The following is a 56,275-nucleotide window of genomic DNA, read 5'->3' as shown; positions in this document are numbered from 1 at the left end:
CGAGACCTTCAACCAGGAGCTCATCCACGCCTGGACCCGCAGCCAGGTGCAGATGCGCCATGTCGGCGTGACCTCGCAGGAAGCGGCAAGCTTCCAGATGCTCGGCCGCTATCTCGTCTATCCGGACATGCATCTGCGTGCCGATTCGGCGACGGTTCAGGCCGGCCTCGATTCCCAGTCGAAGCTCTGGCCGCTGGCGATTTCGGGCGACTACCCGATCTTCTGCCTGCGCATCAACGACGACGGCGATCTCGGCATCGCCCGAGAGGCGCTGCGCGCCCAGGAATACCTGCGCGCACGCGGCATCACCGCCGATCTCGTCATCATCAACGAGCGCGCCTCGTCCTATGCCCAGGACATGCAGCACGCGCTCGATTCCATGTGCGAGAACCTGAGGCTTCGCGGCCTCTCGGACGGTCCGCGCCAGCACATCTTCTCGGTGCGCCGCGACCTGATGGAAGCCGAGACGTGGTCGACGCTGCTGTCGGCCTCGCGCGCCGTCTTCCATGCCCGCAACGGCACGATCTCCGACCAGATCGCCCGCGCCAACTCGCTCTATTCGCCGGCGCCGGTAAAGGGTGCCGAAAAGAGCAGCGAGTTCGTCGGTCCGCTCCTGGCGGCGCCGCAGGAAGCGGCAGATGTCGCACCGGCGGAGATCAAGGGCGACGATCTCTCCTTCTGGAACGGTTTCGGCGGCTTTGCCGAAGGCGGACGTGAATACGTCGTGCGCCTGCGCGGCGGCGAAGCGACGCCGCAGCCTTGGATCAATGTCATCTCCAACGAGCAGTTCGGCTTCCATGTTTCGGCCGAAGGCGCTGCCTTCTCCTGGAGCCGCAATTCGCGCGACTACCAGCTGACGCCTTGGACCAACGACACCGTCATCAACCGTCCGGGCGAAGCGATCTTCATCCGCGATATGGCGAGCGGCTCGGTGTCGACGCCCTATGCGGCGCTGTCGCGTCGTCGTTCGGTCGTCTTCGAGACGGTTCACGGGCTCGGCTACTCGCGCTTCCGCAGCAGCCAGAACGACCTCGACATCGAGGCGACCCACACGGTGCACCGCAGCCTGCCGGTCAAGCTCGTTCGTCTTACCATCCGCAACCGTGCGGCGACGGCGCGGCAGCTGCGGCTTTACGGCTATGCCGAATGGGTACTTGGCAACAACCGCGCGCGCTCGGCGCCGTTCATTCTCTCGAAGTGGGACGAAGAGACGTCGGCACTGGTGGCGACCAACCCCTACAGCATCGACTTCGGCGGGCGTTCCGCCTTCTTCACCGTCGATGGTGGCGAGGCGGCCGGCTACACCTCCAGCCGACGGGAGTTCCTCGGTTCGCTCGGGGGCATCCTCGTGCCGCAGGCCGTGCTTTCGGGGGCGGATCTCTCGGGCTCCGTCGATGTCGACGGCGATCCTTGCGCGGTCGTCGCCACCGATCTGACGATCGAGCCCGGTGCCGAGCGGCAGGTCACCTTCATTCTCGGCGATGCCGACAATGAAGAGCAGCTTCGCGCCGTTGTCGGCGAGCTGCGCCAAACCGCTTTCGATACCGTGCTCGATGCAGCAAAGTCGTTCTGGCGCGACTTCACCGACATCGTGAAGGTGGAAACGCCGGATCCGGCTTTCGATGCCATGATCAACAACTGGCTGCCCTATCAGAGCCTCGGGTGCCGCATCATGGCGCGCTCGGCATTCTACCAGGCGAGCGGAGCTTTCGGCTTCCGCGACCAGTTGCAGGACACGCTCGCGTTCCTGATCCATCGGCCGGAGCTTGCCCGGGCGCAGATCCTCAACGCCGCGGCGCGCCAGTTCGTCGAAGGCGACGTACAGCACTGGTGGCTGCCGGGAACCGGCGCGGGCGTGCGCACGATGATCTCCGATGACGTCGTCTGGCTCGCCCATGCCGTCACCCACTATTGCACGGTGACCGGCACCTCCGACATCCTGGCGGAACGGCTCGCCTTCATCACCGGCCCGGCCCTGGAAGAGGGGCAGCACGACGCCTTCTACAAGCCGGAGATCTCCGAAGAGATTGGCGACGTTTACGAGCATTGCGCCCGTGCCCTCGATCTTGCGATCAAGCGGACCGGCGAAAACGGCCTGCCGCTGTTCCTTGGCGGCGATTGGAACGACGGCATGAACCGGGTCGGCCAGGCCGGCAAGGGCACAAGCACCTGGCTCGGCTGGTTCCTCGCAGGCACGCTGCGCGGCTTCCTGCCCTATGCGCGCGAGCGCAAGGACGAGGCCCGCATCACCCGTTGGGAAGCCCATCTCGAAGCGCTCAAGACGGCGCTCAACGCGGCTGGCTGGGACGGCGACTACTATCGCCGTGGCTACTACGACGACGGCACGCCGCTCGGCACCAGCGAAGCGCTCGAATGCCGGATCGATTCCATTGGCCAGTCCTGGAGCGTGCTCTCGGGCGAAGGCGACGAGCAGCGCTCGCTGAAGGCGATGGATGCGGTCATGGCCGAACTCGTCGATCCGGACCAGCACATCGTGCGGCTGTTCACGCCGCCGCTCGAGCGCACGGCGCAGGATCCGGGCTACATCAAGGCCTATCCGCCCGGCGTGCGCGAGAACGGTGGGCAGTATACCCATGCGGCCACCTGGGTGGCGCTCGCCTTTGCCGAACAGGGCAGGGCGGAAGAAGCCTGGCGCGTGTTCAACATGCTGAATCCGGTTTCCCATGCGGAAAGCCGCGAAGCGGCGGAACACTACCGCGTCGAGCCCTATGTGGTTGCCGCCGATATCTACGGCGAAGGCGACCTTGCGGGACGCGGCGGCTGGACCTGGTACACCGGTTCGGCCGGCTGGCTCTACCGCGTCGGTGTCGAAGGCATCCTCGGGATCCGCAGGCAGGGTGACAGACTGGTTATCCGGCCGGTGCTGCCGGCGGCCTGGAATGGCTACTCGGCCGAAGTGACGCTCAATGGTGCGCGGCACAAGATTTCGGTTGAGCGCGACAAGAAAAGTGGCGAGCCGATCGTCAGCGTCAACAATAGTGTCACAAAAAACGCGCATGAAGGCATTTTGCTGTAACGGCCGGCATTGAAGACAGGATGAAACCGGCTTTGTTCCCGCAAGGGCAAGGCCGGTTCTTTCTTTGCGGAGATGCGGGGCGGCACGACCTCGACGGCCGGGCGTCGTGCTCTAAATCTCGTGAGCGGGGTGTGGGCGGGAAACCGCAAGCACATTGACATCCCGCTCTCCTTCATGGTGCCGGGCATCGCGCGAAAGGCGGGACGTCGGTGCCCGTTTCAACAGGGATGGGGCAGGGGCGCCAAATCCTGGATAACGGACCGCATGCTGCAAAAGACTTTTCAGGGTGGCGTCGAGCCGATGTCCGCCCGATTGGTTCCGAAGGAGCGCGACACACGCCTTGATGTGTTCAGGGCGCTGTGTCTTCTGACGATCTTCGTCAATCACGTTCCCGGACAATATCTCGAATACCTGACGCACAAGAACTTCGGCTTTTCCGATTCAGCCGAAGCCTTCGTCCTGATCTCCGGCCTCTCGGTCGGGATCGCCTATGGCGGCAAGTTCGTCTCCGGCGCACGGCTGGCCGTGACGCTGAAAATCTGGCGCCGGGCCCTGGCGCTCTACGTCGCCCACATCATGACCAGCATCGTGACGCTGGCGATCTTTGCCGGCGGCGCACTCTATTTCGGGCGGCAGGACCTGATCGGCGAGATCAATATCCGCCCGATGGTGGAGCAGACGGAGCAGGGCATCGTCGCGATGGTGCTCCTGGGCCATCAGCTCGGCTACAACAACATCCTGTCGATGTATGCGGCGCTCTTCCTGATGCTGCCGGGCATACTCTGGCTGAATGGAGTCAGCAAGAAACTTCTGTTGGTGCTCTCGGCCGCGCTGTGGCTCGCCGCGGGCATCTTCAAGTTCGTGCCGTCGAACTTCCTCGACGAGGGCTACTGGTTTCTCAATCCCTGGTCCTGGCAGTTCCTGTTCGTCATAGGCGTCGTCATGATGACCTATGTGCGCAACGGCGGATCGCTGCCGCGCTGGCCCTGGCTGATCGCGCTTTCCGGGCTCTATCTCGCGGTTTCCGCCGTCTGGGTGCTCTTCTCGTTCTGGAGCATCGATTTTTCCTTCGGTCTTCCGGCCGTTCTGACGGGCTTCGACAAGACCTTTCTGTCCACGCCGCGACTGCTGCATGTGCTGGCGCTCGGCTACCTCATCGCGGTGACGCCGCGGATCAGCAACCTTGCCAAACTCGACAGCGATCATCCGCTGGCGGTGGTCGGCCGGCATTCCCTGCCGATCTTCATTTTTGGCACGATCCTGGCGATGTCCGGCCAGGTGCTGCTGTTCGTGACGGGGAAAAACCCTGTTATCGGCAGCCTCTTCGTCGTCGCCGGCATCGGGCTGCACTTCGTCTATGCCTATTATCTCGAATGGCTGCGCGGCATCGCCATGGCTAAGCCGCTAAGGGCGATATGAGAAACACCACCCGTCACAGGGCTTCAGTGTCAGGTTCGAGAACCTAGGGCCAGGCGGCAGGCGAGGGCGGTGAACACGCCGGCGAGAAGGTATTTCGGCAGTTTCGGGAAACGCCGGAACCCGGAGAGCCTTGCCCGCAGATGGCTGCCGACGAGGATGACCGAACCGTTCACGAGCAGGCCGATCCCGTTCAAAACCGTCGCAAGCAGCAGCATCTGCAGGACCATCGACCCGCCGTCTGGGTCGACGAATTGTGGAAACAGGGCCAGCACGAAGAGCGCCATCTTCGGATTGAGCAGGTTCGTCATCAGCCCCTCGCCGAAAACCCGGCGGGCCGAAAGCCGATTGAGGGTTGCAATCGGGGAGGCGCCGAATGGATCCGAGCGGATGGTTTTCCAGGCGAGATAAAGCAGATAGGCGCAGCCGGCCCAGCGGACGATCTCATAGGCGATCGGAACGGTGACGAAGAGCTGCGACAGACCGAGTGCGGCGGCGAGCGCGTGGCAATAGGTGCCGAGCGCGATGCCAGCATAGGTAAGAAACCCGACGGCACGTCCCTGGCTGAGGCTGCGAGAGGCAATCAGCATCATGTCAGGACCGGGTGTGGCGGTGAGCACGAGGCTTGCTGCGGCGAAAACTGCGATCGTGGAAATGTCCGGCATTGGTGGTTCCCTTGGAATTGAAGCCGGAATTCCGGAATACCAGCATTCCTCAGAATGGCAAGTCCGCTCTATGCAAGTGACGCCGAAACGAAAAAACCACCCGCAGTTGGCTGCGGGTGGCTTGAAGCTTGTTCGCTTGGCTTGAAGCGCGTGTCCTAGGCTGCCGTGTGGCTCATGCGGACATCGTCGTCCGTCAGGATGCCGCTGGCACGGAGCAGGGCGGCAAAGCGGCCGTTGCTCTGGCTGAGCTCGTTGAAGCCGCCCATCTCGACGATCCGGCCCTGATCCATGAAGATGACCAGGTCCGCCTCGCGCACCGTCGACAGGCGGTGGGCGATGATGAAGGTGGTGCGGTTCTTGCGCAGCGCGTCGATCGCATCCTTCACGCGGTTTTCGGTTTCGACGTCGAGCGCGCTGGTCGCCTCGTCGAGCACCAGGATCGGCGCGTTCTTCAGGATGGCGCGGGCGATGGCCACGCGCTGGCGTTCCCCGCCCGACAGGCGGTTGCCGCGCTCGCCGACCACCGTGTCGTAACCGGTCGTGCGGCCCTCGATGAAGTCGCAGGCGGCAGCCGCTTCGGCGGCAGCCATGATTTCCTCGATCGTCGCATCGTCACGGCCGAGGCGGATGTTGTCCGAGATCGAGCGGTTCATCAGCCCCGCATCCTGGAAGACAGTGGCGATCGAACGGCGCAGCGACTTGCGCGTCACCTTCGAGATGTCGTTGCCGTCGATCAGGATCTGACCGTCACGCGGATCGTGGACGCGCTGCAACAGGTTGACGAGCGTCGTCTTGCCGGCGCCGGTCGGGCCGACGATGGCGATCGTCTGGCCGGCCTTGGCCGTGAACGAGACGTTGTGCACGCCCTGGTTCGTGTTCGCAAAGTCGAAGGAGACGTTGCGGAACTCGACCTCGCCGACAACCGCCGGCAGTTCGGTCGCACCGGCCGGCTCGTCGCGTTCGCGCACGGCATCTTCGAGGGTGAAGAAGTCCTCAAGCTTGGCACGGGCCTCGAAGATCTGCGTGACGAAGGCCTTCATCTGGTCGAGACGGCCGATCAGCAGGTTGGCAAAGCCGATGAAGGCGATGACTTCGCCGACGCCGAGTTCGCCGCGCTGCACCAGCACGGTACCGATGACGAGGATCGCCATCATCGAGATGGTCGAGGCGACGCGGTTCAGCCCGCTTGCCAGCGCCCACCAGTCGAGAACCGGGAACTGGGCCGAGATCAGCCGTTCGGTGAACTTCTTCAGCTCGCGGGTTTCTGCCTCGATGCGGTTGTAGCTGTGCACGACCGAAACGTTGCTGATCGCATCGGAAACGTGGGAAAAAACCGTGTGGTAGTGGTTCTCGACCGAAGCCTGGCCTTCCTTGGTGCGGCTCATCACCACCTTGCTGATCACCACATAGAGCGCGCCGAGAACGACGAGCACGAGCGACAGGCGCACGTCCATGGCAAAGGCGGTCGGAACGAGCAGAATGAGGGCGACGGCGGTCGCCAGGTGCTGGCGCATGAATTCGAGCCAGAGACCGAAGAGGGTTTCGCAGGCGCGAAGCAGCGTGTGCAGCGCGTTGGATGTGCCGCGCTGGCTATGCCAGGCGAGCGGCATGGAAACGATGCGGCCGAAGGCTTCCGTCAAAAGCGTGGCGCGGCGGCCATGGGCCAGCCGGTCGGCCTCGCGGGCGACGAGCACGAAGGCGACGGTGTTGAAGACGCCGAGACCTGCCCACATGAGCAGCATCGGCGTGACTTCGCCCTTCGACGAGATGGCGTCGATGATGCGTCCGAACAGGATCGGTTCGGCAATGGTGATGGCTGCCAGAACGACGTTGGCGAGAACGATCGCTGAGACGCGAAACTTGTGAACCGCAAGATACTGGAGCGCTCTTGCATACACCTGGAACAATGACACTGTCTCACCCCTTCCGGGTACCGGATTTGACGCGCCGCAGACCTTCTGCGGCGGATGCACCCGCGTCCTCGAGGTTCCCTTTGGCGAAGCTTCGCGCTGCTGGTAGAACACTCGGGGCCGCGCTGAGACGGTCTTTGGCGGCAATGGGAAGCCGCAGCCGGACGCAGCACAGCTATTCCTTTTCCCGTTTCGCTCGTCTGCGAGCTTGGCGAGAATATTCATAGTCTGCTATCTGTCGTGCCAACTCCGATTTCTTGCATATTTCGCATAAGACCGGGCGTGGTATGACGGATTATCGCGGGTGCAACATGAATGGTCGCTGAACGGTGCCTTTATGTCCGGATTCGGAAATGCGACCATATGCATCGACCTGGAAGGTGATCCATGAACATTACGCTGCTCGTACAGTTTCTCGCGCTTCTGGAGGAGATGAAGACTCGCGAGGAAATCATCCCTGAATTCGAGCGTCTGCTCGATCGCTGTGGCTTCGACTTCTACGGCGTCGTGCGCCAGCCCAAGCCGCATGACAACCCGCTGAGGCTGCTGCTTGCCGGTCGCTGGCCCGAGGGCTGGCCGCAGATCTATATCCGCAAGAAGTTCGTGGTGATCGACCCGACCATCCGCTATCTCGGCCATGCCCAGCGCGGTTTCCGCTGGCGCGATACGCTCTTTGCCTTCCGCTCCGATCCGCATCGCAAGCGCATGGAAAGCATGATGATCGAGGCCCGCAACCACGGTCTCTATGACGGCTATATTTTCCCGGTGCACGGCCGGCGCGGCCTGCTCGGCAACCTGACGGTTGGCGGGCGTGTCGTCGACCTGAGCCCGGTCGAGATCAGCCTGTTCGACTCGATCGCCAAGCGGCTGTTCTGGAAGCTCCTGGACCTGACCGATCCGGAGGTTTCGGCCGAGCTCGGCTCGCGCGTCGAAGTGCAAATGACGCGGCGCGAAATGGAAGCACTCAACTACCTGGCCGACGGCCTGACCTCCAACGACATCGGCAAGGTACTCGATATTTCGAGCCACACGGTCGATTGGTACATGAACGGAATCCAGGAAAAGCTGAAGGCCAAGAACCGCCACCACGTCGTGGCGATCGCCTTCCGTCTCGGCCTGATTTCCTAAAGTCGAAAGGCATTCGGTTTCCTGTCGCATCTGAAATTGCGCTCTGCCCGGTGACCCGCTAATACTTTATTTCGCGGGTGCAGCATTTCCCGCAATATCAAGTCATTGAGGAGACCGACTTGCCTATCTCGAAGATCCTTGTTGCTAACCGTTCTGAAATTGCCATCCGCGTTTTTCGCGCTGCAAACGAACTCGGTCTGAAAACGGTCGCGATATGGGCGGAAGAGGACAAACTCGCGCTGCACCGCTTTAAAGCGGATGAAAGCTACCAGATCGGCCGCGGTCCGCATCTGGCCCGCGACCTCGGTCCGATCGAGAGCTACCTGTCGATCGAGGAAGTGATCCGCGTCGCCAAGCTCTCGGGTGCCGATGCCATTCACCCGGGCTACGGCCTGCTGTCGGAAAGCCCCGAGTTCGTCGATGCCTGTGACGCCGCCGGCATCATCTTCATCGGTCCGCGGCCGGCGACCATGCGCCAGCTCGGCAACAAGGTGGCAGCCCGCAACCTCGCCATTTCCGTCGGCGTGCCGGTCGTGCCGGCCACCGATCCGCTGCCGGAAGACGAAAAGGAAATCCATCGCCTGGCCGCCGAGATCGGCTACCCCGTCATGCTCAAGGCCTCCTGGGGCGGCGGCGGACGCGGCATGCGCGCCATTCGCGACCCGAAGGACCTGATCCGCGAGGTGACGGAAGCCAAGCGCGAGGCCAAGGCCGCCTTCGGCAAGGACGAGGTCTACCTCGAAAAGCTGGTCGAGCGCGCCCGCCACGTCGAAAGCCAGATCCTCGGCGACACCCACGGCAATGTCGTGCACCTGTTCGAGCGCGACTGCTCCATCCAGCGCCGCAACCAGAAGGTTGTCGAGCGGGCGCCTGCGCCCTACCTCTCGGACGCGCAGCGCCAGGAACTGGCCAATTATTCGCTGAAGATTGCCGAGGCGACCAGCTATGTCGGCGCCGGCACGGTCGAGTATCTGATGGATGCCGACACCGGCAAATTCTACTTCATCGAAGTGAACCCGCGCATTCAGGTCGAGCACACCGTCACCGAAGTGGTGACCGGCATCGACATCGTCAAGGCGCAGATCCATATCCTCGACGGCGAAGCGATCGGCACGCCGGCATCGGGCGTACCGAAGCAGCAAGACATCCGCCTCAACGGCCACGCGCTGCAGTGCCGCATCACCACGGAAGATCCGGAACAGAACTTCATTCCCGACTATGGCCGCATCACCGGCTATCGTTCGGCGGCCGGTTTCGGCATCCGTCTCGACGGCGGCACGGCCTATACCGGCGCCTACATCACGCGCTACTACGATCCGCTGCTGGTGAAAGTGACGGCCTCGGGCAGCACGCCCGAGGAAGCGATCAGCCGTATGGACCGGGCGCTGCGCGAATTCCGTATCCGCGGCGTGGCGACCAACCTCACCTTCCTCGAGGCGATCATCGGCCACGAGCAGTTCCGCAACAACACCTACACCACCCGCTTCATCGACACGACGCCGGAGCTGTTCCAGCAGGTGCGGCGCCAGGACCGTGCGACGAAGCTCTTGACCTATCTCGCCGACGTCACCGTCAACGGCCATCCGGAGGCCAAGGGCCGCCCGCGGCCGCCGGCGGACGCGGCCAAGCCCGTCGTGCCCTTCATCCAGGGCGAGATCCCCGCGGGTACCAAGCAGAAGCTCGACGAACTCGGCCCGAAGAAGTTTGCCGAGTGGGTGCGCGGCGAAAAGCAGGTATTCCTCACCGATACGACGATGCGCGACGGCCACCAGTCGCTGCTTGCGACCCGCATGCGCACGCACGACATCGCCCGTGTCGCCGGCACCTATGCCCGTGCCCTGCCGCAGCTCTTCTCGCTCGAATGCTGGGGTGGCGCGACCTTCGACGTCTCCATGCGCTTCCTCACCGAGGATCCGTGGGATCGCCTTGCCCGCATTCGCGAGGATGCGCCGAACCTGCTGCTGCAGATGCTTTTGCGCGGCGCCAACGGCGTCGGCTACAAGAACTACCCCGACAACGTCGTGAAGTACTTCGTCCGCCAGGCGGCGAAGGGCGGCATCGACGTCTTCCGCGTCTTCGACTGCCTCAACTGGGTCGACAACATGCGCGTCTCGATGGAGGCCGTTGCCGAGGAGAACCGCATCTGCGAAGCGGCGATCTGCTACACCGGCGACATCCTGAATTCGGCCCGCCCGAAGTACGATCTCAAGTACTACACGGCTTTGGCGGCCGAGCTCGAAAAGGCCGGCGCGCACATGATCGCCGTCAAGGACATGGCGGGCCTCTTGAAGCCGGCGGCTGCGCGGGTGCTCTTCAAGGCGCTGCGCGAGGCGACGGACCTGCCGATCCATTTCCACACGCACGACACCTCAGGCATCGCGGCTGCGACCGTGCTTGCCGCCGTCGATAGCGGCGTCGACGTTGTCGATGCGGCCATGGACGCGCTCTCCGGCAACACCTCGCAGCCGTGCCTCGGCTCGATTGTCGAGGCGCTGCGCGGTTCGGATCGCGATCCGGGCCTCGATCCCGAATGGATCCGCCGGATCTCGTTCTACTGGGAAGCTGTGCGCTTCCAGTACGCCGCCTTCGAAAGCGACCTCAAGGGTCCGGCCTCGGAAGTCTACCTGCACGAAATGCCGGGCGGCCAGTTCACCAACCTCAAGGAACAGGCCCGTTCGCTCGGGCTGGAAACCAAGTGGCACCGCGTCGCCCAGGCCTATGCCGACGCCAACCAGATGTTCGGCGATATCGTCAAGGTGACGCCGTCGTCAAAGGTCGTTGGCGACATGGCGTTGATGATGGTCTCCCAGGACCTGACGGTTGCCGACGTCGAGAACCCGGCAAAGGACATCGCTTTCCCGGATTCGGTCGTCTCGATGCTGAAGGGCGATCTCGGTCAGCCCCCGGGCGGCTGGCCGGAAGCGCTGCAGAAGAAGGCGCTGAAGGGCGAGAAGGCCTACACCGCCGTTCCCGGCTCGCTGCTGCCGCCGGCCGATCTCGATGCGGAGCGTAAAGCCATCGAGGACAAGCTCGAGCGCAAGGTCGACGACTTCGAGTTCGCCTCCTACCTGATGTACCCGAAGGTCTTCACCGACTATGCGATCGCGGCCGACACCTATGGTCCGGTCAGCGTTCTGCCGACGCCGGCCTATTTCTATGGGCTGGCGCCGGGCGAGGAGCTGCAGCCGGAGATCGAGCGGGGCAAGTCGCTCGTCATCCTGCACCAGGCCAAGAGCGAGCCGGACGAGAAGGGCATGGTCAAGGTGTTCTTCGAACTCAACGGCCAGCCGCGCCTGATCAAGGTTCCGGACCGCAACCGCAGTGCAACGAGCGCGGTACGCCGCAAGGCCGAGGGCGGCAATGCAGCGCAACTCGGCGCGCCGATGCCGGGCGTCATCTCGACCGTTGCCGTTGCCGCCGGCCAGACGGTGAAGGCCGGCGACGTGCTGCTTTCGATCGAAGCGATGAAGATGGAAACGGCGCTGCACGCCGAGAAGGACGGCACGGTCGCCGAAGTGCTGGTGCGCGCCGGCGACCAGATCGACGCCAAGGACCTACTGATCGTGTTCGAGGCGTAAGCGTTTGCCACACGGATAGACAAAAACGGCCGGATGCGAATCCGGCCGTTGTTGTTTTGCGAGAGGCGCAAAGGGCCACTGTAGCGGACGTACTTCTCCGCCGTCATCCTCGGGTCAAGCCCGAGGATTACAACTGTTGGGGGGAGGCGAAGATAATGGAGACGCCTGTCGCCTCCCGCTCCTGATCCATCGTAACCGGTCCCAATGCTTCCCTTCAGATCTCGTAGTCGTGCGGGGCGCTGAGCGAGGCGATGAACTTCTTGGTGCGCTCGCGCTCGGGCGCCGAGAAGATCGTCTTCGGCGCGCCGCTCTCGACGACGAGGCCGCCGTCGAGGAAGATCACCTTGTCGGCGACGCGCGAGGCGAGCCGGAGGTCATGGGTCGCCATGACCATGGTGGTTCCTTCGCGGGCAAGCCGGCTCAGGACTTCGACCACTTCTTCCGCCAGTTCAGGGTCGAGCGCCGAGGTCGGCTCGTCGCAGAGAAGCACGCGCGGCGAAGGGGCCAGCGCCCGGGCGATCGCCACGCGCTGCTGCTGGCCGCCGGAAAGGGTGGCCGGCCAGGCATCCGCCTTGTGCGCCATGCCGACCTTTTCCAGAAGCTCCATTGCCCGGGTCTTTGCCCTGTCCGCCGGCCATTTCAGCACGGTGACGAGGCCTTCCATGACATTGCCGAGTGCGGTCTGGTGCGGGAAGAGCTGGAAGTTCTGGAACACCATGCCGGTCTGCCGGCGCAGGCGCTGGATCGCCGTCCAGCCGATCTTGCGGCCAGGGGCGAATTCAAGCTTCTCGTCGCCAAGCTTGATCGATCCGGAGGTCGGGATCTCCAGAAGGTTGATGCAGCGCAGCAGCGTGCTCTTGCCGCCGCCGGACGGGCCGACCAGCGCCGTCACGGTGCCCTCCGCCAGGCTGACGGAAATATCCTTCAGCACGAGATTGTCGCCGAAGCGCTTTTCGATGTGGGAGAGCTCGATCATGTGCGTGCCTCCAGGAAGCCGCCATATCGGGCGAAGCGTCGCTCAAGCCTGACCTGCAGGGCGGAAAGCACGGAGCTCATGGCAAGATAGATCAGCGCCGCCTCGATGTAGAGGATCAGCGGTTCGTAGGTGGTGGCGACGATGCGCTGCGCTGTCTGGAACATCTCGGGCACGGTAATGGCGGCGGCAAGCGACGTGTCCTTCACCAGCGAGATGAAGGTGTTCGACAATGGCGGCACCGCGACGCGGGCTGCCTGCGGCAGGATGGTGCGGCGCATCGCCTGGCTCCAGCTCATGCCGATCGAATAGGCCGCTTCCCACTGGCCACGCGGCACCGAGGAAATTACCGCCCGAATGATCTCGGAGGTGTAGGCCCCGACATTCAGCGAGAAGCCGATGAGGGCTGCGGTAAAGGCGTCGAGCAGGATGCCGGCGCTCGGCAGGCCGTAGAAAATCACGAACAGCTGCACCAGCAGCGGCGTGCCGCGGATCACCCAGACGTAAAAGCGCGCGATCCAGGCGACCGGCGCCGGCCCGAAGAGCCGGGCGACGGCGGTAACGAGCCCCAGGATCAGGCCGAAGATGAAGGAAAGCAGCGTCAGCGGGATGGTAAAGGTCAGGCCGGCCCAGAGCAGGGACGGCAAGGATTCCAGCATCAGTGGGAGCCAGGTGGTCAAGGGCGAGCCTTTCAAAAAGCGCGATCCGCCCCGGGGTCCGGAACGGATCGCTTTTCATAGCCGAGAATGGCCGGCTGAGAAACCGGCCGAAGGCTCAGGGTTACTTCGAGACGTCGGCGCCGAAGTACTTCTGCGAGATCTTGTCGTAGGTGCCGTCCGCCTTGATGTCGACGAGCGCCTTGTTGATCGCTTCCAGCAGTTCCGGCTCGCCCTTGCGGATGATGATGCCGGAGAAGTCGGCATCGGCCTGCTCGGCGGCAATCTTGACTGGGGCGTCGGGCTTTTTCTTCTTGAAGTCGAGGAAGGAGAGGCTGTCGTTGATCGTCGCGTCGGCGCGGCCGGTCAGCACCAGCTGGATCGACTGGTCGAAGCCGTCGGTGCCGACGAGCTCGGCGCCGGATGCGGTTGCGAGCTTGCCGAAGTTGCTGGTCAGCGATTGGGCGGACTTCTTGCCCTTGAGATCGGCAAAGCCCTTGATCTCTTCGTTGTCTGACTTGACGATCAGCACCGCCTTCGAGGCGATGTAGGGCTCGGAGAAGTCGTACTTCTTCTTGCGCTCTTCGGTGATGCCGACCTGATTGATGACCGTGTCGTAGCGGTTGGCGTCGAGGCCGGCGATCAGGCCATCCCACTTGCCTTCGAGGAATTCCGCCTTGACGCCGAGCTTCTCGGCAACGGCCTGGCCGATCTCGACGTCGAAGCCGACGAGGGCGCCGGAGGTGTCATGATAGGTGAAGGGCGCATAGGTACCCTCGGTGCCGATCTTCAGGACACCGGCGGATTTGACCGCATTGAGGTTCTCGCCGGCTTCAGCGGAGGCGAGCGCGGCGACCTGCATCAGAGCGGCGGCAAACAGCGTGGGGAGGAGTTTCATCGTGATTTTCCATCTTCTTTCTGGCCCGGCCCGTCGTCCGGATTGAGCGGACAATCGCATAAAAAATCGGCGATCTGAGCGTATAAAACACCAATTCCTGAGCGTTTTGATGAAGAATTTTTCTCGAAATGGCACCGGCCAGGCGCAAAAGCCACGGTTTGTCGGGAATCGCGCGCGGCCCCGATTTGCTCGCTGCATCGGCTTGAAAACGGTTTCAAAAGTTGATATGCACATTTATAGCGATTCATGCACGTTTATGCACGGTTGATGCGATGTCCGGTGAACTCCTTCTTCGTGAGCGAAAGACGCTGATCCAGGAACGGCTGAAGGCCAACGGCCGGGTGCTTGCAGCCGACCTTGCGGCTGAGCTTAGCGTTTCCGAGGATACGATCCGCCGCGACCTCAGGGAGATGGCGGCGGCGGGACTGTGCGAGCGCGTCTATGGCGGTGCGCTTCCGGTTGCGCCGGCAGCGCACAGCACCTTGCGGGAACGGGTGGCAATGGCGCCGGAACGCAAGGCGGCGCTGGCGCGCGCGGCCATCGGCCTGATCAAGCCTGATATGACCATGTTTCTCGATGCCGGCTCCACCAATCTCGCCATCGCGCACCTGATCGAGCCGGACCTGCCGGTCACTGTCGTCACCAATACGCCGCTGATTGCCGTCGCGCTCATGGAGAAACCGGGCGTCGATCTCATCCTGCTCGGCGGTCCGCTCAACCGCGCCGTCGGCGCGGCGATCAGCGCCCGGGCGCAACGCGATGCGGAACTGCTCCGGCCCGATCTCTGCTTTCTCGGTACCTGTGGCGCCGACGCCGTCGCGGGCCTGACGGCGATCTATTTCGAGGATGCGGAATTCAAGCGGCTCATTGCGTTGCGCAGCCGGCGCCTGGTTGTCGCCGTCACCAGCGACAAGCTCGGTACGGCCGCCGCGCACGGTGTCGTCGATATCAATGACAAGGTGACGCTGCTGCTCGAGGCGGATGCATCGGCTGAGCATCGGTCGGCCTTCGAGGCCGCAGGGGCAGAGGTCCTGATGGCGGGAGAGACGGAATGACGACGATCACGCATGTGGCGCTCTGGACGCGGGACCTCGAGGCGATCGCCCGGTTCTGGTCGTCCTTCTTCGGCGCCGAAGTCGGCGAGATCTATGAAAGCCGGCGGCGTTCCGGCTTTCGTTCGCGGTTCCTGACGCTTGGCGACGGGCCGGCATTCGAGATCATGGAAGGCCCCTGGGTTGAGCCGGCCGATCCCGCCGAAGAACGCATCGGCCTTGCCCATGTGGCGCTGTCGCTCGGCAGCGAGCAGGCGGTCGATGCGATGGCAGCCCGTGCTGAGGCCGAGGGCATTCTGGTCGCAAAACCGCGCTGGACCGGCGACGGCTTCTACGAGGCCGTTGTTCGCGACCCCGATGGAAATCTGATCGAAATCACAATCTGAGCCGGGCGATCCGGCACCGAGGCAAGACCATGGACCAACGTTCTCCCACCGCGACCGCCCGCCAGGGCTACATGACCCGCAACCGGCTGGCGGTATCGCTGCTCTTCCTGTTGAATGGCTTCGTCATCGGCAGCTGGGCGCCGAAGATCCCCGAATTCAAGGACCGGCTCGGCATCAGCGAAAGCGTGCTCGGCCTGTTGATCCTGATGTTCGGCATCGGCTCGCTGGTGCTGATGCCGATTGCCGGCGGCTTTATCGCCCGCGTCGGCTCGCAGAAGGTGGTCAAGGTCACCGCCATCGTCCTGTCGCCCTTGCTTCTGCTTCTGACGCTTGTCCCTGACGTCTGGACGGCGGCTGTCGCCATGTTCCTCCTTGGCGGTTTTGCCGGCGCGATGGACGTCGCGATGAACGCCAATGCGGTCGAGGTCGAAAAATCCATGCGCCGTGCGATCATGTCGTCCTGCCATGCCTATTGGAGCCTCGGCGGCCTGATCGGTGCCGGTATCGGCGGCTTCCTCATGGCCCGCTTTGGTGTGCTGCCGCATGTGCTTGTCGTCACTGCGATCTGCCTGGTCCTAATCGCCGCCGCCTGGCCGATGATCCTGGCCGACAAGCCACATCCGGGTGCCGCCAAGGAAAAGCTTCGCCTGCCGATGACGCCGCTTCCCTGGCTGATCGGCATCATGGCGCTGTTCTCGATGGTGCCGGAGGGCACGGTGCTCGACTGGGGGGCGCTTTACCTGCGCAACGAGCTTGGCGCCTCCGTTGAGCTTTCCGGCTTCGGCTTTGCCGCCTTCTCTGCCACCATGGCGACCATGCGTTTTGCCGGCGATTTCGTGCGGGATCGCTTCGGCGCCAAACGGACGCTGCGCATCTGCACCGTTACGGCACTCGTCGGCATGATCATCGCGGGCACGGCGCCCAATGCCTACATCGCCATCCTTGGCTTTGCGATCGCCGGCATCGGCATTTCCAACATGGTGCCGATCGCGTTCTCGGCCGCCGGCAACATGCCGGGCCTGCAGCCGGGCATCGCGCTCTCGGTCGCGACCTTCATGGGTTATTCCGGGATGCTGTTCGCACCGTCGCTGATCGGCTTCGTCGCCGAACATACGGGCTTTGCCATTATCTTCGCCTCGGTGCCGCTGCTCTTCATCGTCGTGCTTCTCTTGTCGCACCATGCCGATCATGCGGATGGCGCCAAGGGCCACTGAGGCGCAGCGCCGCCATCAAATCGCCGTCAGGGCATGATGTCGCCGTTGACAATCAGGCTTTCCTCATCCACCTGATGGGCCAATGGCCAGGGCGAGTTGAGGAAAGTCCATGTGGGTTCTGCCCGCATCCTCGCCCGGCTCAGTGACCCACGAAGAGGCCTTCATGTCTTCCGCCTTCGATTTCGATCCGCAGCCCCGCCGCGCCTCCGTCGCCGTCGATGTCGGCGGCGTCATCGTCGGGGGTGGCGCACCGGTCGTGGTCCAGTCGATGACCAACACCGATACGGCCGATATCGATGGCACCGTGGCGCAGGTGGCCGCGCTGCACAAAGCCGGTTCGGAACTGGTGCGCATTACCGTCGACCGCGACGAGAGTGCGGCGGCGGTGCCGAAGATCCGCGAGCGGCTCGAGCGGCTCGGCCTTGATGTCCCACTCGTTGGCGACTTCCACTATATCGGCCACAAGCTGCTTGCCGATCATCCGGCCTGCGCGGAAGCGCTGGCGAAATACCGCATCAATCCGGGCAATGTCGGCTTCAAGGACAAGAAGGACAAGCAGTTCGCCGAGATCGTCGAGATGGCGATCCGCTACGACAAGCCGGTGCGCATCGGCGTCAACTGGGGCTCGCTTGACCAGGAGCTGCTGACGCGGCTGATGGACGAGAACAAGGCGAACGGCTTTCCGCTCACGGCCCAGGAAGTGACGCGCGAAACGATCGTGCAGTCGGCGCTGCTGTCGGCGGAACTTGCCGAAGAGATCGGCCTGCCGCGCAACCGCATCATCCTGTCGGCCAAGGTTTCCGGCGTTCAGGACCTGATCGCCGTCTACGCCATGCTGTCGGCCCGTTCCGACCATGCGCTGCATCTCGGCCTCACCGAGGCCGGCATGGGCACCAAGGGCATCGTCGCCTCGTCGGCTTCGCTCGGTATTCTGATGCAGCAGGGCATCGGCGACACGATCCGCATTTCGCTGACGCCGGAGCCCGGCGGCGACCGCACCCGCGAGGTGCAGGTAGCCCAGGAACTGCTGCAGGTGATGGGCTTCCGCCAATTCATTCCCGTCGTTGCCGCCTGTCCCGGCTGTGGACGCACCACGTCGACCGTGTTCCAGGAACTCGCCCAGAAGATCCAGGACGACATCCGCCGCAATATGCCGGTCTGGCGCGAGAAGTATCCCGGCGTCGAAGGCCTGAAGGTCGCGGTCATGGGCTGCATCGTCAACGGTCCCGGCGAAAGCAAACATGCCGATATCGGCATCTCGCTGCCGGGCACCGGCGAAATGCCGGCCGCTCCGGTCTTCATCGACGGCGAGAAGGCAATGACGCTACGCGGCCCCAACATCGCCGGTGACTTCGAGACGCTGGTTTCCGACTATATCGAGAAGCGCTACGGCCGCGGCCAGGCGGCTGCCGAGTAAGCAGCCTGCGCTTGGTCTGAGCGCGATGATTTCAGAGCCGTGACGTCAGCAGCTTGAAGCCGGCAAAGGCGAAGAAGCCGGCCATCAGGCTCTCGATCAGCCGCTTGGACTTCAGATAAGCACGGTGGACCGGCGACAGCGAGAAGACGATCGCAAAGCCGCAGAAGGTCATCAGGCCGAGCACCATGCAGCCGCCGATGAATGTGGCGGTGACGCCGACGGGCGCACCCTCGGGCATCCCCAGCGAAACCAGCATGATCCAGGAGAAGATCGCCTTCGGGTTGGTCAGGTGAATGCCAAGCCCCTTGAGATAGAGCCGCTTCAGCGACGTCTGCGCCTTCGCCATCGGCACGATCGCGCTTTTGTCGCTGCGCATGGCAGCGCGCAGTGCGTTGTAGGCGAGCCAGAAGAGATAGCAGGCGCCGGCGATCTTCAGGACGATGATCGCATGGCCGTAGGCGCGGATCAGCGCCGATAGACCGGAGGCCGTCAGCATCGCCCAGGTGTAGCTTCCCGTGAGAACGCCGAGGGCAAGCGCCAGTCCGGCCTTGCGTCCCTGACTGACCGAGGTGGTGATGATCGCGAGGATCGCAGGCCCGGGTGAAGCGGTTGCGATCAGATAGGCGGTCCAGGCGATGAGCAACTGCGGCAGATAGGGCGTCAGGTCGAACATGTCAGACAAAGCTCCGGCGAGTCGCCGGAGGCTAGATCAGTTCGTCGCTGGTTTGAAACGGCGAAATGTCACCGAGACAAGATGTCAGACGATCTCGTCGAGCGCCTCGATCAGACGGGCGCATTCCTGATCGGTGCCGATGGTGATGCGCAGGAAATCGCCGATGCGCGGCTTGGCGAAATGGCGCACCAGCACGGCACGCTCGCGCAGTGCCGTCATCAGCGTTTCGCCGCTATGGCCGGGATGGCGGGCGAAAACGAAGTTTGCCGATGACGGCAGCACCTCGAAGCCGCGCGCGGTCAGTTCGGCCCCAAGGCGCTCGCGCGATGCGATGATCCTGCCGCGGGTTTCCTCGAACCAGGCTTCGTCCTCGATTGCGGCAATGGCGCCAGCCTGGGCCGGACGGCCGAGCGGATAGGAGTTGAAGCTGTCCTTCACCCGCTCCAGCGCCTCGATCAGCGGCCGCTGGCCGATGGCGAAGCCGACGCGCAGGCCGGCAAGCGCACGTGACTTGGAGAAGGTCTGGACGACCAGCAGGTTCTCGTATTTCGAAACCAGCGTTGCGGCGGACTCTCCGCCGAAGTCGACATAGGCCTCGTCGATGACGACGGGCTGGTCCGGATGGCTTGCAACCAGCTGCTCGATGTCGGCGAGCGGCAAGGCGATGCCGGTCGGAGCGTTGGGGTTCGGCAGGATGATGGCGCCGCAGGGCCGGTCGTAATCGACGAGATCGATCTCGAAGCGATCGTTGAGCGGTACCTCGACCGTGTCGATCTCGAAGAGCCGGGCGTAGGTCGAATAGAAGCTGTAGGAAATATCCGGGTAAAGCAGCGGCGCGTCGTGTTTCAGCAAGCCGGCGAAGATATGCGCCAGCACCTCGTCGGATCCGTTGCCGACGAAGACTTCTTCGGCGGTCACGCTATAGCGTGTGGCAATCGTCTGGCGCAGCGTCAACGCCAGCGGGTCGGGGTAGAGGCGAAGATCGCTGCTCGCTGCCGCGGCGATCGCGTCGAGCACCTTCTCGGACGGGCCGTAGGGGCATTCGTTGGTGTTGAGCTTCACCAGGTTTTCGATGCGCGGCTGTTCGCCGGGCACGTAGGGTTTCAGCTTGGAGACGATCGGCGACCAGTATTTGCTCATGGATCTAGCTCCTGCGGTTGGCGATGAAACGGGCGGCTTCGACGAGAATGGCCGAGCGCTCGCCATAGGGCGCAAGCAGCGCTTCGGCTTCTGCGACCAGTTGCTCCAGTCGCTCTTCCGCCCAGGCCTGGCCGTGTAGCGCCAGCAGCGTGCCCTTGCCGCGGGCGGCGTCCTTGCCGGTTGCCTTGCCCATGGTCTCCGCATCGGCGGTGAGGTCCAGCAGGTCGTCGGCAAGCTGGAAGGCAAGGCCGATCTTTTCGCCAAAGGCGCGAAGCCGCGCGCGATCGTCCCTGGAGGCGTCGGCGACAATGGCTCCAGCCTCACAGGCAAAACGGATGAGGGCCCCCGTCTTCATCGCCTGCAGTGTGACGATCCCGGCCTCGTCCGGCGGCAATTTTTCCGCGGCCAGGTCGAGCGCCTGTCCACCGGCCATGCCGCCGTGGCCGGCGGCGCGACCGAGCGCCAGAACCAGTGCCACCTTCTGCGCATCCGAAAGCGAGGTCTCGGGTGCTGCAATGATGTCGAAGGCGAAGGTCAGCAGGCTGTCGCCGGCAAGGATCGCTGTCGCCTCGTCGAAGGCCTTGTGCACGGTCGGCTGGCCGCGGCGCATGTCGTCGTCGTCCATCGCCGGCAGGTCGTCATGGACGAGCGAGTAGCAATGCACGCATTCGAGTGCGGCGCCGACCCGCAGAGCCGCGTCGGCATTGCCGCCGAGAAGATCGGCGCATTCGATCACCAGGAAGGGGCGCAGGCGCTTGCCGCCGTTCAGCACCCCGTGGCGCATGGCAGCCAACAGGTTTGCCGGCCGGGCGATTTCGTCGGCTTCCGTCGTCTGGCCGAGCAGACGTTCCAGCAGCGCCTCGACGGCGCGGGCATTGGTGGCGAGGCGACGGGTAAAAGGCGATGGTTCCTGGCTCATGCGCGCTCTTTGACATGAGCGAAGGGGGCTTTCAACGGGGATTCGTGTCGCAGCCGCGCGCTTTCCCTGGGACAGCCGCCTGCACGCCTTGCCTTTTGCCAGAAAGCCCGTTCAACTCTGCCTGCGCATGCACTAAGAGAAGCGGATGGACAGCGAGGTGAACAGTCAGGCCGCGAACGTCGTTCCGGAAGCGCGCGAGGAGGGCGAAGTGCCTTCCAGTCGCTGGTCTTCGCTTCGTCGGACGTTGCGCACGCGCCGCCGCCAGATCGTGCTCGCCGTGCTTGGCCTGCTCGTCCTTCCTTACGCACTGATCGTTCTCTATCTGGTGGAGTTCATCCATCCCGTCTCGACGCTGATGCTGCGTGATCTCGTGCTGCTGCGCGGCTACGATCGGCAATGGGTCGAGTTCGACGATATCGCCCCGGTTCTGGTGCAGTCGGTGATGATGTCGGAGGACGGCCAGTTCTGCGCCCATGACGGCGTCGACTGGGGCCAGATGCGGGGCGTGGTCGAAGATGCGCTCGAAGGGGAATCCACCCGCGGCGCCAGTACAATTCCGATGCAGACGGTCAAGAACCTCTATCTCTGGAACGGCCGCTCCTTCCTGCGCAAGGGCATGGAACTGCCGCTGGCGGTCGCCGCCGACTTCGTCTGGAGCAAGCGGCGGATGATGGAGATCTATCTCAATATCGCCGAATGGGGCGACGGGATCTACGGTATCGAGGCGGCCGCCCGCCACCATTTCGGGGTTTCGGCGTCGAAGCTTTCGCGACGGCAGGCGGCGCTGCTTGCTGTTTCGCTGCCCAATCCGAAAGAGCGCAACGCCGGCAAGCCGGGCCGCGGGCTGAAGCGCCTGGCGAACCTGATCGAGCGCCGCGCCAGCCGCTCCGGCGGTTACATCACCTGCCTTTATAATTAGGATCAGACCTTTTCATTGGATGGGCTCACTGGGCGATGTCATGTTCGCGTTGTAGAGTTCTGCCATCTGGGCCTCTCTCCCTTTGAAAGGCTCGATCGCTCCATGACCTTGATTTCCCCCTCGCTTCTCGCCTTTGGCCGCAACGCCAACCATGCCCCGCCGAGACATCTCGGAACGCGCTACGACACCGAAGGCCGCTTCCTGCCGGAACCGGGCAACACGGTCGTCTCTCACGTCACTGCCGGGTCGCCGTCCGAGGCCGCCGTGCTTGGCGTGCGCGACCGGTTGATGGCGATGCCCGAGGCGCGGCAGTTCGCCTTTACCGCGCCCTCCAGCCTGCACATGACAATCTTCCAGGGCATCATCGAACACCGCCGGAAACTCCCTTACTGGCCGGCTGACATGCCGTTCGATACGCCGATCGAGGTGATGACCGCGCACTACCGCGAACAGCTCGCGAATTTTGTGCCGCTGGAGCCGTTCCGCGCCCGCGTGACCGAGGTCACCCCGACGGGCCTTGCACTCGAAGGCGACAGTGCCGCCGATCGCGCCTGTCTCAAGGCCTGGCGCGACGCCTTCGCAGACGCCTTCGGCTACCGGCATCCTGATCATGACGATTACGAATTCCACATCACCTATGCCTACCCCGTCGACTGGCTCGACGATGGGGCGCTGCTGCGCTGGCAGGTGATGCTGGACGAACAGCTCGCTTTTTTGCGCGAGCAGGCGCCGGTGATCGCGCTCGACCCACCCGCTTTCTGCTCGTTCGAGGACATGAACCAATTCGAGGAACTGATCGTTTTCTCGGAGAGACCAGCAACCAAGGAACGGAAATGACCGGACTTACGCTTTTTGTCGGCAACAAGAACTATTCGTCCTGGTCGATGCGGCCATGGATCGCGATGATGGCGGCCGGCATCGATTTCGAGGACGTGGTTATCCCCTTCGACTTCGCCGCCGGCAATCCGGAAATACGCGCGGTCTCGCCGACCGGAAAGGTGCCGCTGCTGAGGCATGGCGATTTCCTTGTCTGGGAATCGCTTGCGATCATCGACTACGTCGCCGAGCTTTTTCCCGATGCCGGGCTGTGGCCGGCCGACCGTCAGGCGCGCGCCCGGGCGCGCAGCTATTCGATGGAAATGCTCTCCGGTTTCAGGGCGTTGCGCGGCGCTTGCCCGATGAACATCCGTCGGGCGAAGAAGGCGCTGGACGTTGCCGAGGACGTCCGTGCGGATGTCGCCCGCATCGAGACGATCTGGCGGCAGGCGCTCGCCCAATCCGGCGGTCCGTTCCTCTTTGGCGCCTTCACCGCGGCCGATGCGATGTACGCACCTGTGGTCAACCGCTTCGACGTCTATGATCTCGTTGCGGATCCAGAAACGCTCGGCTACATGAACCGCGTAAAGGCACATCCGGCGTTCCTGAAATGGGAAGAAGCCGCCCGCGCAGAGCCTTGGGTCGTCATCGAAGACGAGGTCTGAAAAGGTCGAGTCGAAAAATTGCCCGTGGGGACTGGTCAAACAGCAGCTGGCCATGTATAAGCGCGCCAAATTTCCGTGATTAACATCTGTTTTACACGGCCATTTCGGCTGCTGAACAGTGTTTGCCCGATAAGTGGAGAATGAAATGGCTGTACCTAAAAGAAAAACGAGCCCGTCCAAGCGTGGCATGCGCCGTTCGGCTGACGCTCTGAAGACCCCGACCTACGTCGAAGACAAGAACTCCGGCGAACTGCGCCGCCCGCACCACATCGACCTGAAGACCGGCATGTACCGTGGCCGTCAGGTTCTGACCCCGAAGGAAAGCGCATAAGCGCTTCCGTTCGCGGATTAGGTTCAAAGGGCTGGCTCTGCCGGCCCTTTTGTTTTGCATCTGACATGATCTTGCTTGGTCGCCGTGGTATCGCTGGCGCCTTGCGTGACGACGCCGCACAAACTTGGTCCCCCATAAACGCGGTCAAGGAGTTCTGATGCTTGCTGCCATACCGCTGCTGATCCTGCCTTTTGCAATCTACAATCTCGCGATGATCGGAATGTTCGGCGGCCTCGCCGGCCTGAACGCCGACATGGTGTCGCTCTCCATGCTATCAGGCGCGACCTGGACGATGCGCTTCGGCGACCTCCTGATCGTCGGCGCCTTGCTGCTGCTCTTCGTCGAGCTGCTGAAAGCGACGCGCACGAGCAGCCGCGCACTGATGGATCATCTGCTCTCGATGATCCTGTTCATCGTCTTTTTGATCGAATTTCTGCTGCTCGCACCGGCGGCAACGCAGCTCTTCTTCATCCTGATGACCATCAGCTTCATCGATGTCATCGCCGGCTTTGCCGTCTCGATGCGCTCGGCCGGCCGCGACGTGTCGATTGGCCTCTAGGCCCTTACGGTTCGAGGCGACGCCGCCCCGATTTCCGCGATCGCTGTTGCAGGTGAAGTGAAGGCAGGAAGCGTTTTCCCTGCCTGGTCGTCCTTTAGCCGAGATTGTCGAGCTTGGTCTGGAGCGCGCGCAGCTGCTCCTTCAGTTCGTCGATATCCTTGGCTTCGGCCTTCTTCGTTTCCTTCACCGGCGGCGCGGTGATGAAGGGCGAAAACATCTGCATGGCCTGATGGAACATCTCGGTGTTGCGACGCACCTGCTCTTCGACAAGTTGCAGCGGAACCTGCAGGTTCTTGCCGAGCGGCGTGTCGCCGAAGGCCTTGTTGATCTGCTCGCGCATCTGCGACTGCTGCTCGGTGAAAGCCTGCATCGAATGTTCGAGATAGCTCGGCACCACCATCTGCATCTGGTCGCCGTAGAACGAGATCAGCTGGCGCAGGAAGGAGATCGGCAGCAGCGTATTGCCGGTCTTGGACTCCTGCTCGAAGATGATCTGCGTCAGCACGGAATGGGTGATGTCCTCGCCGGATTTCGCATCCTGAACGATGAAGTCCTCACCCTTCTTCACCATCACAGCCAGGTCGTCGAGCGTGACATAGGTGCTGGTCCCGGTGTTGTAGAGCCGCCGGTTCGCATATTTTTTGATAACGATCTGGCCTTCGTGCTTCGCCATCAGGGTCTCCTCTCCCCCATCATCCCGTCTTTATTGCGTTTTTCAGAGTATCCGCAAAAGCGCGCCGCTGACAATGTCTTTGTGCGTTGCGGCGACGCAAGTGCAAAATCTTGCGGTTGCGTTTTAGGTGATGCTTTTATGGCACTGCATCAAGGCGTTTGACTTGCGTCGCGCGCTTTGCCAGTCTGCCTCCATTAGGCCAGAAGATCTGAGGAAACGTCCCATGAGCAATCCCTCCATCGTGATCGCCAGCGCCGGCCGCACCGCGGTCGGATCCTTCAACGGCGCCTTCGGCAACACGCCGGCGCACGAGCTTGGCGCAGCCGTCATCAAGGGCGTGCTCGAGCGCGCAGGCATCGAAGCCGGTGAGGTCGACGAGGTTATCCTCGGCCAGGTGCTTCAGGCCGGCGAAGGCCAGAACCCGGCGCGCCAGGCTGCGATGAAGGCCGGCGTTCCGCAGGAAAAGACCGCCTGGGGCATGAACCAGCTCTGCGGCTCCGGCCTGCGCGCGGTCGCGCTCGGCATGCAGCAGATTGCAACCGGTGATGCTGAGATCATCGTCGCGGGCGGCATGGAATCCATGTCGATGGCGCCGCACTGCTCGCATCTTCGCGGCGGCGTGAAGATGGGCGACTTCAAGATGATCGATACGATGATCAAGGACGGCCTGACCGACGCCTTCTACGGTTATCACATGGGCATTACCGCCGAGAACGTCGCTCGCCAGTGGCAGCTCAGCCGCGAGGAACAGGACGCATTTGCGCTCGCCTCGCAGAACAAGGCGGAAGCCGCCCAGAAGGCCGGGCGCTTTGTGGACGAGATCATTCCCTTCATCGTCAAGGGCCGCAAGGGCGACGTCACCGTCGACCAGGACGAATATATCCGCCACGGTGCAACGCTCGACCAGATGACGAAGCTGCGCCCCGCCTTCGACAAGGAAGGCACGGTCACGGCAGGCAACGCCTCGGGCCTCAATGACGGCGCTGCAGCAACGCTACTGATGACCGAGGCGCAGGCCTCCAAGCGCGGTATCCAGCCGCTTGCCCGCATCGTTTCCTGGGCAACCGCCGGCGTCGATCCGCAGGTCATGGGCACCGGCCCGATCCCGGCCTCGCGCAAGGCGCTGGCTAGGGCCGGCTGGGCGATCGGTGATGTCGAACTGGTGGAAGCCAACGAAGCCTTCGCGGCCCAGGCCTGCGCGGTCAACAAGGATCTCGGCTGGGATCCGTCGATCGTCAACGTCAATGGCGGCGCGATCGCCATCGGTCACCCGATCGGCGCGTCCGGCGCCCGCGTGCTCAACACGCTGCTGTTCGAAATGAAGCGCCGCGGCGTTTCCAAGGGGCTCGCAACGCTCTGCATCGGCGGCGGCATGGGCGTCGCCATGTGCGTCGAGCGGCTCTGATCGGTCTGGCGGCATGAACAGCGCCAGGTGGGTTCCATTTTCCCTGCTTCTGGCCGGTTCGCCGATCGTTTCTGCACATGCCAATCCCGCGCCTCTCGACGAGGCGCGGCTGGTACAGTGCATGCTGAAACATACGACTTCCGACGAGGAGAGCGTTTTCAAGGACGTGATGGTCGCGGCCTTGAACGATGACAGCGGTGCGCTGAAGGCGTCGCTGGAGCAGCTCTCCGAGGTGATGATGGGTCTCGCTCTGGAAAAGTGCGAGGTGGCTCTGTCCGCTCTGGCTACGCCGCAGTTTCAAGCGGTCGCCGGGCTCTACGGGCAACAGGTCGGCGAAAAGCTGATGAAGAAGGCATTCGGAAAACTGAACTGATCAAGTGGGAGGCGCATATGAGCAGGGTAGCATTGGTCACGGGTGGGTCGCGCGGCATTGGTGCGGCAATTTCCATCGCACTCAAGAATGCCGGCTACAGGGTGGCTGCCAACTATGCCGGCAATGACGAGAAGGCCCAGGCCTTCAAGCAGGAAACCGGCATCCCGGTCTACAAGTGGGACGTCTCCAACTATCAGGCCTGCGCCGAAGGTATCGCCAAGGTCGAGGCCGACCTCGGTCCGGTGGACGTGCTGGTCAACAATGCGGGCATCACCCGCGACGCCATGTTCCACAAGATGACGCCGGAGCAGTGGGGCGAGGTGATCGGCACCAACCTCACCGGTCTCTTCAACATGACGCATCCGCTCTGGTCGGCCATGCGCGACCGCGGCTTCGGTCGCGTCATCAACATCTCGTCGATCAACGGCCAGAAGGGCCAGATGGGCCAGGCCAACTATTCGGCGGCCAAGGCCGGTGATCTCGGCTTCACCAAGGCGCTTGCCCAGGAAGGGGCCGCCAAGGGCATTACCGTGAACGCGATCTGCCCCGGCTATATCGGTACGGAGATGGTGCTGGCGGTGCCGGAGAAGGTGCTCAACGAGCGCATCATTCCGCAGATCCCGGTCGGCCGCCTTGGCGAACCGGAAGAAATCGCCCGCTGCGTGGTGTTCCTTGCCTCCGACGATGCCGGCTTCATCACCGGCTCGACGATTTCGGCGAATGGCGGACAGTTTTTCGTCTGAGCATCAGGCAAGCTGAACACCAGCGAACGGCGCCTTTCGAGGCGCCGTTTCCATGTGGTGGCGGCGCATGAGAATCCTGCTCGAAATCCTGAAATTGCGCCGGCAGTTCCGTTGCCGGGGCGGGGCGTAGACACTATATCTTGTGGAGAACAAAGGTGGAATGACGCGCGGTCTGCGAGTCGCTGCCGAATGTTCCCGCACTGGGCGCGACTCCGAACTGCGATTCTCATTCTCTCGCTTGGGTGAATCCCTGACGAATTTCGTGAAAAAAATTCCAGGCTTTCCAGAGTCTTGGATTCGGAATCCTTGGGCCCGTCAGGCAACGGGAGAGCCGGGATTATTGTGCGCCAAAGCGCCTGATGGGCGGAATCATTGCCAGATTCAGCATGTGGTGCAACGTTCGGTGTTGAAATCTATATGTAGTCGTGAACATACAGTGAATCACAATGAGTCGTCGATTCGTCGCCGATTCGTTCCACGGCTGTTCCAATTGTCGATTGCGCCGACCACAACAGGTGGTGCAATGGGCTGAGAGATGCCAAGCGATGGTTTTAGTTGTCTGCGCCCCTTGCGTTTGGCTCGGTGCGTGGGCATGTGTTTGCCGCCAGCGTGAAAAGACGCTGCCGTAATTTCTGAATGCCCGGGATCGATGACGTGTCCGTTCACCCCATGATCCTGAGCGGCCGCGGCGTCACCGCGGTGCTCGGGCCCACCAATACCGGCAAGACGCATTACGCGATCGAGCGCATGATTGCGCACGACAGCGGCGTCATCGGCCTGCCGCTGCGCCTCTTGGCGCGCGAGGTCTATACGCGCCTGGTCGAAAGGGTCGGCCATCACAACGTCGCGCTGATCACCGGCGAGGAAAAGATCACGCCGCACCGGGCGCGCTATTCGGTCTGCACCGTCGAGGCCATGCCGCGCGAGACGACGGCGTCCTTCGTGGCGATCGATGAAGTGCAGCTTGCCGGAGATCTCGAGCGCGGCCACATCTTCACCGACCGGATCCTGCACCTGCGCGGCCGCGGCGAGACGCTGCTGCTCGGCGCCGGGACGATGCGGCCGATCCTCGAGCAATTGCTGCCCGGCATCACCGTGGTCGAGCGGCCGCGCATGTCGCAGCTGCTCTATGCGGGCTCGAAGAAGATCACCCGCCTGCCGCATCGCACGGCAATCGTCGCCTTCTCGGCCGACGAAGTCTATGCGATCGCCGAGCTGATCCGCCGCCAGCGCGGCGGTGCCGCCGTCGTTCTCGGCGCGCTGTCGCCGCGCACGCGCAATGCCCAGGTGGCGCTCTACCAGGAAGGCGACGTCGAATACCTGGTCGCGACCGACGCGATCGGCATGGGGCTCAATCTCGACGTCGACCATGTCGCCTTTGCGCAGGATCGGAAGTTCGACGGCTATCAGTTCCGCAATCTCAATCCGGCCGAGCTTGCGCAGATCGCCGGCCGCGCCGGCCGGCATTTGCGCGACGGTACGTTCGGGGTGACCGGCCGCGTCGATCCCTTCGACAACGAACTCGTCCATCGCATCGAGGCGCATGAGTTCGATCCGGTGAAGGTGCTGCAGTGGCGCTCGAAGGCTTTCGATTACGCTTCTATCGCCGCTCTGAAGAAGAGTCTTGAGGCCGCGCCGACGGTTCCCGGCCTTGCCCGGGCGCTACCTGCGGTAGACCAGCAGGCGTTCGAGCATTTGGCCCGGTATCCCGAGGTCGTCGACATAACGACCAATGCCGAGCGGGTGGAAAAACTGTGGGAAGCCTGCGCGCTGCCGGACTATCGGCGCATTACACCGGCTCAACATGCCGACTTGATCTCGACGATCTACGCGGATCTTGTCCGCCGCGGTACCGTAAACGAAGATTTCATGGCCGAGCAGGTCAGGCGTGCCGATCATACGGACGGTGAGATCGACACACTTTCGGCGCGAATCGCGCAGATCAGGACATGGACTTATGTGTCGAACCGGCCCGGATGGCTGGCCGATCCGACACACTGGCAAGAAAAGACGCGGGAAATTGAAGATCGATTATCCGACGCACTACATGAACGGTTGACGAAACGCTTTGTTGATCGCAGGACATCTGTGCTCATGAAGCGCCTGAGAGAGAATGCTATGCTGGAAGCTGAAATCAGTGTGAATGGTGATGTCTTCGTCGAAGGACACCACGTAGGACAACTAACCGGTTTCCGGTTTACGCTGGCGACCGGCGGCGATGGCCCGGATGCCAAGGCTGTGCAGGGTGCTGCCCAGAAGGCGCTGGCGCTCGAGTTCGAAGCACGCGCCGCGCGGCTGCATGCTTCCGGCAACAACGACCTGGCGCTTTCGTCGGATGGTCTGGTGCGCTGGCTCGGCGATCCCGTCGCCCGTCTGACGGCAAGCGACCACGTCATGCGCCCGCGCGTCATCCTTCTGGCCGACGATCAGCTGCAGGCGAACGCCCGCGAGCATGTTCTGGCGCGTATCGAGCGTTTCGTGAACCATCACATCGGCACGGTCTTGAAGCCGCTCGACGATATCTCGCGCGCCGAGGATCTCGAAGGTCTTGCCAAGGGCCTCGCTTTCCAGCTCGTCGAGAACCTCGGCGTGCTCTTCCGTCGCGATGTCGCAGACGACGTCAAGTCGCTGGACCAGGACGGCCGCGCTTCGATCCGCAAGTACGGCGTTCGCTTCGGCGCCTACCACATCTTCCTGCCGGCGCTGCTGAAGCCGGCTCCGGCCGAACTCATCACGCTCCTCTGGGCGCTGAAGAACGACGGCCTCGACAAGCCCGGCTATGGCGACCTCATCCCGATGCTCGCTGCCGGCCGGACGTCTGTCGTTACCGATCCGTCCTTCGAGCGGACCTTCTACAAGCTGGCCGGTTTCCGCTTCCTCGGAAAGCGTGCAGTGCGCATCGATATCCTCGAGCGCCTCGCCGATCTCATCCGGCCGCTCCTGCAGTGGAAGCCAGGCACGCAGCCGCGTCCGGAAGGCGCCTATGACGGTCGTCGCTTCACCGCGACCACCTCGATGCTCTCGATCCTCGGCGCGACGCCCGACGACATGGAAGAGATCCTGAAGGGCCTCGGCTACCGTGCAGACAGCGTCAAGGCCGAGGAGGCCCAGGCCTTCCTCGCTGGCCAGGATGGCGGTGCTGCCGTTGCTGCCGCCGCTTCCGAGCCGGTTTCTGCCGTCGATGATGTCGATGCCGGCGACAGTGCGGCTGAAGGCGAGACTGCAGTCGTCGAGGCGCCTGCCGCGGAAGGCGAGAAGCCCGAAGCTGACGTTGTCGTCGAAGCCCAGCCTGCTGAGGCCCAGGCGACTGAGACCCAAGTTACGGACACCGGTGAGCCGGTGGAAGCCAAGCCCGTTCTGCTCTGGCGTCCCGGCACCCGCCAGGACAACCAGCGCCAGGGCGGTGGCCGCCACGAGGGTGAACAGCGTCGCGGCGGTCAGCGCCACGGGCGTGGTCAAGGCCAGGGCCAGGGCGAAGGACGTGAAGGCGGCCGCAAGGGTGGTCAGCAGACGCGCGGTAAGCGTCATGACGGTGGCAAGCCGGAAGGCGGGCCGCGTCAGGAACGCGGCGATCGTCATGATCGTCACGACCGTGGCGGCAAGCCGGGCCAGGGCAAGTTCGAGTCGCGTCCGCCGCGTCGCGAGAAGCCGGTGGATCCGGATTCGCCCTTCGCCAAGCTTGCTGCTCTCAAGGAGCAGATGAAGAAGTAAGGTAGACCATGGAAAAACAGCCTGCGTCCAACCCGGCCTCGCGCCAGCGTCTCGACAAGTGGCTGTTTTTCACGCGGCTGATCAAATCTCGATCGCTTGCGCAAAAGGCGATCGAGGATGGCCGCGTCGCCGTCAACGACGAGCGCGTGACGCAGTCTTCGTTTCAATTGAAGACGGGCGATCTGCTCGAACTCGCGCTCGACCGACGCAGCCTGATCGTCCGGGTCCTTGGCCCGGGCGAGCGGCGCGGTCCCTATGAGGAAGCGCGCCTGCTTTACGACGATCTGACGCCGGAGCAGCCGAAGGAGAAATTGTCGGCTTACGAGCTTGCCACGCGTGAACGTGGCGCAGGCCGGCCGACGAAGAAGGAGCGGCGGGAAACCGACCGGCTGAAGCCCGATTTCGATCCCCGCGACGACTGAAGGGCGTCTCGTTCCCTACCGGCCCCTGGCTGCAAAACGCTACGCGCTTTTGCGCGACAGCCTTTAGAAAACTCTGCCTTTGCCGTGGCGTTTCGCGCATTGAATATTCTTGCAAAGGGTCCATAAAGCCTTTACCTGACAGACCCACGTTGGGTGCATCGGGTTTGCTTCGGCAGCTATGCGCGCCGGACATTCCTAGCATGCGCGGACGACGAGCATCACCATTGATTGCCGTCTGCCATCAAACGTGAGCATCGGCTGGAGTACCTCATGACGTATGTCGTGACCGACAATTGCATTCGCTGCAAGTATACCGACTGTGTCGAAGTCTGCCCCGTGGATTGCTTCTACGAGGGTGAGAATTTCCTCGTCATTCATCCTGACGAGTGCATCGACTGTGGCGTTTGCGAACCGGAATGTCCTGCCGAGGCGATCAAACCGGATACCGAGCCGGGTCTTGATATGTGGCTGAAACTGAACGCGGATTTCGCTTCGAAGTGGCCGAACATCACCGTCAAGCGCGATCCGATGCCGGAAGCGAAGGAAATGGACGGCGTCGAAGGCAAGTACGAGAAGTTCTTCTCGACCGAGCCGGGCCAGGGCGACTGAGACGAAGCGGTCGCCACCGTTCGCCGAGCCTGACGAAGCAGAACTGCTCCCGGGCGCAAAGCTGGGGAAAACACGAGCCGCGCTCGCAGTTGCGAGAATGGTGGCTTGATGGCTGCCATGCAGCAAATTATTGATTTCGGCACTTTTTTGTGATAGGTTCGTTCTACTGATCCACAGAGGGTGTTTTTGCGCGCCCGAAAACCATCACGAAAGCAAACGATCTCCAAAACGCGGTTTATCCCTAGTACGCAACATGGCGTTGCTCTGTTGTGACCGCATTTTATGAGGCTGTTTGCATTCCTTGGACGGACCAGGATGTACCCACCCGGCGGTATCCCCGTCTATCCCGGGCCTCACTGACCCGGCCCCGGCCAGAATGGCCGGCGCGAAACAGGGAGTTTTTGAAACGAATGACGACCCAGCAGAAAAAATCTTCGACACGCCAGGGCTTCAAGACCGGTGAATCGATCGTCTATCCGGCCCACGGTGTTGGCCAGATCGTGGCGATCGAAGAGCAGGAAGTCGCCGGCATGAAGCTTGAGCTTTTTGTCATCGATTTCGAGAAGGACAAGATGCGCCTGAAAGTGCCGGTGGCCAAGGCCGTCAGCATCGGCATGCGCAAGCTCTCCGAAACCGATTTCGTCGACCGCGCGTTGAAGGTTGTGCAGGGCAAGGCTCGCGTGAAGCGCACCATGTGGTCGCGCCGCGCCCAGGAATACGATGCCAAGATCAATTCCGGCGACCTGATTTCCATCGCGGAAGTCGTGCGCGACCTCTACCGCGCCGAAAACCAGCCGGAACAGTCCTATTCCGAACGCCAGCTCTATGAAGCTGCCCTCGACCGCATGGCGCGCGAAATCGCTGCCGTCAACAAGATGTCGGAAACCGAAGCTGTTCGCCTCGTCGAGGCCAATCTCAGCAAGGGTCCGAAGCGCGGCAAGGCGATCGATGAAGACGACGCTCAGGACGAAGCTGCATAAGCCGTCCGACTGCACTGAGACTACCAAAAAGCCCGGCCATCGCGCCGGGCTTTTTCTTTGATCGCGTGGAACTTTTGCCGCCTGCGCGCATTTATAAAAGCCGGCAGAAACGCGCCGCTTGCGCGCCGGGCGATCTTGGTTCTGTGCTTCGTCACCGTTCAGGTTCGTGACTTGGAAGTTAGGGCGCCGCGTCGTTTCTTCAAGTTTCGACATAGCGGCGCGAGACGCCCCTGCTGCCGGACATCTTCTCCGTCCGGCCTTTTGGACTTCACACGCAATGGCGCCCGGCGCCAGTCACGGAGTGATCGATGAAGACTCTCACTGCAGACCGGCGGATGATCAAGATCGCGATGGAAGCGCCCTATCTCGAGCGCGACGAGGAGCACAAGCTGGCGCAAGCCTGGCGAAACGACAACGATCAGGAAGCCCGCAACAAGATCGCCATGTCGCATATGCGCCTGGTCATTTCGATGGCCGCAAAGTTCCGCAATTTCGGCCTGCCGATGGGTGACCTCGTCCAGGAGGGCCATATCGGTCTCCTGGAGGCGGCAGCCCGTTTTGAGCCGAGCCGCGAGGTTCGCTTCTCGACCTATGCCACCTGGTGGATCCGGGCGTCGATGCAGGACTATGTCCTGCGCAACTGGTCGATTGTCCGCGGTGGCACCAGCTCTGCGCAGAAGGCCCTGTTCTTCAACCTTCGGCGCCTTCGTGCCCGGCTTGCCCAGGGTGACAGGCAACTTACATCGCAGGCTATGCATGAGGAGATTGCCGCTGCCCTCGGTGTCAGCATCGCTGACGTGCAGACGATGGATGCGCGGCTTTCCGGCAGCGACACCTCGCTGCAGGCGCCGGTCGGCGGCAGCGATTCCGATGGCGGTGAACGGCTCGATTTCCTCGCCAGCGACGCGCCGTTGCCGGACGAGCAGGTGAGCGAGATGATCGACGGCGAACGGGCCCGCGTCTGGCTGCGCGATGCGCTGGGAGCGCTGACGGAGCGCGAGATGCGCATCATCCGCGCCCGGCGGCTGACGGAAGAAGGGGCGACGCTCGAAGAGCTCGGCATCGATCTCGGAATTTCCAAGGAACGCGTGCGGCAGATCGAAACCCGGGCCTTGGAAAAGCTCCGGGCAGCCCTGGCGACGAGAGCGCCGGCGCTGACCGCAGGTATTCATTGACCGTCTGACGCCGCCACGCCTGTGCTGTGCTCGGCGACCCGGCACTGAGCCGGGCTGCAGTGCTGCCCGTTGATTGCTTGGCAATGAGACGATTGGTGCTTGTTTTTTGGCAATCGTAGAGGCACTCAGCGACGCGCTTGCCTAGCAGACGGCAGGCAGTCACGCGCGCACCAACGCGCTGCAACCGCGCCCACCTCACGCTATTCGGAAACGATCTTCACCTTGTCGCCCGGCTTTATCGTCGAGCTGACCTGCATCGCATTGATCACCCGGAAGAGGTCGAGCTTCCGGTCGGTTCCCATCATGCGGGCCGACAACGTGGTGATCGTATCGCCGGGCCGGACGGTCACGACCCGGATCCGCAGCGGCTTCAGCGACTGTGTCTCGGCGGCCGTCATGCGGCGGAACGAGGTGCGCAACTGGTTTGCGGTCGGCTCAAGCGCGTTCGACCCCTTGGGCACGGCGGTCAGGAAGCGGTAAATCCGCGTATCGATACGAATGACCGTCACGTCGAAATCCCAACGGTCAGCGGAGGCGCGCGCTGTTGCGGCTTCCAGGCCGTTGACGCTGATCTGCCGGATCGTATCGGGCTTGAGGCCCGTGACCCAACCACTGGCGATATAGTCGGTCAGGCTTCGGCCGCCCGTGTCGGCGACGCCGTCGAAGCGCACGGCGATGTCGCCGGCGCCGGTTGCCAGCACCGCCTCGGCCTTGTTGTCGATCTGGAATCCGGCGGGCACGTCGAAGCGGATGCCGAGTTGGCCGTGCAGGAAGGTCTGGCCGCGCACATAGCCTTCTTGCGGGCTGTCGCCATAGAGCAGGCCGTCGATACCGGCGAGATAGTAGTCGCGCCCGCGGTCGCCACTGGTGCCTTCGGGACCGAAGGCACGGGCATGCCGGCGCGCGAGATCGACACGCTGGGGCGCGTTCGGGTGGCTCGACAGGAAGTCGAGGCTCTGGTCGGATTCCGGATCGACCGCCGTGAAGCGGCTATAGGCGGCCATCGAGTCGAGGAAGCGCGCGGCGGCATAGGGGTCGTAGCCGGCCTCGCCGAGCATGCGCACGCCGATCACGTCGGCCTGGAGTTCCTGGTTGCGCGAGAAGGCCGCGAGCCGGAGCTTGCCGCGGGCGAGTGCCTGCTTCCCGGCGATATCGGAGGACAGCACCTCGGAGACCACCCGGCTGGCGATCACTTCCGCTTCCTCGCGCTGCTGCCGCTCGATGCCATGGTTGGCGGTGACGTGGGCCATCTCGTGCGACAGCACGGCGGCGACCTCGGAGGCGTCGTTCGCAAGCGCGAGCAGGCCGCGGGTGACGTAGAGATAACCGCCCGGCAACGCGAAGGCGTTGATCGCCGGCGAATTCAGGATGGTGATGCGATAGGACTGTTGCGGATTCTCGGAGACCGCCGTCAGCGCGCCGGTGATGCGCGCCACCAGGCGCTCGGTCTTGGCGTCCTTGTACTCGCCGCCGTAGCTTGCGACGATACGCGGATGTTCGCGCGCGCCCAGCTGTGCCCGCGGATCGTTCTTCTGGACTTCCTCGACGATCTGCGGATTGGATGAAGGCGAAACCGTCGGCTGATAAGTCTGCTCGATCACGGATTGGCATGCGGAAAGGAGCGTGGTCGCAAGCAATGCAACCACGGCGCGTCCACGCAGCCGTCCGCCCGTCGGCGGGATCCGGTCGTGTGTGACTGTATGCCTCTCCATGCCTCAGCCCGTTTCCGTCCGTCGCTCCGCCCGCATTCTGCGGAAACGTGGAACGACAGCGTTGAAAGTCCTACTTTTTCAGCGCGGCAGCGTTGCTCTGCCGCGACCTTTCAGTCCTGGTCTTGCTGTATCTGATTTCAGCGCCACCTGCCTAGTTTATCTCGGTAGAAATAGTTGCCCCGTGGTATCACGGCAACGGATGCGGGAATATTCGCGCCTTGCCGGATATTTCGCGCGTCGCATGGCGCCGCGGTCAAATTGTGGCAACCGGCCAAGGGCGTGGTGAATCCCGTCCGTCCTTCAAGTATTGCCGAGAAAGCGGTCGATCGCCGCATTATCCCGCCGCGCCAGGAAGCGGTCGACGGCGTCGTTTGCGATGATACGCCCCCGGTCGAGAAAAAGCACGCTGTCGGCCAGGGCTTTCACGTCTTCGGGATGGTGTGTGATCATCAGGATCGTGTTGCCTTCCTCCGCGTGCAGTTCGCGCAGGAGTGTGCGCATGCCGGCGCGCATGCCGGGATCAAGCGCCGCGAAGGGTTCGTCGAGCAACAGCAGCGGGCGCTTTCGCACAAGCGCCCGGGCAAGGGCGACACGCTGGCGTTCGCCGCCGGAAAGCGTCGGCGGCAGCCTTTTCCCGAAGCCTTCGAGCCCGACGCGGCGGAGCGCGTCTTCGATCTTGTCGCGATCGGTCGCGGTCAATCGAAGCGCCGGGTCGATGCCGAGGCCGATATTGGTCGCGACGTCGAGATGGGCGAAAAGGTTGTTGTCCTGGAAGATCATCGAGACCGGCCGTTCCGACGGCGCCCGATCGGCCACGTTCTCGCCGAGAATGCGGACCTCGCCGCGATCGGGGTCCTCGAACCCGGCAATGATGTGGAGCAGCGTCGACTTGCCGGAGCCCGACGCACCGGCGACGGCGACGATGCCACCGGTGGCAATCGTGCAATCGAAGGTGAGCGCGGCCGTTTCGAAACGGACCTCGACATCGCGCAGCTCTATCGCGGGAACGGGGTGGGTCATGCTTTGCGTCTTTCCGGCCGGCTGTCATTCGCCGTGCCGAGGATGGTGAAGATCAGGCACAGAAGCCCGAGGAAAAGGGCGAGACCGGCGGCGTCGGCGGTGCGGTAGCTGCCCATGCGGCTATAGAGCAGCCAGGGCAGCGTCACCATGTCCTGGCTGCCGAAGAGGGCGACGGCGCCGAGGTCGCCGAGCGACAGCGCCATGGCGAAGGAAAGTGCCATCAGCAGCGGCTTGCGCAGCGCCGGAAAGTCGATCCATCGCAGGCGATCAAAGCCACGGATGCCAAGGCTTGCCGTCAGCCGTTCCGACCGCGCCGCATGGGTCGCCATTGCCGGCGCGAGGATGCGGTGGACGAAGGGAAGCGCCATCAGCGCATTGATCGCCACGACGATAAAGGGCGCAAAACGCGCGACATCGCCGAAGGGACGCAGCAGAAGGAACCAGCCGGCGCCGAGCACCACGGGCGGCACCAGCAGGATCAGCGAGGTGCTGGCGCCGATGGCGCCGGCAAAGCCGCGGGCGAGCGACGTCGCGTGACGCGGCGCGGTGACGGTCGCGGCTGCGCGGATCATCACGGCCGCCATGGTGACGGAGGCGAGGGCCGACGCGAGCGCGATTGCCGCGCTGGTCAGCAGCGCCCGGTGCACCGCCGGGTCGCGCGCGAGCTTCAGCAGATCGGCTTCGAGGCCGGAGGTGAGGACGGCGATCAGCGGTGCGCCAAGAAACAGAAAGGCAAGGGCGATCCAGGCGCCATCACTCAGGCGCGCGATCCTGGACGCGCCATCGAAGCGGCGCACGGTGCGGCCACCGGTCATGCCCTCTTCCGGCTCGGTCGCCAGATAACGAAGCAGGAACAGCAGCAGGCCGGTCATGGCGATCTGCAGGGCCGATAGCGCGATGGCGCGCGGCGGATCGAAGTCGAAGCGCAGCGCCTGGTAGATTGCCACTTCGATTGTGCTGGCCGCAGGCCCGCCGCCAAGCGTCAACACGAGGGTGAAGCTGGTGGCACAGAGCATGAAGACGAGGCCGGCGGCACCTGGAAGGAGGCCGCGCAGGACCGGCCACTCGATGAAACGGAAGAGTGCTCGCGACGGCATGCCGAGATTGGCGGCGCTGCGCCAATACTCGGCGGGGATGCGCTCGAGCCCGGCCAGGAAGAGGCGCGCCGCAAGCGGCATGTTGAAGAAGACGTGGGCGAGCAGGATGCCGAACAGGCCGTAGATGCTGACGGGCTGCGCGAGGCCGAGCCAGCGCAGGCCGGAATTGAGGAAGCCCTGGCGCCCCCAGATCTCGATCAAGCCGAGTGCGCCGACGAGAACGGGCAGGCCGAGCGGCAACGCCATCAGGCGCAAGAGCCAGATGCGGCCGGGAAACTGCGGCCGTCGCGCCAGCGCCCGGGCGACCGGGATGGCAAAGAGTACCGACAGCTGTGTCGAGAGGGTCGCCTGCAGCAGCGTGAAGCGGGTGACGCGCCAGATATAGGCGTCGAACAGCGCGTCATCGCTCGCGCCGCCCGTCTGGCTCAGCAAGGCGACGATCGCCAGGCCGACGAAAAGCACGAAGGCGCCGAGGCAGGCTGCCCCGGCGACCACTGTCATGCGATTTTCGCGCAGTGCGAACAATCCGGCCTCAGTTCTTGCTCATGGCGGCGAGCCATTCGTCGATCCAGGCCTTGCGGTTCTTGGCGACCTCCTCCGAAGGCAGGAGGAAGGTGTTCTCCGGGTTGACCAGCTTGTTGAAGGCGTCCGGCAGCGGCTCCTTGGTCGCTGCGACCGGCATCATCCAGTTGGTCGTCGGGATGATCGACTGGAAGTCCGGACCGGTCATGAAGGCGAGGAACTGCTTTGCCAGTTCCGGCTCCTTGGCGTTCTTGGTCATGCCGGCGACTTCGATCTGGATGTAGTGGCCTTCGGAGAAGGCAGCCGCCTGATAGCGCTCGGTGTTTTCCGCGACCATGTGGTAGGCCGGCGACGTGGTGTAGGACAGCACCATCGGCGCCTCGCCCTTGGTGAAGAGGCCATAGGCTTCCGACCAGCCGGGAGTGACGGTCAGGACGCGGTCCTTCAGCTTCGCCCAGGCGGCACCCGCCTCGTCGCCATAGACGGCCTTGACCCAGAGGAGCAGGCCGAGGCCCGGCGTCGACGTGCGCGGATCCTCGATGACGATCTTTTGCGACGGGTCACCTTCGACCAGTTCCTTGAGGCTCTTCGGTGGCGTCTTCAGCGTCTCGGTATCGTAGACGACGGCGAAGTGGCCGTAGTCATAGGGCAGGAAGGTGTCGTCGGAGAAGTTGCCGGGCACGGTGACGCCGGTTGCCTCGATGCCGTGCGGCGCGAAGAAGCCGGTCGCCTTGGCTTCGGCCACGAGGTTGGTGTCGAGGCCGAGCACGATGTCGGCCTTGGAAGCCGCGCCTTCGAGCTTCAGGCGGGTGAGAAGCTCGACGCCGTCGGCGACGCCGACGTAGTTGACCTTGCACTCGCAGGTCTTCTCGAAGGCTTCCGCAACCTTGGCGCCCGGTCCCCATTCGGTGATGAAGCTCTCATAGGTATAGACCGTCAGCGTCTTGTCGGCGGCGGTCGCGACGCCGGAAAAAACGAGGCTTGCGGCGGCCGCAAGGGCTAGCCGGCTAAAGAGTTTGAGTTGCGATGAATTGGACATGGCGAGGACCTCTCTCCCAAAGTTCGTTGTTGCATGGGAAAAGGGCGTATCGATCCGATCGCGTCTAATCCCTCCGCCGGTATGAGCCGGATCAGGTTCCGCGGGTTGGCGTTTTTACGCCTCTCAGCCTCCGGCCGCTGTGCGGTCGGGAGGCACCCCGTTAGAGCGGCAAGAGATTTACCGCTGCCAAGGCCCCAAGGCAAGCGATGTTTGCGGGGAAGCAAGGGCGCCTGGCCGGCACGACGGCGCATGTTTGCGTAAGCCGCCAACTGCGCTACACAACGGCAGCGAGGAGGAAATGTCATGCCCGATATGCTCGTTCGACTTTATGCCCTGCCGGCTGAGCCTCAGTCGAAGCTTGGTCCTGGCGTCAGCATTCGCCGCGCCATGGCGCCGGAGCGCCGCCTGGTCGTGTCCTGGATCGAAAAGACCTTTGGCGCCGGATGGGCGGGCGAGGCGGAAGCCGCCTTTTCCTCGACCCCGACACGCATGCATGTCGCAGTCCATGACGAAAAGATCGTCGGCTTTTCCTGCCACGACGTGACGGCGCTCGGCTTTTTCGGTCCGACCGGTGTCGACGAAAGCAGGCGCGGACAGGGGATCGGCGAGGCGTTGCTGCTTGCAAGCCTGACGGCCATGCGCGAGGCCGGCTACGGCTACGCGATTATCGGCGGTGTCGGGCCGGCGAAGTTCTACGAGCGGGTGGCCGGGGCTGTCGAGATCCCGGATTCGACCCCCGGCATTTATGCCGGCATGCTGTTCCCCGATCCGGTGCCCGAGGGGCATTGACGGTCTGACCAAAATACCGAGAACCGGTCGCCCGACGGTTTTCTTCGTTTTCCTTCGGCGGTCCTTTGCGCTATGGGCTTTGCCATGGCTCGATCGACCTTCACCATTCTGCTTGGCGGCGCCCTTTCGCTGACCGACCGGCTGGCTCACCAACTGGCCGCAAGTCGCTTCATCGCGGCTGATGGCGGCATGCGCCATGCGCGGCTGCTCGGCATCGTGCCCGATGTCTGGGTCGGTGATTTCGACTCGACCGAGGAAGCCCTTCTTGCGGACTACGCCTCGGTCCCGCGCGAGCCCTATCCGGCGGCAAAGGCCGCGACGGACGGCGAGATCGCGGTCGAGGCGGCGCTGTCGCGTGGGGCCGATCGCCTGATCTTCGCCGGCGCGCTCGGCGGCACCCGCAGTGATCATGCGTTCATGCATCTGCTTCATGCCGTCGCCCTTGCCGAGCGCGGGCTTTCGGTGTTGATGACGTCGGGCGAGGAAGAGGCCTATCCACTGCTGGCCGGCCCGCTCGAAGTCGACCTGCCCAAGGGCTGCCTCTTCTCGGTGCTGGGTCTGACCGAGCTTACCGGCCTTTCGATCGTCAATGCGCGCTACCCGCTTGACGATTTCACCCTGCCGTTCGGTTCGTCCCGAACCGTTTCCAACGTTGCGGAGGGTCCCCTTCGCTTCACTCTCAAGAGCGGCCGCGCCCTGGTGCTTGCCCGCCCCTATGATCTTTCCGGAGCCTGAGCCTTGGCGCCTCCCATTCTGAAACTCGACGATATCTTCCTCACCTTTGGCGGCACGCCGCTGCTTGCCGGCGCCAATTTTCAAGTGGAGCCGGGCGACAAGATCTGCCTGGTCGGCCGCAACGGCTCGGGCAAATCGACGCTGATGAAGATCGCCGCGGGCCTTGCAGAGGCGCAGTCGGGCGAGGTGTTCCGCCATCCCTCGGCGACCATCCGCTATCTGCATCAGGCGCCGGATTTCGACGGCTACGACACGGTGCAGGCCTATGCCGAGGCGGGCCTCGGCCCGAGCGACGATCCCTATCGCGTCGCCTACCTGCTGCAACACCTGGGTCTGACCGGCGAAGAAGACCCGAAGCGCCTTTCTGGCGGCGAGGCGCGCCGCGCAGCACTCGCCCGTGTCATGGCGCCGGAGCCGGATATCCTTTTGCTCGACGAGCCGACCAACCATCTCGACCTGCCGACGATCGAGTGGCTTGAAGACGAACTGATCCGCAGCCGCTCGGCGCTGGTGCTGATCTCACACGACCGGCGCTTCCTGGAGAAGGTGTCGACCGCGACCGTTTGGCTCGACCGCGGCCAGTCGCGCCGCCTTGACCGCGGCTTCGCTCATTTCGAGGCCTGGCGTGATGAAGTGCTAGAGGCGGAAGAACTGGAACAGCACAAGCTCGGCAAGGCGATCGAACGCGAAGAGCATTGGCTGCGCTACGGCGTGACCGCGCGGCGCAAGCGCAACATGCGTCGCCTTGGCGAGCTGCAGACCATGCGGGCGACCTATCGCGGCCACAAGGGGCCGCAGGGCACCGTGCAGGCGACGGCCGCCGACGCCAAGGAATCCGGCAAGCTGGTGATCGAGGCCGAGAAGATCACCAAGGCCTATGGCGAGCGCACAATCGTCGCGCCGTTCTCGATCCGCGTGCACCGCGGCGACCGCATCGGTCTCGTCGGCCCGAACGGTGCCGGCAAGACGACGCTCCTGAAGATACTGACCGGGCAGATCGACCCGGACACGGGCACGGTCAAGCTCGGCACCAATCTGGAAATCGCGACGCTCGACCAGAAGCGCGAAGACCTCAATCTCGACGATACGCTGGCGCACTACCTGACGGACGGGCGCGGCGACAACCTGCTGGTCAATGGCGAGCAGCGCCACGTTACCGGTTACATGAAGGACTTCCTGTTCCAGCCGGAGCAGGCGCGCACCCCGATCCGTGAGCTTTCGGGCGGCGAGCGCGCAAGGCTGATGCTGGCGCGCATCCTCGCGCGGGCGACGAACCTTCTGATCCTCGACGAGCCGACCAACGATCTCGACATCGAGACGCTCGACCTGCTGCAGGAGATCGTCGCCGGTTTTGCCGGAACTGTGATCCTCGTCAGCCACGACCGTGACTTCCTCGACCGCACCGTCACCTCGACGATCGCACCAGCCAATCCGGAGGCGCCGGATGGACGCTGGATCGAGTATGCCGGCGGCTATTCCGACATGATGGCGCAGCGCAAGGGCGCGATCGAGGAGAAGCGCAAGGCCGAGAAGGCGGAGAAGGCCAGGGCCGATGCCGCCGCACCCACGGCCGAAGCGCCGAAGGCTGCCAAGGGCAAGCTTTCCTACAAGCAGAAATTCGCGCTCGAAAACCTGCCGAAGGAGATCGCCAAGGCGGAGGCCGAGGCTGCCAAGCGCGAAGAAAAGATGGCGGATCCCAACCTCTTCACAAAAGATCCAAATGCTTTTGCGAAACTGGCGCAGGAGCTGGAGAAGCTGCGTGCCGACCTTGCTCGCATGGAAGAGGAATGGCTGGAGCTCGAGATGCTGCGCGAGGAGCTCGAGGGCTGAGGTACAGCCAAGACGGTTCCATGCGTGAATGCAAAGGTAATACGTTGAATCCTTGCGGGTTTTACCGTTAAACTGGTAAGGGAATGATCGCTCGCCGCGTTGAACGTTATCAGATGCTATGATAAGTAAAACTTATTATATCACCTGTGAACGATCATGATGCCCTTCAAGCTAGAATCCGAAACCATTGGAATGCTTCTGACCGATGTCTCGCGCCTCTTGCGCGGGGCCTTCGACCGCAAGGTCAATGCCATGGACCTGGGCATCACGCCCGGCGAGGCGCGCACGCTGATCCAGGCGGCGCTTACCGAGGGCATCAAACAGGCCGAAATCGCCACACGCATGGGCATCGAGCCGATGACGCTGTCGGCCTATCTCGACCGGCTGGAGACCAACGGGCTCGTCGCCCGTGTTCCCGATCCGGCGGATCGTCGCGCCAAGAATGTTATCATCACCGAAAAGGCGGGTCCGCTGCTCAACGAGTTGATGACCGGCCTCCGCGAAATGATGGATGCCTATACCGAAGGGCTGGATGCGGAAGCGCGCGCGCTTCTCTGTTCCAACCTGCGCATCCTGCGTGACAATCTGCGTCAGCTCGATCCGTGCCTTGCGGGCAAGGATACAGCGGAGAAGGCCGAGGTCCGGGCCGGAGCCGCGCAATGACGCGTCGCATGAGCGAGCGGCGCACAAGCATCATCGGCGCCTTCCTGGTGGCGCTCGGCCCCGTTTCCATGGCGCTCTACACGCCGGCGATGCCCGAACTGGTGCGTGCCTTCTCCTCAAGCGAAGCGGCGATCAAGATGACGCTGTCGCTCTATTTCGCCGGCTTCGCCTTTGCCCAGCTTGTCTCCGGGACGCTTTCCGACGTCATCGGACGCCGGCGCGCGACGCTGATCTTCATGGCGATCTACCTCGTCGGCAGCCTGATGGCGGCCTTTGCGCCTTCCGTCGCGGTGCTTTTGGCCGGCCGCCTGGTGCAGGGCATCGGCGCCTCCGTCGGGATGACCGTGGCGCGTGCGATCGTGCGCGACCAGTTCACCGGGACTGAAGCCGCACGCATCATGAACATGATCGGCATGATGCTGGCCCTCGGACCCGCCGTGTCGCCGACGCTTGGCGGCCTGGCGCTCGGTCTCTTCGGGTGGCAGTCGATCTTCTTCCTGATGGTCGGCTTTGCCGCCATGGCCTGTCTCACCGTGCAGTTCTTCATGGCCGAGACCGCGACCCCGGATCCGGCCAAGGGCCGCCTGAAGCCCATCCTTGCGGCCTACCGGCGGTTGGTGAGCGACAGCCGCTTCGTTTCCTCGACACTTGTGATCGGCGGAGCGGTCGGCGCACTTTATGCCTGGGCGACCATGTTGCCCTTCGTGCTGATCAATGCGGTGGGGCTGACACCGACCGAGTTCGGCGTCGGCATGCTGATGCAGTCGGGCCTTTTCTTTTCGGGAACCGTTGTGGTGCGGCTGCTGATGCGGCGTTTCACGCCGCAGGCGCTAGTGCCGGCCGGCCTCGTCTTCATCGGTGCGGCCAGCCTCGCGCTTGCCTACACCATGCACATGCTGCCGCCGAGCTTCCTCTCGGTCATGCTGCCGATCGGCATCTATGCCTTCGGCATCGCCTTCGTCATGCCCTACATGATGACGGCGGCGATGGCGCCGTTTCCGGACATCGCTGGCACGGCGTCGGCAGTGATGGGTTTCGTACAGATGGGCTCGGGGCTGCTTGGTGGCGCGATCGCCGCGGCGGTCGGCGCTCCGGTGCTGGCGCTCGGCACGATCATTCCATGCTTCGGCCTCGTCTGCATCCTGAGCTATGTCTGGTATCGCCGCAACGTTCGCTCGCAGCCGCTCGCCGTGCCGGTCGAGCGCAAGGATCCCTTGCAGCAAGCGGCGGAGTAGTGGACACGAAAAAAGCCTCCGCGAAAGCATCGCGGAGGCTTTTTTCTTCACTGGATAGTGGCTTAGCGGTTGCGCGCGGCTAGCGTGCGCAGGCGCAGCGCGTTGAGCTTGATGAAGCCGGCGGCATCCTTCTGGTCGTAGGCGCCCTGGTCGTCCTCGAAGGTGACGAGCTTGTCGGAGTAGAGCGACTTGTCGCTCTCGCGGCCGATGACCATGACGTTGCCCTTGTAAAGCTTCAGCGTCACTTCGCCTTCGACATGTTCCTGGCTCTTGTCGATCGCCGCCTGTAACATTTCGCGCTCCGGCGAGAACCAGAAGCCGTAATAGATCAGCTCGGCGTAGCGCGGCATCAGCTCGTCCTTGAGGTGGGCAGCACCCCGGTCGAGCGTGATGCTCTCGATTGCGCGGTGCGCGGAGAGCAGGATGGTGCCGCCGGGGGTCTCGTAGACACCGCGCGACTTCATGCCGACGAAGCGGTTCTCGACGAGGTCGAGGCGGCCGATACCGTTGTCGCGGCCGTATTCGTTGAGCTTGGCAAGCAGGCTTGCCGGCGACAGGCGTATGCCGTTGATCGAGACGGCGTCCCCGCGCTCGAAGCCGATCTTGATGACGGTCGCCTGATCCGGAGCGGCTTCCGGCGAGATCGTGCGCATGTGCACGTATTCAGGGGCTTCCAGTGCCGGGTCTTCGAGAACCTTGCCCTCGGAGGAGGAGTGCAGCAGGTTGGCGTCGACGGAGAACGGCGCTTCGCCCTTCTTGTCCTTGGCAACCGGGATCTGGTGCTTTTCGGCGAATTCGAGCAGGTCGGTGCGGCTCTTGAACGACCAGTCGCGCCACGGCGCGATGATCTTGATGTCCGGGTTCAGCGCATAGGCGGAAAGCTCGAAGCGAACCTGGTCGTTGCCCTTGCCGGTCGCGCCATGGGCGATCGCGTCGGCGCCGGTCTTCTTGGCGATATCGATCAGGTGCTTGGAGATCAGCGGGCGGGCGATCGAGGTGCCGAGCAGGTAGACGCCCTCATAGACGGCGTTGGCGCGGAACATCGGGAAGACGAAATCCTTGACGAACTCCTCGCGGACGTCCTCGATGTAGATCTCCTTGATGCCGAGCATCTCGGCCTTCTTGCGGGCCGGCTCGAGCTCTTCGCCCTGGCCGAGGTCGGCGGTGAAGGTGACGACTTCCGCGCCGAGTTCGGTCTGCAGCCACTTCAGGATGATCGAGGTGTCGAGACCGCCCGAATAGGCGAGAACGACCTTTTTCACGTCTTTATGCGATGCCATGGTTTCCGTCCGTCTGGTCTTGGGGAGGGCGGCGATGCCGCGTGCAAATCTGCGGCACTTTAGCCAGAACCTGCGGCGATACAAGCGCTAGAACGCTTGACGATGCGAATCCGCTGGCAAAAGCGCAGGCGCAGGATTACTGGAGGCGACCCCCGTGCCGAGGAAACGACGATGGACTTCATTCCCAGCCTGCCGACCCTCCTGACCTTTGCCGCTGCGACGCTGCTTCTGGCGGCCACACCCGGCCCGGACATGACGCTTTCGATCAGCCGGGCACTCGCCCAGGGCAAGAAGGCCGCGTTCTTCGTCGTGCTCGGCACCAGCTTCGGCATCGTCGTGCATACGCTGCTCGTCGCGTTCGGCATCTCGGCGCTGATCACCGCTTCGCCGACCGCCTTTGCCATCCTCAAGACCGGCGGTGCCGCCTATCTGCTGTGGCTTGCCATCCAGGCGATCCGCTTCGGCTCCAGCATTTCGGTGCAGAAGGTCGAGCCGACGGAAGACAAGGCGCTTGCCAACATCTCGGCTGGATTCTGGGTGAACCTGTTGAACCCCAAGGTCATCATCTTCTTCATGACCTTCCTGCCGCAGTTCGTCAGCGCCGACGATCCCTCGGTCACCGGCAAGCTTCTGTTCTTCGGCGCGTTCTTCATCACCATCGGCATGCCGGTGAACATGCTGGTCGTCTTCACTGCCGACTGGCTTGCCTCCTGGCTGCAGCGCAACAGGGGCGTGATGCGGGCACTGGACTTCAGCTTCGCCGGCGTCTTCTCGGTGTTCGCGGTGAAGATCTTCATGACGACGGCGCGGTAAACAAAAAGCCCGGACATCGTGGATGCCCGGGCCTTGTTCTGGAGGCGTCTTCCGTACTCAGCCGATGAGCAGTGCGTCGTCGTCGAGCGTCTGGCCGCGGATGCGGCGGAACATGGCGATCAGGTCCTCGACCTGCAGTTCCTTGCGGCTGTCGCCGGCGACGTCGAGCACGATCTCGCCACCGTGCAGCATGATGGTGCGGTGGCCGTAGTCGAGCGCCTGGCGCATCGAGTGGGTCACCATCATCGTCGTCAGCTTGCGCTCGGAAACGATCTTCTGCGTCAGGTTCATCACGAACTCGGCCATGCCCGGGTCGAGCGCTGCCGTATGCTCGTCGAGCAGCAGCACTTCGGAGCCGGCGAGCGTCGCCATGACCAGCGAGACCGCCTGGCGCTGACCACCGGACAACAGATCCATGCGGTCGCCCATGCGGTTTTCAAGGCCGAGGTTGAGTTCGGCGATGCGCTCGCGGAAATGTTCGCGGCGCTTCGGGCCGAGCGCGGCCGCGAGGCCACGCGCCTCGCCACGCTTGGCGGCAAGCGCCAGGTTTTCCTCGATCGACAGCGCGCCGCAGCTGCCGGTCAGCGGATCCTGGAAGACGCGGGCGACGAGGCCGGCGCGGGCGGCGGTGCCCTTGCGGCTGACGTCGGTCTTGCCGATCATCACCTGGCCGGCACTCGGCAGCACGTCGCCGGCGAGCACGCCGAGCAGCGTCGACTTGCCGGCGCCGTTGGAGCCGATGACGGTGACGAACGAGCCTTGCTCGATCGTCAGGCTGACGCCGTTCAGCGCCTGCTTCTGCAGCGGCGTGCCTTTGCCGAAGATGACCTGGATGTTGTTGACGCTGATCATGCCGCACCTCCACGACGCAGGCGGGGAAGGACGAGGGCGAAGGTGACGAGGGCTGCGGTGACAAAGTTGAGGTCGGAAGCCTGCAGCCCGAGCATGTCGGTCGACAGCGCCAGCTGGATGGCGATGCGGTAGAGGATCGAGCCGAGCACGCAGCCGATGAGCGCAATCAGGATGCCGCGGGCACCGAGAAGCGTCTCACCGATGATAACGGCTGCGAGGCCGACGACGATGGTGCCGACGCCCGAGGTGACGTCGGCGAAACCGTTGGTCTGGGCAAACAGTGCGCCGCCGAAGGCGACGAGCGCGTTGGAGATCGCCATGCCGAGATAGATCTGGCGGTTGGTGTCGACACCCTGTGCGCGGGCCATGCGGGCATTGGCGCCGGTGGCGCGCATCGCAAGGCCGGCATCGCTCTCAAGGAAGCGCCAGACGATGATGACGGCGACGACGACGAGCACGCCGATAAACAGCGGCCGGACGTAGAAATCGCGTAAGCCGAGGCCGTAGAAGGGCGAGAGCATCGTGTCGGCGTTGATCAGCGCGACGTTCGGCTTGCCCATGACGCGCAGGTTCACCGAGAACAGCGCGATCATCGTCAGGATCGAGGCGAGCAGGTTGAGGATCTTGAAGCGCACGTTGAGCATCGCCGTGACGATACCGGCAGCGGCACCCGCCACCATGGCGACACAGGCCGCAAGCCACGGGTTGACGCCAGCGATGATCAGCACGGCGGTGACGGCTGCCCCCAGCGGAAAGGATCCGTCGACAGTCAGGTCGGGGAAATCGAGCACCCGGAATGCGAGAAAGACGCCAAGGGCGACGAAGGCGTAGACCAGCCCCAGTTCCACGGCTCCCCAGAAAGCGATTAGACTCAACCCCAGACCCTCTTTTTACATGTCGCGCGTGGTTGTCGTTATGGGCGCGACGCTCCCGCTTGGCACATGGGGCCCAAGGCCGGCGCATGTGCGGCTCAGAACTTTCGGAGCGGCCCCGCGATCCAAAGGATCAGGCCCCTCATAGCGAACCGCCCCCGTATGGAACGGAGGCGGGCAAAACGCAACAAACTTGAACCTGAAAAGGTCGAAAGCGTTATTCAACGACGCGGGTTGCGCGCTTTACGACACTTTCCGGAAGGGTGACGCCCATTTTCTCGCCGGCCTTCTTGTTGATCACCAGGTCGGAACCCGCAGCAACCTTGACGCCGATATCACCCGGGTTTTCGCCCTTGAGGATGCGAACGACGATTTCGCCGGTCTGCTTGCCGACATCGTAGTAGTTGAAGCCGAGGGCTGCGAGAGAGCCGCGGGCAACGGAATCCGTGTCGGCGGTGAAGAGCGGCAGCTTGGCTTCCTCGGCTACGGCTACGGCACCTTCAAGCGCGGAGATGATCGTGTTGTCGGTCGGTACGTAGATCGCATCGGCGCGGCCGACGAGAGCGCGGGCAGCACCCTGGACTTCAGCCGACTTGGTCGCGGCGGACTCGACGACGGTCAGGCCCGCCTTTTCGGCTTCGGTCTTCAGCACCGCGAGCAGCGAAACGGAGTTGGCTTCGCCGGAATTGTAGAGGTAGCCGATCGACTTGGCGTTCGGCAGGATTTCCTTGATCAGGGCGACGTGCTCGGCAACCGGCGACATGTCGGAGAGGCCGGTGACGTTGCCGCCGGGCTTGTCCATGTCCTTGACCAGCTGCGCGCCGACCGGGTCGGACACGGCTGTGAAGACGACCGGGATATCACGGGTCGAGGAGACGACCGCCTGTGCCGACGGCGTGGAGATCGGAACGATCACGTTCGGGGCTTCGCCTGCGAACTGACGGGCGATCTGGGCAGCAGTCGCCGGGTTGCCCTGGGCCGACTCGTAGAGGAATTTGAGGTTCTCGCCTTCCTTGTAACCGGCGGCGGCCAGCGCATCCTTCACGCCGTCGCGGGCGGCATCGAGCGCCGGATGCTCGACGATCGCGGTCACGGCGACGGTCACCTCATCGGCACGGGCGGGCAGAGTGAATGCCACCGTGGCGGCAAGGGCGATGAGAAGTGAGCGCATGGGTTGTCCTCCTGAATTGATTTCCCGCTTTCTTAGGAAACCGGGGACATGAAATCAATCGATAGGATCTGCATCACCCATCAAAGTTCTTCATCGATGGGTGATGGCAGTGCGGAGGAACCGCCAGCAGGCGCTACGGCTCAATCTTCGCCGTGGTTGGCGATCATCATCGCCTCGAAGGCGAGGCGGTCGACCTTGCGCATGCGTTCCGATTCCGACTTCAACTGGCCGCAGGCGGCGAGGATGTCGCGGCCGCGGGGCGTGCGGATCGGCGAAGCGTAGCCGGCCTGGTTGATGAAGTCGGCGAACTTCTCGATGTGCTCCCAGTCGGAACACTGATAGTTGGTGCCCGGCCAGGGGTTGAAGGGGATGAGGTTTATCTTCGCCGGCACGCCCTTGAGCAGCTTCACCAGTTGCTTGGCGTCTTCCAGGCTGTCGTTGACGTCCTTCAGCATCACATATTCGAAGGTGATGCGACGAGCGTTGGAAAGTCCCGGATAGGCGCGGCAGGCGTCCATCAGCTCCTTCAGCGGATACTTCTTATTGATCGGCACCAGCATGTCGCGCAGGTCGTCGCGCACGGCATGGAGCGAGATCGCCAGCATGACGCCGATTTCCTCGCCGGTGCGGTAGATCTCCGGCACGATGCCGGAGGTCGAAAGGGTGATGCGGCGCTTGGAAAGCGACAGGCCTTCGCCGTCGGAGGCAATCAGAAGCGCGGTCTTGACGTGCTCGAAATTGTAGAGCGGTTCACCCATGCCCATCATCACGATGTTGGTGATCTTGCGGCCTTCGGCCGGCACGATTGCGCCCTGCGGCGTATCGCGCTCGGGGAAATCGCCGAGCCGGTCGCGGGCAAGCAGCAACTGCGCGAGGATTTCCTCGGCCGTCAGGTTGCGTACCAGCTTCTGCGTGCCAGTATGACAGAAGGAACAGGTGAGCGTGCAGCCGACCTGGCTCGAAATGCAGAGCGTGCCGCGGCCTTCCTCGGGAATGTAGACGGTCTCGATCTCGACGGGACGGCCGGCGCCGCGGGCCGGGAAGCGCAGCAGCCACTTGCGGGTGCCGTCACCGGAAATCTGCTCTTCGACGATCTCGGGGCGCGCGATGGTGAAATGCTGCTTCAGCATCTCGCGCATGTCCTTCGACACGTTCGTCATATGGTCGAAGTCGGAGACGCCGCGCACATAGAGCCAATGCCAGAGCTGGCTGACGCGCATCTTGACCTGGCGCTCCGGCACGCCCTTTTCGACCAGCGCCTTAGCCATGTCCTCGCGCAGCAGGCCGATCAGCGACGGCTTTTCCGCCTGCGGTGCCGTGCGCACCTGCGTCGCCCCAGCGATTTCCACCCGGTTCAGAATTTCAGTGGCTGCCATGCTCATGATGTCCTGTCATACGGCGTGAGGCCGTCCGGAGAGCGGGTCCGGAAATCGTCCTGATGCGCGAATTGAAATCGGTCGAGCCATCGAAAGCGGCCAATCGGGGCGCGGAGGCTCTCAAGTTGGGCCGGGCTTTAGCATTGTTTTGGCCCGGAGTCACGCGGCAGGGTCCGTGAACGCAAAAGGCCGGCTTTGCAGCCGGCCCTTTGCGTGTGACGTGTCGTCCCGTGATTACTTGCAGGCCTCGATCTGCTTCAGCGCAGCGGAGATGCCCGAGAGCGAGTAGGAGTAGGAGGTTGCCGTTCCCTTGCGCGACTTGGCGTTGACCGACATGGCCTTGCCGTTCTTCATCGCGGCGACGAGCGCCGGCTCTTCGGCAGCGTTTTCGACCCAGGCGGAGTTGCCCTTGGTGAACATCACGAAGGTGCGGCCGTCGATGACGACGTTGACCTTGGAGTTCTCCTGCAGCGGATAACCCATCATCGCCTGCGGTTCGTAGCTGATGTTCTGGCCGGGGCGCTGGGAAACGAGGAAGAAGATGTCGCCATGGTCGACGCCGGCCGGGCTCTTTTCCTTCGGAACCGAGAGGACGTAGCAGACCTTGCCGCCGCCGGCGTTGTAGGAATAGGCGCCCCAGGCGTTGAACTGCTGGATGCGCGTCGGAGACTGGGCGGCAGCCATGCTGGCGGTCGCCAGAACGAGTGCGATTGCGGTTGCGATCTTTCTTACAAACATGAGGTCCTGCCGCTTTTCTTGCTCTTCGATCACCCGAAACAGGTTAGACGGGCGACGCGTAGTCATCATTTGAATTTGTTTTGACTTAATTCAGGTTACCAAACCGTCAACGATGGCCGAAAACCTCGGCTTTTAGCCCCGAAACGGCGCGGTTTGCCCCGTTGCGCAATGCTTTCCGACCGCCGCTTCGCATCTTCGCCGAACCGGGTTCGATGCCGAATGCGCCTTGCCTCGGAATGCCGTTCCGGAAGGTTTCCTGCCCCAAGCCAATCTTTGACGTCAGCCGCGCCAAATCGCGCGGCCGGCGTCATTTGCATGTGTATGCCACAAAGAATTGGGCAAGAGTTTGACTTTTGGGCGGGAATGGGGCGCCACAACCGGACAGCCGTGCGTCCGACGTCAGGTCTCCGGTGTATCGGCCAGCGTCTCGTCGGCCTTGGTATAGTGCGTTTCCTTGATCTGCCCGCTGATCGCAGCAAAGGCCGCGGTCAAGACGGCCACGTCGTCGGAGAAGCCGACGACGGCCAGCACGTCGGGGATGATATCGATCGGCAGCACGAAGTATGCGAGGGCGGCAAGCAGGATGCCGCGGGTCCGCGTCGGCGTCTTCGGATCGATGGCGCAGTAGTAGGCGGCGACCAGGTCGCGGCTGAAGGGGATCTGCCGGGCAGCCCTTCGAAAGGTGGGCCAGAAGCGGCGCTTCACGCGCTTTTCCCGCCGCTCCTGCTCGGATTCTTCGCCCGGCAAGAGAATTTCACCGATCTTGATGTCGTCCATCGTCCCGCTTCCGCTGTTGCAGCGCTTCACAATATGGGGATTGGCTGTTCTATTTCAAATGATCGGGCATGCGGCCGGCCGCTGCCTTGTCCATGCGTGCAGCCAGCTTGAAGTCGAGTTCGCTCAATCCGCCGGCGTCATGGGTCGTCAGCGTCACGTCGACGCGATTGTAGACGTTGAACCATTCCGGGTGATGGTTGAGCTTCTCGGCGACGATCGCGCATTCCGTCATGAAGCCGAAGGCTTCGACGAAGTTCTTGAAGCGGAACGCCTTCCAGATCGAGTTGCCGTCTTCGGCCCGCACCCAGCCTTCCATCTTGTGCAGGTTGTCGGCAATCGCTGCCTCGTCCAGTTTCTCCGCTGCCATCGCTCTCTTCCTCCCATCCGCCTGTTCGAAGGCCGAGCTGTCGCGTATAAGCGTCCACTGTCTCCAGCCTTCGAATCTGAATAGCATGAAACCGGTCAGAGTTCTTTTCGTTTGTCTCGGCAACATCTGCCGGTCGCCGCTTGCCGAGGGCGTGTTGCGCGCCTTGGCGGAGCAAAAGGGATTGGCGTTCGCGTTGGAGGTCGATTCGGCGGGAACCGGCGCCTGGCATATCGGCGATCCGCCGGACCGGCGATCAATCCAGGCGGCAAGGCGTCACGGCATCGATATTTCCACGCTGCGCGGACGCCAGGTGGCGGCGGCAGATTTCAGGGATTTCGACCTCATCCTCGGCATGGACGAGAACAATGTCCGCACGCTGAAAAGGCTCGCGCCTGCGGGCACGGCGCACAAGGCGCATCTCTTCCTCGACTATGCGTCAGGCGAGAGCCGGGACGTGCCGGATCCCTACTACGACGGGCCGGAAGCCTTCGAGGCGCTTTACCAGATGCTTGAGGCCGGATGTTCGTCGTTACTCGAAAGGTTCGGCGAACGCACCTCGTGAAGCGGGAAGACCTCTTCCGTCAGGTAGGGGCCGCCGCCGACCGAATCCCGCGACGAGAGCAGCACGAAGCGGGAAACGTTGAAGAGCGAGGTCATGAAGTTGCCGCGCCCGGAGAGGTACTCGACCACGTCTTCGACACGGCTGGAGCGCAGCCGGGCGAGCGTCACGTGCGGGGTGAACTTGCGCGGGTCAGGCCCCAGTCCGAGCCTCTGGCAGATGCGCTCGATTTCGGCCTGCAGCGCATACATTTCCGGATGATTGGTGACGCCGGCCCAGACCGAATGCGGCTTCTTCGAGCCGAAGGCGCCGGTGCCGGTCAGTTGCAGCTGGAATTCGGGACGTTCGATGCGATCGAGCTTGTCGATGATCTCGTCGGCGGTGCGCCAATCGACGTCACCGATGAAGCGCAGTGTGATGTGGTAGTTCTCCACATCGATCCAGCGAGCTCCGGGAAGACCTCCGCGCAGCAATGAAAGACTCATTGCAGCATTGCGCGGAATTTCGAGGGCGGTGAATAGTCTCGGCATGGCGAGCTCCCCGAATCTCTTGCAGATGTCTTAGCGAATCACGCATCGCATCTGCACGCAACTGGTATTTGACGCTTCAGAATATTAACGTTGCCTTAACTGTGGACGATGTCATCACTCCGTCTTGTTCAGCGTTGCCAGAAACCGCTCGACGACGGGCAGGGCCTTCTCGACCATGACGCCGACGCCGTCTCCATTGGGATGCATGCCGTCTTCGAGCTTGAGCTTGGCCTCCGTCACCACGCCGTCGAGAAAGAACGGATAGAGTTCCAGCCCATATTTTTTGGCGAGTTCCGGATAGATCGGGTTGAAGCGGGCGGCGTAGTCGGCGCCCATGTTCGGCGGCGCCATCATGCCGGCGAGCAGCACGGCGATGCCGCGGTCCTTCAGCCGGGTGATCATCGCCTCGATGTTCTTGCGGGTCTCTTCAGGCGCGATGCCGCGCAGCGCGTCGTTGGCGCCAAGCTCGAGGATCACGCCCTTGGTGCCATCCGGCACCGACCAGTCGATGCGGGCAAGACCGCCGGAACTCGTGTCGCCGGAAACGCCGGCGTTCGCGATCGTCACGTCGAAGCCCTTTTCCTTCAGCGCCTTTTCGAGCCGGGCCGGGAAGGCGTCCTCCGGCGGGAGCTGATAACCCGCCATCAGGCTGTCGCCGAACCCGATGAGGCTGATCGTCTCGGCGCGTGCGGTGCATGATAACGCAAATGTCATCATCAGTGCCAAGAAAACCCGTTGAAATCCTTTTAATGCCATGGGCCTTTTCCTAAATCCCGAATGCCGTTTCTGTTCCCCACTTCGTTTCATATAGGGTTGTTTCGCTTGGCCAGCACCATCATCGAACTTAAAAACGCGGATCTGACGCTGGGCGAGGCGGCCGCCTCGGTGCATGTGCTGAAAGGCATGAGCCTGACGATTGATGCCGGGGAATCCGTCGGCATCGTCGGCCCGTCCGGTTCGGGCAAGTCGACTTTGCTGATGGTGCTTGCCGGGCTCGAGCGGCTGGATCGCGGCGAGATCGTTATCGACGGCACGCCGCTGCACCGGCTCGACGAGGACCGGGTCGCGGACTTTCGCGGACGCAACATCGGCATCGTCTTCCAGTCCTTCCACCTCATTCCCAACATGACGGCGCTCGAAAACGTCGCCGTGCCGCTTGAGCTTGCCAACGTTCCGGACGCCTTCGAGATTGCGCGCAAGGAGCTTGTCGCCGTCGGCCTCGGCGAGCGGCTCAGCCACTATCCGGGCCAGCTCTCGGGCGGCGAGCAGCAGCGCGTTGCGATCGCACGGGCGCTTGCGCCCTCGCCGAAGCTTCTGATCGCCGACGAACCGACCGGTAACCTCGACGCCGAAACCGGACGGCAGATCGCCGATCTGCTTTTCGCCGAACAGCGTGACCGTGGCATGACACTTGTGCTCGTGACCCATGACGCCGCCCTTGCCGACCGTTGCGCGCGGCAGGTGCGGGTGCGCTCGGGCGAGATCGTTGCCAGCGGCGCGGCGGACCCCGTGGCGGTGGCGCCGGTCCAGCAGGCGGCCTCCGCATGATCGGCGCGCCTTCGGTACGGCTGAGGCCGCTGCTTGCCCTCAGGCTGGCGCTGCGTGAAATGCGCGGCGGGCTCAAGGGCTTCTACATCTTCCTCGCCTGTATTGCGCTCGGGACCGCGGCGATTGCCGGCGTCAACTCGCTATCGCAATCGATCACCGCGACGATCGCCTCGCAAGGGCAGGAACTGCTCGCCGGCGATATCCGCTTCGAGCTCAACAATCGTGTCGCAACGGCCGAAGAGCGCGCTTATCTCGATGGCCTTGGAACCGTTGCGGTTTCCGCTGGCCTCAGATCGATGGCGCGGTT

Annotated in this window: 53 protein-coding genes and 1 riboswitch (2 of these 54 only partly in view); of the genes, 30 read left to right on the top strand and 23 right to left on the bottom strand. The window is 63.3% G+C overall.

What is annotated here, in order from left to right; translation table 11 throughout:
* Positions 1-3,037: the 3' end of a cyclic beta-(1,2)-glucan synthase gene (gene ndvB / locus IB267_RS30185; RefSeq protein WP_192451081.1), read on the top strand. It extends 5,591 nt beyond the left edge of the window; the window shows 3,037 of its 8,628 coding nt (coding positions 5,592-8,628); the start codon falls outside the window, past its left edge; its stop codon occupies positions 3,035-3,037.
* Positions 3,038-3,301: 264 nt separating this feature from the next.
* Positions 3,302-4,456, top strand: coding sequence for an OpgC family protein (locus tag IB267_RS30180; RefSeq protein ID WP_192451080.1), 1,155 nt, complete (start codon positions 3,302-3,304; stop codon positions 4,454-4,456).
* Positions 4,457-4,485: 29 nt separating this feature from the next.
* On the opposite strand, the gene IB267_RS30175 is transcribed toward IB267_RS30180, so the two are convergent.
* A complete protein-coding gene (locus tag IB267_RS30175) occupies positions 4,486-5,118 on the bottom strand; it encodes a LysE family translocator (RefSeq protein WP_192451079.1) in 633 nt (210 codons plus the stop codon).
* A gap of 155 nt (positions 5,119-5,273) precedes the next feature.
* On the bottom strand, positions 5,274-7,031 hold the full coding sequence (locus IB267_RS30170) for a glucan ABC transporter ATP-binding protein/ permease (protein ID WP_043625790.1): 1,758 nt from the start codon (positions 7,029-7,031) through the stop codon (positions 5,274-5,276).
* Positions 7,032-7,415: 384 nt separating this feature from the next.
* Here IB267_RS30170 and IB267_RS30165 point away from each other — a divergent pair, with 384 nt between their 5' ends.
* Both IB267_RS30165 and pyc read left to right on the top strand, forming a co-directional pair.
* Entirely contained in the window at positions 7,416-8,156 is a 741-nt protein-coding gene (locus IB267_RS30165) for an autoinducer binding domain-containing protein (RefSeq protein WP_034802969.1), read from the top strand.
* A 119-nt stretch (positions 8,157-8,275) separates the two neighbouring features.
* Positions 8,276-11,734: a pyruvate carboxylase gene (gene pyc / locus IB267_RS30160; RefSeq protein ID WP_192451078.1), complete on the top strand. Its 3,459-nt coding sequence runs from the start codon at positions 8,276-8,278 to the stop codon at positions 11,732-11,734.
* Positions 11,735-11,948: 214 nt separating this feature from the next.
* On the opposite strand, the gene IB267_RS30155 is transcribed toward pyc, so the two are convergent.
* The 3 genes from IB267_RS30155 to IB267_RS30145 all read right to left on the bottom strand — a co-directional run bounded on the left by IB267_RS30155 (position 11,949) and on the right by IB267_RS30145 (position 14,261).
* Positions 11,949-12,710, bottom strand: coding sequence for an amino acid ABC transporter ATP-binding protein (locus IB267_RS30155; protein WP_192451077.1), 762 nt, complete (start codon positions 12,708-12,710; stop codon positions 11,949-11,951).
* Positions 12,707-13,387 carry an amino acid ABC transporter permease gene (locus IB267_RS30150; RefSeq protein WP_089044284.1) on the bottom strand — a complete coding sequence of 227 codons (681 nt, stop codon included), beginning with the start codon at positions 13,385-13,387 and terminating at the stop codon, positions 12,707-12,709. The genes IB267_RS30155 and IB267_RS30150 overlap by 4 nt, the downstream gene beginning before the upstream one ends.
* A 100-nt stretch (positions 13,388-13,487) precedes the next feature.
* Complete coding sequence (locus IB267_RS30145) at positions 13,488-14,261, bottom strand: amino acid ABC transporter substrate-binding protein (protein WP_192451076.1); 774 nt, start codon at positions 14,259-14,261, stop codon at positions 13,488-13,490.
* A gap of 272 nt (positions 14,262-14,533) precedes the next feature.
* Between IB267_RS30145 and IB267_RS30140 the strand changes: the two genes are divergently transcribed.
* From IB267_RS30140 to ispG, 4 genes are all read left to right on the top strand, one after another.
* Positions 14,534-15,316 carry a DeoR/GlpR family DNA-binding transcription regulator gene (locus IB267_RS30140; RefSeq protein ID WP_192451075.1) on the top strand — a complete coding sequence of 261 codons (783 nt, stop codon included), beginning with the start codon at positions 14,534-14,536 and terminating at the stop codon, positions 15,314-15,316.
* Positions 15,313-15,699 (top strand): VOC family protein, encoded by a 387-nt coding sequence (locus IB267_RS30135; protein WP_192451074.1) that lies wholly within the window; start codon positions 15,313-15,315, stop codon positions 15,697-15,699. Before IB267_RS30140 ends, IB267_RS30135 begins: the two co-directional genes overlap by 4 nt.
* 29 nt (positions 15,700-15,728) lie before the next feature.
* Positions 15,729-16,913, top strand: coding sequence for an MFS transporter (locus IB267_RS30130; RefSeq protein ID WP_192451073.1), 1,185 nt, complete (start codon positions 15,729-15,731; stop codon positions 16,911-16,913).
* A gap of 163 nt (positions 16,914-17,076) precedes the next feature.
* Entirely contained in the window at positions 17,077-18,330 is a 1,254-nt protein-coding gene (ispG, locus tag IB267_RS30125; protein WP_034803175.1) for a flavodoxin-dependent (E)-4-hydroxy-3-methylbut-2-enyl-diphosphate synthase, read from the top strand.
* Between the two features lie 31 nt (positions 18,331-18,361).
* Here ispG and IB267_RS30120 read toward each other — a convergent pair whose 3' ends face one another.
* From IB267_RS30120 to IB267_RS30110, 3 genes are all read right to left on the bottom strand, one after another.
* Positions 18,362-19,003, bottom strand: a complete 642-nt coding sequence (locus tag IB267_RS30120) for a LysE family translocator (protein ID WP_192451072.1) — start codon at positions 19,001-19,003, stop codon at positions 18,362-18,364.
* A gap of 84 nt (positions 19,004-19,087) precedes the next feature.
* On the bottom strand, positions 19,088-20,143 hold the full coding sequence (gene hisC / locus IB267_RS30115; RefSeq protein ID WP_192451071.1) for a histidinol-phosphate transaminase: 1,056 nt from the start codon (positions 20,141-20,143) through the stop codon (positions 19,088-19,090).
* 4 nt (positions 20,144-20,147) lie between these two features.
* The gene (locus IB267_RS30110; RefSeq protein WP_192451070.1) at positions 20,148-21,062 is read right to left on the bottom strand and encodes a polyprenyl synthetase family protein; all 915 of its coding nucleotides are present in this window, start codon (positions 21,060-21,062) and stop codon (positions 20,148-20,150) included.
* Positions 21,063-21,207: 145 nt separating this feature from the next.
* On the opposite strand from IB267_RS30110, the gene mtgA reads away from it, so the two are divergent.
* From mtgA to IB267_RS30085, 5 genes are all read left to right on the top strand, one after another.
* Positions 21,208-21,981, top strand: coding sequence for a monofunctional biosynthetic peptidoglycan transglycosylase (gene mtgA / locus IB267_RS30105; RefSeq protein ID WP_192451069.1), 774 nt, complete (start codon positions 21,208-21,210; stop codon positions 21,979-21,981).
* Between the two features lie 102 nt (positions 21,982-22,083).
* Entirely contained in the window at positions 22,084-22,818 is a 735-nt protein-coding gene (locus tag IB267_RS30100; protein WP_192451068.1) for a DUF1868 domain-containing protein, read from the top strand.
* Complete coding sequence (locus tag IB267_RS30095) at positions 22,815-23,462, top strand: glutathione S-transferase family protein (RefSeq protein WP_192451067.1); 648 nt, start codon at positions 22,815-22,817, stop codon at positions 23,460-23,462. The genes IB267_RS30100 and IB267_RS30095 overlap by 4 nt, the downstream gene beginning before the upstream one ends.
* Before the next feature lie 145 nt (positions 23,463-23,607).
* Positions 23,608-23,793 (top strand): 50S ribosomal protein L32, encoded by a 186-nt coding sequence (gene rpmF / locus IB267_RS30090; protein ID WP_034802928.1) that lies wholly within the window; start codon positions 23,608-23,610, stop codon positions 23,791-23,793.
* A gap of 157 nt (positions 23,794-23,950) precedes the next feature.
* Positions 23,951-24,352 (top strand): membrane protein, encoded by a 402-nt coding sequence (locus IB267_RS30085; RefSeq protein WP_034802925.1) that lies wholly within the window; start codon positions 23,951-23,953, stop codon positions 24,350-24,352.
* A gap of 94 nt (positions 24,353-24,446) precedes the next feature.
* Here IB267_RS30085 and phaR read toward each other — a convergent pair whose 3' ends face one another.
* On the bottom strand, positions 24,447-25,025 hold the full coding sequence (phaR, locus tag IB267_RS30080) for a polyhydroxyalkanoate synthesis repressor PhaR (protein WP_034802922.1): 579 nt from the start codon (positions 25,023-25,025) through the stop codon (positions 24,447-24,449).
* A gap of 223 nt (positions 25,026-25,248) precedes the next feature.
* On the opposite strand from phaR, the gene IB267_RS30075 reads away from it, so the two are divergent.
* From IB267_RS30075 to IB267_RS30040, 8 genes are all read left to right on the top strand, one after another.
* A complete protein-coding gene (locus IB267_RS30075; RefSeq protein ID WP_192451066.1) occupies positions 25,249-26,430 on the top strand; it encodes an acetyl-CoA C-acetyltransferase in 1,182 nt (393 codons plus the stop codon).
* A 13-nt stretch (positions 26,431-26,443) separates the two neighbouring features.
* Positions 26,444-26,803 (top strand): hypothetical protein, encoded by a 360-nt coding sequence (locus IB267_RS30070; protein WP_192451065.1) that lies wholly within the window; start codon positions 26,444-26,446, stop codon positions 26,801-26,803.
* A gap of 17 nt (positions 26,804-26,820) precedes the next feature.
* Complete coding sequence (locus IB267_RS30065; RefSeq protein ID WP_192451064.1) at positions 26,821-27,546, top strand: beta-ketoacyl-ACP reductase; 726 nt, start codon at positions 26,821-26,823, stop codon at positions 27,544-27,546.
* A gap of 654 nt (positions 27,547-28,200) precedes the next feature.
* Complete coding sequence (locus IB267_RS30060; RefSeq protein ID WP_192451063.1) at positions 28,201-31,257, top strand: helicase-related protein; 3,057 nt, start codon at positions 28,201-28,203, stop codon at positions 31,255-31,257.
* An 8-nt stretch (positions 31,258-31,265) separates the two neighbouring features.
* Entirely contained in the window at positions 31,266-31,679 is a 414-nt protein-coding gene (locus tag IB267_RS30055) for an RNA-binding S4 domain-containing protein (protein ID WP_192451062.1), read from the top strand.
* A 270-nt stretch (positions 31,680-31,949) separates the two neighbouring features.
* A complete protein-coding gene (gene fdxA, locus IB267_RS30050; RefSeq protein ID WP_034802896.1) occupies positions 31,950-32,288 on the top strand; it encodes a ferredoxin FdxA in 339 nt (112 codons plus the stop codon).
* 410 nt (positions 32,289-32,698) lie between these two features.
* The gene (locus IB267_RS30045; protein WP_034802893.1) at positions 32,699-33,268 is read left to right on the top strand and encodes a CarD family transcriptional regulator; all 570 of its coding nucleotides are present in this window, start codon (positions 32,699-32,701) and stop codon (positions 33,266-33,268) included.
* A gap of 308 nt (positions 33,269-33,576) precedes the next feature.
* Complete coding sequence (locus IB267_RS30040) at positions 33,577-34,443, top strand: RNA polymerase factor sigma-32 (protein ID WP_043622257.1); 867 nt, start codon at positions 33,577-33,579, stop codon at positions 34,441-34,443.
* A gap of 200 nt (positions 34,444-34,643) precedes the next feature.
* Here IB267_RS30040 and IB267_RS30035 read toward each other — a convergent pair whose 3' ends face one another.
* The 4 genes from IB267_RS30035 to thiB form a co-directional block, all read right to left on the bottom strand.
* Entirely contained in the window at positions 34,644-36,155 is a 1,512-nt protein-coding gene (locus IB267_RS30035; RefSeq protein WP_192451061.1) for a M48 family metalloprotease, read from the bottom strand.
* 300 nt (positions 36,156-36,455) lie between these two features.
* Complete coding sequence (thiQ, locus tag IB267_RS30030; RefSeq protein WP_192451060.1) at positions 36,456-37,175, bottom strand: thiamine ABC transporter ATP-binding protein; 720 nt, start codon at positions 37,173-37,175, stop codon at positions 36,456-36,458.
* Positions 37,172-38,797 carry a thiamine/thiamine pyrophosphate ABC transporter permease ThiP gene (gene thiP / locus IB267_RS30025; RefSeq protein ID WP_256436980.1) on the bottom strand — a complete coding sequence of 542 codons (1,626 nt, stop codon included), beginning with the start codon at positions 38,795-38,797 and terminating at the stop codon, positions 37,172-37,174. The genes thiQ and thiP overlap by 4 nt, the downstream gene beginning before the upstream one ends.
* Positions 38,798-38,804: 7 nt before the next feature.
* Positions 38,805-39,833 carry a thiamine ABC transporter substrate binding subunit gene (gene thiB, locus IB267_RS30020; RefSeq protein WP_192451058.1) on the bottom strand — a complete coding sequence of 343 codons (1,029 nt, stop codon included), beginning with the start codon at positions 39,831-39,833 and terminating at the stop codon, positions 38,805-38,807.
* Positions 39,834-39,884: 51 nt separating this feature from the next.
* Positions 39,885-40,003: riboswitch (TPP riboswitch) on the bottom strand.
* Positions 40,004-40,136: 133 nt separating this feature from the next.
* Here thiB and IB267_RS30015 point away from each other — a divergent pair.
* From IB267_RS30015 to IB267_RS29995, 5 genes are all read left to right on the top strand, one after another.
* Complete coding sequence (locus IB267_RS30015) at positions 40,137-40,622, top strand: GNAT family N-acetyltransferase (protein ID WP_192451057.1); 486 nt, start codon at positions 40,137-40,139, stop codon at positions 40,620-40,622.
* Positions 40,623-40,706: 84 nt separating this feature from the next.
* On the top strand, positions 40,707-41,357 hold the full coding sequence (locus IB267_RS30010; RefSeq protein WP_192451056.1) for a thiamine diphosphokinase: 651 nt from the start codon (positions 40,707-40,709) through the stop codon (positions 41,355-41,357).
* 3 nt (positions 41,358-41,360) lie between these two features.
* Positions 41,361-43,187: an ABC-F family ATP-binding cassette domain-containing protein gene (locus IB267_RS30005; RefSeq protein ID WP_192451055.1), complete on the top strand. Its 1,827-nt coding sequence runs from the start codon at positions 41,361-41,363 to the stop codon at positions 43,185-43,187.
* 159 nt (positions 43,188-43,346) lie between these two features.
* Positions 43,347-43,850 carry a MarR family winged helix-turn-helix transcriptional regulator gene (locus tag IB267_RS30000; protein WP_192451118.1) on the top strand — a complete coding sequence of 168 codons (504 nt, stop codon included), beginning with the start codon at positions 43,347-43,349 and terminating at the stop codon, positions 43,848-43,850.
* The gene (locus IB267_RS29995; RefSeq protein ID WP_192451054.1) at positions 43,847-45,085 is read left to right on the top strand and encodes a multidrug effflux MFS transporter; all 1,239 of its coding nucleotides are present in this window, start codon (positions 43,847-43,849) and stop codon (positions 45,083-45,085) included. Before IB267_RS30000 ends, IB267_RS29995 begins: the two co-directional genes overlap by 4 nt.
* Before the next feature lie 62 nt (positions 45,086-45,147).
* Here IB267_RS29995 and IB267_RS29990 read toward each other — a convergent pair whose 3' ends face one another.
* A complete protein-coding gene (locus tag IB267_RS29990; RefSeq protein ID WP_192451053.1) occupies positions 45,148-46,365 on the bottom strand; it encodes an argininosuccinate synthase in 1,218 nt (405 codons plus the stop codon).
* Positions 46,366-46,536: 171 nt separating this feature from the next.
* On the opposite strand from IB267_RS29990, the gene IB267_RS29985 reads away from it, so the two are divergent.
* Positions 46,537-47,178: a LysE family translocator gene (locus IB267_RS29985; RefSeq protein WP_192451052.1), complete on the top strand. Its 642-nt coding sequence runs from the start codon at positions 46,537-46,539 to the stop codon at positions 47,176-47,178.
* A 57-nt stretch (positions 47,179-47,235) separates the two neighbouring features.
* On the opposite strand, the gene IB267_RS29980 is transcribed toward IB267_RS29985, so the two are convergent.
* The 7 genes from IB267_RS29980 to IB267_RS29950 form a co-directional block, all read right to left on the bottom strand.
* Positions 47,236-48,030, bottom strand: a complete 795-nt coding sequence (locus IB267_RS29980) for an ABC transporter ATP-binding protein (RefSeq protein ID WP_192451051.1) — start codon at positions 48,028-48,030, stop codon at positions 47,236-47,238.
* Positions 48,027-48,905 (bottom strand): ABC transporter permease, encoded by an 879-nt coding sequence (locus IB267_RS29975; RefSeq protein ID WP_043622284.1) that lies wholly within the window; start codon positions 48,903-48,905, stop codon positions 48,027-48,029. Before IB267_RS29975 ends, IB267_RS29980 begins: the two co-directional genes overlap by 4 nt.
* 214 nt (positions 48,906-49,119) lie before the next feature.
* Positions 49,120-50,073 carry an ABC transporter substrate-binding protein gene (locus tag IB267_RS29970; protein ID WP_192451050.1) on the bottom strand — a complete coding sequence of 318 codons (954 nt, stop codon included), beginning with the start codon at positions 50,071-50,073 and terminating at the stop codon, positions 49,120-49,122.
* A 140-nt stretch (positions 50,074-50,213) separates the two neighbouring features.
* Entirely contained in the window at positions 50,214-51,449 is a 1,236-nt protein-coding gene (gene rlmN, locus IB267_RS29965) for a 23S rRNA (adenine(2503)-C(2))-methyltransferase RlmN (protein WP_192451049.1), read from the bottom strand.
* Positions 51,450-51,683: 234 nt separating this feature from the next.
* Positions 51,684-52,187: an invasion associated locus B family protein gene (locus tag IB267_RS29960; protein ID WP_192451048.1), complete on the bottom strand. Its 504-nt coding sequence runs from the start codon at positions 52,185-52,187 to the stop codon at positions 51,684-51,686.
* Positions 52,188-52,586: 399 nt separating this feature from the next.
* The gene (locus IB267_RS29955) at positions 52,587-52,964 is read right to left on the bottom strand and encodes a YkvA family protein (protein WP_192451047.1); all 378 of its coding nucleotides are present in this window, start codon (positions 52,962-52,964) and stop codon (positions 52,587-52,589) included.
* Positions 52,965-53,013: 49 nt separating this feature from the next.
* Positions 53,014-53,331, bottom strand: a complete 318-nt coding sequence (locus IB267_RS29950) for a 4a-hydroxytetrahydrobiopterin dehydratase (protein ID WP_043622291.1) — start codon at positions 53,329-53,331, stop codon at positions 53,014-53,016.
* 85 nt (positions 53,332-53,416) lie between these two features.
* On the opposite strand from IB267_RS29950, the gene IB267_RS29945 reads away from it, so the two are divergent.
* Positions 53,417-53,893 carry a low molecular weight protein-tyrosine-phosphatase gene (locus IB267_RS29945; protein ID WP_192451046.1) on the top strand — a complete coding sequence of 159 codons (477 nt, stop codon included), beginning with the start codon at positions 53,417-53,419 and terminating at the stop codon, positions 53,891-53,893.
* Here the strand turns inward: IB267_RS29945 and thpR are convergent.
* Complete coding sequence (gene thpR / locus IB267_RS29940) at positions 53,830-54,420, bottom strand: RNA 2',3'-cyclic phosphodiesterase (RefSeq protein WP_043622298.1); 591 nt, start codon at positions 54,418-54,420, stop codon at positions 53,830-53,832. The two genes, IB267_RS29945 and thpR, sit on opposite strands and share 64 nt — an antisense overlap.
* Before the next feature lie 114 nt (positions 54,421-54,534).
* The gene (locus IB267_RS29935; RefSeq protein ID WP_051659632.1) at positions 54,535-55,176 is read right to left on the bottom strand and encodes an arylesterase; all 642 of its coding nucleotides are present in this window, start codon (positions 55,174-55,176) and stop codon (positions 54,535-54,537) included.
* A 66-nt stretch (positions 55,177-55,242) separates the two neighbouring features.
* Here IB267_RS29935 and IB267_RS29930 point away from each other — a divergent pair, with 66 nt between their 5' ends.
* Positions 55,243-55,968, top strand: a complete 726-nt coding sequence (locus tag IB267_RS29930; RefSeq protein WP_192451045.1) for an ABC transporter ATP-binding protein — start codon at positions 55,243-55,245, stop codon at positions 55,966-55,968.
* A protein-coding gene (locus IB267_RS29925; protein ID WP_192451044.1) for an ABC transporter permease crosses the window boundary here: on the top strand, positions 55,965-56,275 show its 5' portion. The gene runs 2,242 nt beyond the window's last position; 311 of the gene's 2,553 nt are visible here — the first part of the coding sequence; the start codon lies at positions 55,965-55,967; the stop codon falls past the right edge of the window. Before IB267_RS29930 ends, IB267_RS29925 begins: the two co-directional genes overlap by 4 nt.

Source organism: Ensifer sp. ENS09, assembly GCF_014852425.1.
Classification (GTDB): Bacteria; Pseudomonadota; Alphaproteobacteria; order Rhizobiales; family Rhizobiaceae; genus Ensifer.
The sequence above is the reverse complement of the archived record's forward strand: the minus strand, read 5'-3'. Positions and strand labels throughout refer to the sequence as shown.

What these genes read in the sequence shown, in the direction of transcription:
- IB267_RS30180 (WP_192451080.1), top strand. Translation starts at nt 3,302, where the DNA reads ATGCTGCAAAAGACTTTTCAGGGTGGCGTCGAGCCGATGTCCGCCCGA.
- IB267_RS30175 (WP_192451079.1), bottom strand. Translation starts at nt 5,118, where the DNA reads ATGCCGGACATTTCCACGATCGCAGTTTTCGCCGCAGCAAGCCTCGTG.
- IB267_RS30165 (WP_034802969.1), top strand. Translation starts at nt 7,416, where the DNA reads ATGAACATTACGCTGCTCGTACAGTTTCTCGCGCTTCTGGAGGAGATG.
- IB267_RS30155 (WP_192451077.1), bottom strand. Translation starts at nt 12,710, where the DNA reads ATGATCGAGCTCTCCCACATCGAAAAGCGCTTCGGCGACAATCTCGTG.
- IB267_RS30145 (WP_192451076.1), bottom strand. Translation starts at nt 14,261, where the DNA reads ATGAAACTCCTCCCCACGCTGTTTGCCGCCGCTCTGATGCAGGTCGCC.
- IB267_RS30140 (WP_192451075.1), top strand. Translation starts at nt 14,534, where the DNA reads ATGTCCGGTGAACTCCTTCTTCGTGAGCGAAAGACGCTGATCCAGGAA.
- IB267_RS30135 (WP_192451074.1), top strand. Translation starts at nt 15,313, where the DNA reads ATGACGACGATCACGCATGTGGCGCTCTGGACGCGGGACCTCGAGGCG.
- IB267_RS30130 (WP_192451073.1), top strand. Translation starts at nt 15,729, where the DNA reads ATGGACCAACGTTCTCCCACCGCGACCGCCCGCCAGGGCTACATGACC.
- ispG (WP_034803175.1), top strand. Translation starts at nt 17,077, where the DNA reads ATGTCTTCCGCCTTCGATTTCGATCCGCAGCCCCGCCGCGCCTCCGTC.
- IB267_RS30120 (WP_192451072.1), bottom strand. Translation starts at nt 19,003, where the DNA reads ATGTTCGACCTGACGCCCTATCTGCCGCAGTTGCTCATCGCCTGGACC.
- hisC (WP_192451071.1), bottom strand. Translation starts at nt 20,143, where the DNA reads ATGAGCAAATACTGGTCGCCGATCGTCTCCAAGCTGAAACCCTACGTG.
- IB267_RS30110 (WP_192451070.1), bottom strand. Translation starts at nt 21,062, where the DNA reads ATGAGCCAGGAACCATCGCCTTTTACCCGTCGCCTCGCCACCAATGCC.
- mtgA (WP_192451069.1), top strand. Translation starts at nt 21,208, where the DNA reads ATGGACAGCGAGGTGAACAGTCAGGCCGCGAACGTCGTTCCGGAAGCG.
- IB267_RS30100 (WP_192451068.1), top strand. Translation starts at nt 22,084, where the DNA reads ATGACCTTGATTTCCCCCTCGCTTCTCGCCTTTGGCCGCAACGCCAAC.
- IB267_RS30095 (WP_192451067.1), top strand. Translation starts at nt 22,815, where the DNA reads ATGACCGGACTTACGCTTTTTGTCGGCAACAAGAACTATTCGTCCTGG.
- rpmF (WP_034802928.1), top strand. Translation starts at nt 23,608, where the DNA reads ATGGCTGTACCTAAAAGAAAAACGAGCCCGTCCAAGCGTGGCATGCGC.
- IB267_RS30085 (WP_034802925.1), top strand. Translation starts at nt 23,951, where the DNA reads ATGCTTGCTGCCATACCGCTGCTGATCCTGCCTTTTGCAATCTACAAT.
- phaR (WP_034802922.1), bottom strand. Translation starts at nt 25,025, where the DNA reads ATGGCGAAGCACGAAGGCCAGATCGTTATCAAAAAATATGCGAACCGG.
- IB267_RS30075 (WP_192451066.1), top strand. Translation starts at nt 25,249, where the DNA reads ATGAGCAATCCCTCCATCGTGATCGCCAGCGCCGGCCGCACCGCGGTC.
- IB267_RS30070 (WP_192451065.1), top strand. Translation starts at nt 26,444, where the DNA reads ATGAACAGCGCCAGGTGGGTTCCATTTTCCCTGCTTCTGGCCGGTTCG.
- IB267_RS30065 (WP_192451064.1), top strand. Translation starts at nt 26,821, where the DNA reads ATGAGCAGGGTAGCATTGGTCACGGGTGGGTCGCGCGGCATTGGTGCG.
- IB267_RS30055 (WP_192451062.1), top strand. Translation starts at nt 31,266, where the DNA reads ATGGAAAAACAGCCTGCGTCCAACCCGGCCTCGCGCCAGCGTCTCGAC.
- fdxA (WP_034802896.1), top strand. Translation starts at nt 31,950, where the DNA reads ATGACGTATGTCGTGACCGACAATTGCATTCGCTGCAAGTATACCGAC.
- IB267_RS30045 (WP_034802893.1), top strand. Translation starts at nt 32,699, where the DNA reads ATGACGACCCAGCAGAAAAAATCTTCGACACGCCAGGGCTTCAAGACC.
- IB267_RS30040 (WP_043622257.1), top strand. Translation starts at nt 33,577, where the DNA reads ATGAAGACTCTCACTGCAGACCGGCGGATGATCAAGATCGCGATGGAA.
- IB267_RS30035 (WP_192451061.1), bottom strand. Translation starts at nt 36,155, where the DNA reads ATGGAGAGGCATACAGTCACACACGACCGGATCCCGCCGACGGGCGGA.
- thiQ (WP_192451060.1), bottom strand. Translation starts at nt 37,175, where the DNA reads ATGACCCACCCCGTTCCCGCGATAGAGCTGCGCGATGTCGAGGTCCGT.
- thiB (WP_192451058.1), bottom strand. Translation starts at nt 39,833, where the DNA reads ATGTCCAATTCATCGCAACTCAAACTCTTTAGCCGGCTAGCCCTTGCG.
- IB267_RS30015 (WP_192451057.1), top strand. Translation starts at nt 40,137, where the DNA reads ATGCCCGATATGCTCGTTCGACTTTATGCCCTGCCGGCTGAGCCTCAG.
- IB267_RS30010 (WP_192451056.1), top strand. Translation starts at nt 40,707, where the DNA reads ATGGCTCGATCGACCTTCACCATTCTGCTTGGCGGCGCCCTTTCGCTG.
- IB267_RS30000 (WP_192451118.1), top strand. Translation starts at nt 43,347, where the DNA reads ATGCCCTTCAAGCTAGAATCCGAAACCATTGGAATGCTTCTGACCGAT.
- IB267_RS29995 (WP_192451054.1), top strand. Translation starts at nt 43,847, where the DNA reads ATGACGCGTCGCATGAGCGAGCGGCGCACAAGCATCATCGGCGCCTTC.
- IB267_RS29990 (WP_192451053.1), bottom strand. Translation starts at nt 46,365, where the DNA reads ATGGCATCGCATAAAGACGTGAAAAAGGTCGTTCTCGCCTATTCGGGC.
- IB267_RS29985 (WP_192451052.1), top strand. Translation starts at nt 46,537, where the DNA reads ATGGACTTCATTCCCAGCCTGCCGACCCTCCTGACCTTTGCCGCTGCG.
- IB267_RS29980 (WP_192451051.1), bottom strand. Translation starts at nt 48,030, where the DNA reads ATGATCAGCGTCAACAACATCCAGGTCATCTTCGGCAAAGGCACGCCG.
- IB267_RS29970 (WP_192451050.1), bottom strand. Translation starts at nt 50,073, where the DNA reads ATGCGCTCACTTCTCATCGCCCTTGCCGCCACGGTGGCATTCACTCTG.
- rlmN (WP_192451049.1), bottom strand. Translation starts at nt 51,449, where the DNA reads ATGGCAGCCACTGAAATTCTGAACCGGGTGGAAATCGCTGGGGCGACG.
- IB267_RS29960 (WP_192451048.1), bottom strand. Translation starts at nt 52,187, where the DNA reads ATGTTTGTAAGAAAGATCGCAACCGCAATCGCACTCGTTCTGGCGACC.
- IB267_RS29955 (WP_192451047.1), bottom strand. Translation starts at nt 52,964, where the DNA reads ATGGACGACATCAAGATCGGTGAAATTCTCTTGCCGGGCGAAGAATCC.
- IB267_RS29950 (WP_043622291.1), bottom strand. Translation starts at nt 53,331, where the DNA reads ATGGCAGCGGAGAAACTGGACGAGGCAGCGATTGCCGACAACCTGCAC.
- IB267_RS29945 (WP_192451046.1), top strand. Translation starts at nt 53,417, where the DNA reads ATGAAACCGGTCAGAGTTCTTTTCGTTTGTCTCGGCAACATCTGCCGG.
- thpR (WP_043622298.1), bottom strand. Translation starts at nt 54,420, where the DNA reads ATGCCGAGACTATTCACCGCCCTCGAAATTCCGCGCAATGCTGCAATG.
- IB267_RS29935 (WP_051659632.1), bottom strand. Translation starts at nt 55,176, where the DNA reads ATGGCATTAAAAGGATTTCAACGGGTTTTCTTGGCACTGATGATGACA.